Consider the following 54381-nt stretch of genomic DNA (forward strand, 5'->3'; position numbering starts at 1 on the left):
CGGAAATCGAAGGCGTGGGTGTGGTGTTTGAAATGGCGGACGGTGAGAAATGCCAGCGCTGCTGGAAAATCCTGCCAGATGTTGGCCAGCACAGCCACGCCGGTGTGTGTGGCCGTTGTGACGACGCATTGAGCTAAATTGCGCTCCAAATGATGCGCATTTTGAGGCGTCCCGCTTGCGGGGCGCCTTTTGCTTGGGCAGTGTGGCGTCATGTTACAGCTGACCGTAGACACGCCGACCGGCCCGATGACCCTTACCGAGAAAAACGGCGCGATTGTGCGCGCTGAATGGGAGAGTGGCGGGGCGGATGACACGCCGTTGTTGCGCGCGGCGGCGGCGCAATTGGTTGCGTATTTTGAGGATCCCGCGCAGGGATTTGATCTGCCACTGAAGGTGGAGGCGTCAGAATTTCAGCAGCGGGTGTGTGAGGCTATGTTGGCGATCCCATTAGGTGAGACACGTACCTATGGCGAACTGTCCAAAGACCTCGGTGTGCCAGCGCAGGCGATTGGCCAAGGCTGCGGCGGTAATCCGATCCCGGTGATCATTCCTTGCCACCGAGTGCTTGGCGCAAATGGGCTGGGTGGATTTTCCGGATTAGGCGGTGTGGAAACCAAGGTGTGGCTGCTCAAACATGAGCGGGCCGGGGGCTTGCTGATCTAATCAGAGTGTCTCGCGGTAGATGAGCTGTTGCGCGGCCCCGGCAACGGTCAGGTAGATCGAGGTTGCAACCAAACCCCAATGGGCCCAGCTTTCCGGATGGAAATCGACCCAGGCAGCCCAGCCGGCAAAAAAGGTCCATGCCAGCGCCAATGGGAAGGTCACCAAACGCCAGCGTTCGGTGCGGGTGGGGTGCACAAACTTGATTGGCAGGAACATCGCCACCGCCAGCACTGTCACAAGGGCCAGGCTGACCCAGAAATTTGGCTCCACCGCAAAGATCACAATCACCAGCATGTTCCAGCATCCGGGGAAGCCGGAGAAGGAATTGTCTTTGGTTTTCATGCGCGTATCCGCGAAGTAGAGCGCGGAGGCAAAGGTGATGATGATGATCGCAAACCAGCCGGTCCAGCCATCCATCAGCCCGGATTTGAACAGCGCATAAGCCGGGATGAAGACGTAGGTTAGGTAGTCGATGATCAGATCAAGCAACACACCGTCAAACTCCGGCGCGTTTTTCTTCACGTGGTAGTGACGCGCCAGAGGCCCGTCGATGCCATCCACAAAGAAAGCGACAACCAGCCATAGGAACATCAGGCTCCACTTGCCCTCCACAGCGGCCAGCATGGCCAGCATGGCAAAGACAGCACCGGTGGCGGTGAGGAGATGGACGGCGAGGGCGCGGGCTCGAATACTCATAGGGGTGTCTTGCCGGAATTGACGCGTGAGTGCAACGGGTGTGCGCCTTTGCGGCGAAAGGAACCTCGCAGGGACGGGAGCCTCCGGCGGGGATATTGGCGGTCAAATGAAGCGATGGGTGTCAGGGCCGCGGTTTGAGCGCAAAAATTGCTTGTCGCACGGTTTCTGGCAGAGAGGTGTCCGCGCTTTCTGGCGCAGCGTCGAGCGCGGAGGCCACGTCTTTGGTCAGAATACCAATGGTGTTGTCCTCTTTCCAACCGTCGCGGGAAAACTCAATGGTGTTGAAGCCGGAGGCAAGCCAGTTTTGGCCTGACGAGGTGTGGATCAGGTTCAGCAGTGCGGTTTCGTCGATGCCCGCTTGGTCCGCCCAGTCGAGCACAAGGCGGGTCATTGCTGTGTTGGAGGCGGCGAGCAGGTTGTTGAGAACCTTGGCCTGCATACCCGCGCCAAAGGCGCCCATGGGGTGGAAATGCGCGCCCATGGCGTCAAACAGCGGCTGATGTTGGCGCAAAGCCTCAGTGTCGCCGCCCAGCATGAAGGACAGGCGGGTTTCTTTCGCCGCAATCGCGGCACCGGACATGGGCGCGTCGATCAGGGTGATGTGGCTTGGCACGCGATTACGCAGAGCACGGACGTATTTTGGTGACAGCGTGGAGGAGATGATCACGGATTGCAGATTGGGGGCGGTGTTGATCAGGTTTTGTGCCCCAAACAGCACGTCATCGGTTTGGGCAATGTCACGCACAACGGTGATCAAGACTTTGAGGTCCTTTCGGAAGTCATCCAGAGAGCGCATGAACGGCGCGAAGGCGCCGAAGTCTGAGGCTGGTCGGACATCGTAGCCAAAGGCGTCAAACTCTGATTTGCGAAGTGCCGCCAGCATGGGGCCTCCCATGCGGCCACATCCTGCGACGCCTATTCCTGTGAGCGGCATGCAAAGTCCTCAAAATGCCCCGCCCACCGGTGCGGGCAGGGCAGGTAGGTTATGACAAGGCGCGTTTCAGCGCGGGAATGTTGCTCACGATTAGCACGTCAAAGGCCAGCACGGCCAGCAGGGTCACACCAACCAAGGGGAAGGCCACAGAGACCAGTGCCGCAATAAGCAGAGCCCCTTTGAAAAGCGGCATTTCCTTCGGCGCGGGTGGCGCTGCCAGACGCAGGGTCTTGGACGGACGACGTTTGAGCCACATGACCACACCGGAGACACAGACAAAGATCACCATCAGGCAGAACGCGGTGTTCAGGAGCAGGTTCCACAATCCCATAAGGCCCATGTGCAGCGGGATGCCCACCGCCATGGATTTGCCGGCAACCGAGTAGTCGGCAAAGCGCACTTCAGCGAGGATCTTGCCGGTGTATTGGTCGACGTGAATAGTGGCATCAACGGTTGGGGTGGCGCTGTCGCCGCTCATGCTGTCTTGGTTGATGGTCCAGACGCCGGTTTCGTCACGCGGATAAGCCACGCGGAAGCGGCCGTCGAGGCCCAAGTCCCGGCCCAAGGCCACAAGACTGTTGATGTCGACCGGTGCGCCATCGGCTGTGCCAGTAACGCCTACATCAGAGCCAGAAGCTGGCATTGGGGTCTGTTCTAGGGCCCACGGCACATCGTTTTGGTTGCCATGGTTCATGCTGGCGTGGGTGCTATCCGACAGGGGCACGTCGCTCCACTTTTCTGCAGGGAAGGTGGACCAGGCCTGCACATATTTGCCACCCCAGATGCCCGCCCAGGCCAGGCCGGAGATCAGGAACACCACCAATAGGGCAGAGATCCAGAAACTGGTGACAGCGTGCAGGCTTTTCCACAAGGCGCGACCCCGCGCTTGGAGGTTGGGAATGAACACTGAGGTGTCGCCGCCACGCGGCCACCACAGGTAGAGGCCGGTCAGAACCAGTACGAGGCCAAGACCTGCAGCGATTTCAATCAGCCGGTCGCCGGTGTCGCCAAGTAACAGAGAGCCGTGGATGTTGTCAGCCAGATCATACCAGCCGGTGCGACGATCCCAATTGCCCAGCACAGCGCCGGTGTAGGGATCGACGGCGACCATTTGGTGGGTGTCGCCGGTGTTGATGCGGAACACGGTGGCAAGCGCATCGGATTTGGGACCGATGTACTCGACCACGCTGCCGGGCACCGCGGACGTGGCGGCGGCGGCTTGATCGGTGACAGGCAGGGCGGTGCCCTGCGGAGTGACTGCGATCTTTTCACCATCGCGGCCGTCAAACTGGGTGATGAACATCATCATCATACCGGTCACAGCGAGCATGATCATGAAAGGCACCACATAAAGCGCGGCGTAGAAATGCCAGCGCCAGGCGGCGAAGTAGAGTTTTTGAGAAAGAGACGTTGCGCTGGATTGCTCTGCGCGCACGTCGGCAAATTGGCTGTCCTTGGCCATGAGGGAACATCTCCTGAAGGGCCGCGCTTGGATCCCCAAGGCGGCTTATGTTTGTTTAATTGTGTTGGAAAACTCAGGAGAGAGTCGGGGGACCACGGGCATCATAGCGACGGTGGAAACCGGCACTGTTGTGGGTGAAGTCCTGATGCTGCCAACGCGCTGTTAGGGACGCAGGAAGCACCATCGGGAAAGGTCCGTTCAGAACCTGAACGGCTTCTGCAATGACGGAGAAAGCACAGGGGCTGCGCTCGTCTCCGGTCTGTTGGTGATACGGCACCGGCGCCCCGGTGTCGTCCACAAGCATTTCGACAAATTCGTCCCCGGTACAGATGACAAGCACCATATGACCATCAGACAAGGTCTTTGGCATCCACCCCATGGGAATGGATGCTGATAGCAGCACGGCCACCAACAAAACCAAAGACGTCACAAAACGCATGGATTATTCGAGACCTGCAATGATGGAGCGCAGCGTGGCAATGCCGTCGCCCTTTTCAGAGCTGGTCAGCACAATCTCCGGGAAGGCCGCCGGATGCTTGGAGAGTTTTTCACGCACCTGTTTGAACACTTTCGCGCGGTCTTTCTCTTTGACCTTATCAGCTTTGGTCATCACGACCTGAAACGTGAGCGCGGAGCTGTCCATCAGGGACATAATCTCTTCGTCGACATCTTTGATGCCGTGGCGGGTATCAATCAGAACAAAGGCGCGGCGTAGGTTGGCGCGGCCGGAGAGATATTGCTTCAGCAGGCGCTGCCATTTCTCCACCACCGCCAGCGGTGCATTGGCGTAGCCATAGCCGGGCAAGTCGACGAGATAGTGGCTCTCAGTCAGAGTGAAGAAGTTGATTTCCTGAGTACGGCCCGGCGTGTTGGACGCGCGCGCCAGACGGCTGCGGTTGGTCAGCGCGTTGATCAACGTGGATTTGCCCACATTGGACCGCCCCGCAAAACAGACCTCAATTCGGTCCCCTGCAGGCAGGCCATCCATGGCGACCACACCTTTGAGGAAGTCGGAGTTGGAGCCGTCAAACAGCTTGCGGCCACGCTCATACGCGATGGGTTCTGGATCTTCGACAAAGGGGAAGGGAAGCTGCATCAGAGCACCTCTGCTGTGTTGCCGACGGCAATGTCGCCGGATTTGGTCACCACACCGTAGACGCCAAAGTCCTGATGGCCAAAGGCTTCGTTCAAAACGCCCAACGTGTCCGCGTCCCGTACGCCCGTGTCGGTGTTGGCGGTGGTCGCCTTACAGCGCGTGATGCGCTCACGCACTTCGATTTCTGCATCACCAATGCGCAGCGTTTTGCCAATCCAGTCAAACTCTTCCCAGGGCGCAAAGCCATCAAGCCAGATGTTACCGCGCCAGCGCTCGGTGGCGAGTTTACGCCCTAGGCGGCCTTCGATCGCACGGTGGCTGGCGGTGGTGTGGATGGCGATCGATGGGAAGGGGCTGTCGGTCATGCCAAATTCACCAGCGGGTACCAGTTTGGCACTGGCCGCGCGGTCTTTGGGCATGATTGGACGCACCCAATCAATCAGCTTATCGCCTTGGGTTTCCGGATCAAAGGTCAGCTCCCAGAGATCCGGGTGCTGCAAGGTAATCTTACCTGTGGCCTCGTCGACTTTGGCGGTGATCGCCTGCAACGACGGCGCCCCAGCCGCGCGGGAGAAATTCACGCAACGCGCCCATTCGCCACCTTCGGTTTTGGCGCGCTCATGCGCCACGGCGTAGCGACGATCCCATGGGAAGGTTTGCCCCTCCACTAAAGAGACATGACCCACGGACTCGCGTCCGTGGGCCTTGATCGGGTGTCGCCAGAGTGCGGAGACGGTTCCCATTATTTGGCGTCCTCCTCAGGCTTCGACTTCTTGAAGCTTGATTTGATGTTGCCAAACACATCCGGTTTATATCCGTGCTGCCGCATGATGCCGTACTGCTGGATGAAAGTGATCACGTTGTTGGTGATCCAGTAGATCACCAGGCCGGAGGCAAAGCTTCCAAGCATGAACATGAAGACCCATGGCATCCAGGCAAAGATCATCTTTTGCGTTGGATCGGTTGGGGCCGGGTTCAGCTTCTGCTGCATCCACATGGAGATACCCAGCAGGATTGGCAGGATGCCCAAGGAGAAGATCTCAAAGAAGCCCAGCTCCGGCACGCCGTAAGGCAGGATGCCAAACAGGTTGAAGATCGAGCTCGGATCCGGTGCGGAGAGGTCGGTGATCCAGCCAAACCATGGCGCGTGACGCAGTTCTTTGGTTACAAAGATCACTTTGTAGAGCGAGAAGAAGATCGGGATCTGGATCAGGATCGGCAAACAACCCGCTGCCGGATTGACCTTTTCCTTCTTGTACAGCTCCATCATCGCCTGCTGCATCTTCTGACGGTCATCGCCCGCTTGCTCTTTGAGCTTCTCCATCTGCGGCTGAAGCTCTTTCATCTTCGCCATGGAGGCATAAGATTTATAGGCCAGCGGGAAGACGATGATCTTCAGAACAACGGTCAGCGCGATGATTGCCCAGCCCATGTTGCCAATAAAGCCATAGAGCCACATCAGGAGCCACATGATTGGCTTCGTGAGGAAGGAGAACCAGCCCCAGTCGATGGACTCCAGCAGGCCTTCAACACCTTCTTCGTTCTGGTAGTTGCGGATTTTGCCCCAGTCTTTGGAGCCCGCAAACAGACGCGAATTGGCGGTTGCGGATTCCCCTTCGGCCACCTGCATGGTCTGCATCACAGCTTCGGTTTGGTAGATGTCACGCGAGGCGTCGTATTTCGCAACGGATTTGAAAGGCTTGCCTTGCTCAGGGATCAGGGTCGCCATCCAGTAGTGATCGGTGAACCCGATCCAACCGTTGGCTTCGACCTGTGTTACCTCGGCAGGTGCACCTTCGCGCTGATCGAATGTGTAGTCGGTCATGCCGTCATAGTCGGTTTCGGTCAGCTCGCCGTCGGCCATGGAGATCAGACCTTCGTGCAGGATGAAGAAGTTTTTCAGATCCTCGGGTTCACCATAGCGCGCGAGAATACCGTAGGGCGCCAGCGACACGGTGCCCGCGCCGGTGTTTTCCACGGTTTGCTCAACCGAGAACATGTAATCTTTGTCTACCGAAATGGTACGGCGGAAGATGAGACCTGCGCCATTGTCCCATTTCAGGGTGATCGGAGCCTCAACGGTGAGGGTTTCGCCGGTCTCTACACTCCAAAGCGTGTTGGAACCTGGCACTTGATCCAACGACAGACCTGCGCCCGGCGCCCAGCCATAGAGTGCGTAATAGGCATTTGGCTCCCCATTGGGGGACAGGAAAGTCACGATCGGAGAATCTTCGTCCTGTGTTTCGCGGTAGTCGTTGAGCTTCAGATCGTCCAGACGGCCGCCCAACAGAGAAACAGAGCCGGACAGGCGTGCCGTGTCGATCTCCACACGGGGGGCGTTGGCCACTTCGGTCGCTTCCACCGAGGTTGCTGCGCCGGAATTTGCGGAATCTGTGGTCGCCGTGACCGGTGCAGTGGACGGCGTGACCGCGTCGGTGCTTTCGACAGCTGTCAGTGCGTTGGGATCCTGAGTGGCCTCAGGAGGGGGAAACAATACGAACCAAATCAGGATGACGCCAAAGCTGAGCGCCGTCGCGAGGATGAGGTTCTTGTTCTGATCGTCCATTGCCACAAGCCATCTGTCGTTGAAAGGTTGGGGAGGTTCAACAGAGGTGGCGACCAAAGGTCAAGGGGATTCGGCCCAATTGGCACGAAACGCGGCGGTTCATTGCGTGTGGGGGGGAACAAGGAGGCAATGGCAATGCCGTGCTTAATGTGGCTTGTTGCCTATCTGAAGCGCCGGGCCGATTTTTTCCTGATGCTCGGTCATCCATTTGATGGTCTCGTAAAATGGCATCGGGCGGGCAATGCCATAACCTTGCACATGAGAGCAGCCAAGCTGTGCCAGCATTGCGTGTTCTGCTGGATTTTCAACACCTTCAGCCAATGTCTCCAGCCCAAGCCGCTCTGCCATGGTGACGATGGCGGCAATCATGCGCTGCTGATCTGGGTCTTTGTCGATGTTGGTCACAAAAGAGCGGTCAATCTTGATGCGTTTCACGGGAAGGCGGCGGATCGAGGAAATCGAGGCGTGACCGGTGCCAAAATCGTCGAGATCGACGGTACAGCCCAAGGCGCTGATCGCTTCCACGTTGCGCACAACCATGTCATCCGGTGTCCCGGCGACAACACTTTCCAGCACCTCGATGCCGAGGCGTTTGGCGTCCAGCTCGGTGCGGTCCAATTCCCATTGAATGCGTTCCACCAAGGTGGGGCTGCGCAGCTCCTCACCGGCAAAGTTCACACCAACCATGGGCACCGTGAAGCCAGCATCGTCCCAAGCGCGCACCGCATCAAGCGATTGGCGCAGCATCAGGTCGGCCAATTGGCCCATTTGTCCGGTTTGGTGCAGCACATCAAGGAACTGAATCGGCGCGAGAATGCCGCGTTCCGGATGTTCCCAGCGGGCCAAGGCCTCGAAACCCGTGACAAGGCCGGTGTCCGTGGAGACTTGGGGTTGGAACCAAGCGCGAATTTGATCGCGCTGCAAGGTGCGGGCGGCTTCGCTTTGGGTTTTGCGGCGCGAAATCACTTTGCGGCCCATGTCAGTCGAATAGGCGCGGATGTTACTGTCACCCGTCAGCTGTGCTTCGCACATCGCCATATCAGCCGCCTGGATCATGGCGGTCGCAGACGGGCGGTTCAGACGAGACGACAGGCAGAAACCAATCGAGCAGCTAACGTAAATCGACGCCATTTGCAGGGGCACAGGCTCTTCGATGGCGGTTTGGAAGCGGGTTGCCATTTGAATGCCGCTCTCGACGTCAAAATAGGCAATGGGTTCAAGCGCGACCGTGAACGATGCGTCGCCGGAGCGTGACACCAGGTCACCAGAGCGCAATGCGTTTTTCAGGCGCTCAGCCACATAGCGCAGCACCTCTTCGGCGGCTTGATCGCCGTGGTTTTCGCGCAGGCGGGCAAAGTTGTCGATTTTGATCGAGAAACAGGCGGTGGTGCGGCCATCTTCCTCAAGGGTTTCCATCTTTTCCTGCATCTGCCGCTCAAACCCGGCGGGGGTCAAAAGACCCGTCAGCCCGTCCACTTCGCTTTTCTTACGGCGTTTGGCGGCGGCCATTGGAGAGAACATCAACAGGGGCAGTGGAAGCAAGAAGGCGCAGACCAAAAGGCCCACCTCACCAAATCCCAACCATGCGGCCAAGGTCACCAGCGGAAACAACAGAGGCACAACCCGACGCACAGAGGATTCCCGGGTCCAAAAAGCCCGAAATGAAGTCAGGAATGTGTCCAGTCGCGACTGCATATGAGGTGTCCTATGACGCATAAATCTCAGAGTAGTGTCAGCGATTCTCTTAAGTGTTCAGTTAACGTAGCTTAGGGATCGTATCCGAATTTTGTTCAAATTTTACTGATTCTCGAATTAATCCGGCAAAATCGAACAATTTTGGATCCATCATGTGGCTTGGACGGATGTTGGTCAGGGCCTTAAACATCACCTGACGGCGCCCTGGGCTGTTGGCTTCCCATTGATCCAAAATCTGCTTAACCTGTTGACGTTGCAGGCCATCTTGCGAACCGCAGAGGTCACACGGGATGATCGGGTAGTTCATCGCCTTGGAGAATTTCTCACAATCTTCCTCGGCCACATGCGCTAACGGGCGGTAGACAAAAAGATCGCCTTCTTCGTTAACAAGTTTGGGCGGCATGGTTGCCAGGCGGCCGCCATGAAACAGGTTCATAAAGAAAGTTTCGAGGATGTCATCGCGGTGGTGACCAAGCACAACGGCGCTACATCCTTCTTCGCGGGCGATGCGATACAGGTTGCCACGGCGCAGACGGGAACAAAGGGCACAGAAGGTCCGTCCTTCCGGAACCTTGTCTTTCACAATCGAATAGGTGTCCTGATATTCGATGCGGTGTTCTACCTGCATCTTCTCCAGAAACGCCGGCAGGACGGTGGCCGGAAAGTTGGGTTGCCCCTGATCCAAGTTGCAGGCCAATAGCTCAACCGGCAGCAGGCCGCGCCATTTTAACTCATGCAGCACCGCAAGCAGGGTATAGGAATCCTTACCACCGGAGAGGCACACCAGCCACTTCGCGCCGCGCTCGATCATGCCGTATTGTTCGATCGCCTCGCGGGTTTGGCGTACGATTCGTTTGCGCAACTTCTTGAAATTGGCCGAAGAAGGAGCGTCGTGGAACAGCGGGTGGATATCATTGAGGTCGTCTAACATGCCGTGCCTTATGCGAGGTGCCCAGTCGGGGTCAATCTATCCCCAAGGATATCCACAGGTTGGGCGCGAACCACAAGCGCCCCTAAGGAAAACCAGACCCCGTGTGATTTCGGGCACAGGGCGGTTGCATAGGTAGTGGATCGATCTGTGTGGGGAGGAACATGCGTCAAACCCTAAGTTTTATGAGGGTTTGCGGCATGTGTCGGACGGTTGGGAGGTCACCGGCTGCGCGTGGATCACGGAACTGTGAACGTTAAGCGCTGTGGTGGGTTTAGAAACACTGTGTTTCCCGGCGTTCACAGTGCGCATCCGGGCGCATGATGAGGGCGCCCGGACCGGGTTAAGCAAGGTCTTACTGAAGTTGCTCTTCGTTGCATTTTTTGGCCAGGTCGAGCGCCTTGGCGGTGCCAGCCAGATCAACGATGAAGGAGTATTCCTTTTCAGGGAATACGGTCATGGTGGGGGCGCGGCGGATGGCGTCATACACCTCTGGATCATCGGTCAGCACGTAACCACCGCTGTAGCCTTTGGTGATGTTGCCGCGCATACCGGTGGCTTCACCGACATAGAGGTTTTCGCCAATCAGCAGCGCCACATCCTGTTTCACATCAGTGCGTATGTTGGTGTCTGCCTTGGTGAAGATGCCAATGTAGCCAATGGCGCGGTCTTTGGTCAGGCCCATTTGGATCACGTTGTCCAAGCCATCTTTGGTCTCCACCAAACACGTGCCCTTTTCGGTGTCGATATGAACGTTCCAGCCGTCTACCGCGCCGTAGCCGACAAATTTATCAGCCATCGCTGCGGTGCTGCCAAGGGTCAATGCAGCCGTTGTGGCCAGGATGTGAGAAAGGCGCATGGAAAATCTCCTGAAAAGACAATTGAATGCGCGCAGGCTAACACTCTCATGGGTGGTGTCCAGTCAGCTTTCGCGATTTGGCGTCGGACCAGATGCGTCATTCTTGTCGCCACAGCAAGGCGGCACAGGATCATAGCCACTGCTGCCAAACGGGTGGCACCGGCCAAGACGGCGCAGGGTCAGCCAGCTGCCTTTGATGGCGCCATGTTTTTCCAGCGCTTCCAGCGCATAGGCGGAACACGTGGGCTGATAGCGACAGTTGAACCCAACCCACGGGCTGAACACCAAACGGTAAAACCGGACGGGCAGGGCGGCGATATGGGCAAGTGGTGACATGGGGACTATGTAGGTGAAACAGTGTGCATAAAAAAGGCCGCGTTATGCGGCCTTTTGGATCACTTCACGATGTGCTCGTCTTTCACAAACATGTTGGCCCAGGCACGATCGATCAGATCAGGCCGCATTTGATAGGGGATGCCTTCAAATTCGCAGATCGAGATGATCTGATCGATCAGGAACACTGGCTGATAGTTGGCGTAGGTGTTGTCGATGGTTGGGTATTTGGTTTTCAGCAGGTGAATGAGCGATGTCTCGTCCAGCGGCAGGCCTTTTTTCTTCGCGACAAGGGCAAAGATCTTCAGGAAATTCTCCTGGCTTGGGCCATCAATTTTGATCTTGTAGAAGATCCGGCGCAGCGCCGCTTGGTCAAAGATCTCATTTGGGTGGAAGTTGGTCGAGAAAATCACCAGCGTGTCAAATGGCACTTCGAATTTCTCACCGGATTGCAGGGCGAGAATATCCTTGCTCTCTTCCAAGGGAACAATCCAACGGTTGACGAGTGCCTGTGGCGGTTCTTCCTGACGACCCAAGTCGTCCACGATAAAGATGCCGCCAGTGGATTTGAGTTGCAGCGGGGCTTGGTAGGTGCGTGCAGTGGGGTTATAGACCAGATCGAGCATGTTGAGTGACAGTTCACCCCCGGTGATCACTGTGGGGCGGTCACATTTCACATAGCGGCTGTCAAACCGAGCCGTGCGGCGCAGGCTGTTTTCATCTTGGGTGTCGCCTTCGGCGGCGGAGTGCACAATCGGGTCATAAACAGTGATCACTTGACCGGCGTATTCGATGGCGTGGGGCACATAGACCTTGTCGCCCATCGCGTCGCGGATGCCGTTAGAAATCGAGGATTTACCATTGCCGGGTGGTCCGTACATCAGGATTGAACGGCCTGCACCCACGGCGGGGCCAAGTTGATCCAACAGATCCGGTGGAAGGATCAGATGGCCCATCGCCCCAGTCAGTTGATCACGCGAGATTTGAATGTTGCGGATCGACTGACGTTTGACCTGCTCGCGGTACACATCCAGAGGCACAGGCATGGCACCAAAGTATTCAGACTGCGCCAAGGCATCCAACGCGCGGTTCTTGCCGGCATCGGTCAGTTGATAGCCCATCTCGTCGCCGGAGTTGGCGTTGAGCGTGCCGGTCGCCTCCAGCAGGCGCTGTTCGCGGGCCATGTCGACAAGCCCTTGTGTCACAGCGCGGGGCAGACAGATGGCCTTGGAAATATCGCCCACCATGTCCACGTTTTTGCGGAACATGGTTTTTAGGAGGATGTCCCGCATCATCACCAAGGGAAGTTTCATATCCTCCATCCGCTTGGGGGGCGGCGGGGCCATCACGTTGGTGGTCTGCATGTTCATCGACGCAACACTCCTGATTGAGGGCCGCAGGGCCCTCGGTCTGTTTCCATCCCATAAACAATCAAAAGGTGGCGTTTTTTGGGCCGCAGTAGGCCGGCATCGTGGAGGATGTGTTTTTATTGGCCGTGCAGCACGCCCAAGATCAGGTAGGTGCAAAGCGCCACACCAATGCCGGTGCCCATGGGCAAGGTCATCTGGTCGCCCTTTCCAACATTCACTCCGCTCTCAGAGGCCTTGAGCTTCCAGGCGGCCCAGTCCGGCGCCAATTTGCGCAACGGGGTGAGGCGTACAATCAGTGTGGCCAAAGTGGCAACAATGATCGCGACAAAAGTAATCATCAGCATGTAGCTGGCATCGCCTTTGTCGACGTAAAGGGCTGCCACAGCGGCCATTTTTACGTCTCCGGCGCCGACTTGACGGGCCATCCACATCACGAGAAGCACGACAAAGACCACGCCGTAGTTGGCAAAACGCCAGGCAAATTCCATGATTGGCAATGTGGCAAGCCCCACCACCACAAAGATCGCAAACAAGGCCCAGACGGTCAGGTTGCTGATGCGTTTGTGTTTCATGTCCACCCAGAAGATGAACACGCAAAGTGGCAGCGCCGGGACCAAAGCCCAAAGCGCAAAAGTGCTGGAGACCTGCATCACGAAATCTTAGCCGTTTTCAAGCGCATCCAGGGCGCGCACGGCAGCCTCAAAGTGTTGTGGATGGGTTTCCACCGCTTCCCGTAGCAGCACTTTGCCAGTTTCGGTGTCACCCTGTTTGATGGCAGACAGCGCCAGCGTGTGCAGCAGCTGCGCGCGCTCGGTTTGTACCATCGGGATTACAGGCAGCGTGTACTGACGCTGGGCGCCACGGGCCAGAACCATGTTGTTCTTGGCAGTGAACAAGGTGTTGTCCTGACGCACAGCCTCGCCAAACAAACGCTCGGCTTCGGTGTAGTCACCACGGGTCAGCTTGGAATAGCCCCAGTTGTTCATCACTCCAGCAGGACGCGTTGTCAGGCCAACCGCAATCTCATAGAAGCTGTCTGCCCGGTTCCACTCTTTGTTGCTGTCCGCTATCATGGCCTCAAGGCGGTAGCGCTTAAAGGTCTCATGGGTGGGAGGGATGCTGTCCAGCGTCTTTTCGGCGTCGTCCCAAAGACCGGCGCGGATTTGTGCATCTGCCAGATCAACACGGTCGTTTGCGGTGCTGGCTTTGTTTTTGGTCACTTGTTTCCAGGCTGGGACGGCTTCGGTGAAGCGTTTGGCACGCACATAAGACACCGCAAGACCACGTTGGATATCAATGCGATCCGGGTTGTCCTTCAGCGTGCGTTTGAAATAGGCGATGCCTTCATTGGGATCGGCCACTGTCAACATCACGTCAGACAGGTTGGCTTCATCCACGGCATTCACGTCCTGAATGGCGCGCTCGACGTTTTCACCGTCTTTTTCAGCGCAGGCTGTCAACGCGACAAGCCCGGCCACACAAATTGTCCCCAAAACAGGATGGCGCATGTTTGCGTCCTTTGCTGCTCTTGCTCTCAATTTATGGCGTCTGACGGATCACGTAGTCGCTGCTACCCCGCCGCACCAATTTATATTCTTGTTCTTTTTCGTCACCATAGACCGGTTGATTCGAATTTGCGAGTGCTATGCGCAAATTATCCCGGATTGCGTCACTTTCGCCATTGTCCAGCGCATAAGCCCGGCGCAGGATCTGTTCCGCCTCGGCATATTTGCCCCGTTCCATGAGCGTAATGCCCAGGTTGTTCCAGGTTTCCGGATGGGTGTCGTCTGCCTCCAGGGCCTGCCGCAAGAGGTCTTCGGCTTGGCCCAAACGGCCCATGACCAAATTGGCCGTACCGACAGCGGCCAGAACATCCGGTGTCAGACCCTGTTCCAAACCTGCGCGCACAAAAGAGTCCATCGCCAGATCGTATTCGCCCGCATCCATCAAGCGCCAGCCCACGACCAGCCCGTCCACGGCTTCGCCCTTGGGATCGACCGTGGGCGCATAGGGGCTGTCACTGGATGCGCCAAAGCCGCCCGTGTTACAGGCGGCTACAGCAAGAGTCAGTGTCATCAGGGCGATGGCCCGGAAGTGTTTCATTTGGGACGCTTTTTTGCTCGTTTTGCCTCACTGGCCGAGCTGCGTGATCCCAATCACAGACGGGCTGACCAGGATGATCAACAGCGGCGGCACAGTGAGCCCCATAGTGGCCAATGTCATCTTTGTTGGCAACTTGTTTGCCGCTTCCTCGGCGCGCATCACCCGTTTGTCACGCATCTCTCCGGCATAGACCCGCAACGCTTCGGCAATCGAGGTACCAAAGGTGGCCGATTGGATCAGCACCGTCACAAAGGAGGACACGTCCTGCACACCGCAGCGCTCGCCCATATCTGCCAAAACCTGAGATTTTTCCTTACCGGCCTTCATTTCGTGGGCCACAATTTCGAACTCTTGCGCCAGCGCTGGGTAGGAGGCGCGCAGTTCACCGGCCACACGCACAATGGATTGATCCAACGACTGACCCGCTTCGACGCAGACCAGCATCATGTCTAGGCTGTCGGGGAAACCGGCTGTGATCTCTTCTTTGCGTTCTGCGACGCGGCGGGTGACCCAGTATTTGGGCAGGAAATATCCAGCGCCACCAGGGCCCAGGGTCCAGAACAAAATGTCCGTGGGGGTGGACTGATCGGTCTGCTTCACGAGGATAAAATAGGCTACGCCAAGAGCCAATCCGCCAATGCCCAACACCATCTGTGCCAAGTGGAAGGCCCGAACCGCGTCACGAGAAGGGTATCCAGCCTGCATCAGTTTCAGGCGCACCGAGCTCAGCTCTTCTTCGCTTTGCGGCTCCAGAAAGGCTTTGTATTTATCCAGCTTGGCGTTTGAGGCCTTGCGGCGCAGGCGCTCTTCTTTTGTGGTCCGCGCAGATGTTTTTGCGCTCTTGGCCTTGTTCAGTTTGGCAATGGGATCGTCTTGGCGCGCCATGACGCCGGCGGCCACGAGAAGGCCAAAGAACAAGGCCAGGACCAAGACTGCGATCATCGGACCACGGGGTCCAAGCATGTCGGTCAACATCATGTTCAGGGCTTCCAAAATGGTCATAGCGGGATCTCCTTAAACTTTGATGTTGGTCAGAATTTTCATGACGATGAGGTTCATGCCCAAGAACACGCCAACGGCGATACAGCCCGGGATGTAGAGCCAGTGGTCCTTCACTTCGTCATAGTAATTGGGATCCATGACGTTGATTGCGATCAGCGCAAGCAGCGGGAAGGCGGACAGGAACTTGCCGGACCACTTGGCTTCTGCCGTAATGGCTTTCACACGGCGAAACAGGCGGAACCGGGCGCGGATCACTTTGGACAGGCCGGCGAGAATTTCGGCCAGGTTACCACCGGATTGCTGCTGAATGGTCACCGCCACCGACAAGAAACGCATATCCTGCATGTCCAGGCGCTCGGCCATATCTTTCAGAGCTTCGCCAAGGTCGCGGCCGTAAGCTGCCTCATCAGAGATCACCCCAAACTCAGTGGCCAGCGGATCTTCGATTTCTTTGGACACAATCTGAAGCGCGGCAGAGAAAGGGTGCCCAACCCGCAGCGACCGCACCATCAATTCGATGGCGTCCGGCAGCTGCTCTTCTATCATCGAAATGCGTTTGCCAGCCTTCATCGAGACCCAGGTGTAGACGCCACCCACTCCCATCATCACGGAGATGGCGGCGCGCGTGATCACACCGGTTTGGGTGCCAACGGTGAGGCCCATAAAGGCAAACACGGTCACCGCGCCCATCATCATGATGAGTTGGATTGGCGTAAACGCAATGGCCGCTTTCTGCGCCTTCTCGGCGAGCATGGAGTACAGCGGGATGCCTTTGTTCTCGCTGTGTTGTTTCATCTCCTTGCGGAGTTGCTCCAGCACCTCTTCGCGTTTGGTGCCCTTGTCCAGCATCTCCAGACGTCGGTTCACGCGGCTGTTGAGGCTGATGGATTTGCCAAACACGGTCAGGTAGACACCTTCGACCAATATAAAGACGCCGACAAAAATTAGGGCATAGACAATGAGTTCGGGTGAAAATGGCATGTCTGATTACCCCGCAGACGGTTCATAAATTTCAGGCGGCAAGTCGTAGCCCCAGAGGCGGAAGCGTTCGGAGTAGTGTGAGCGCACGCCGGTGGCGGTGAAATGGCCGATAATTTTGTTTTCCGGTGTCAGGCCGGTGCGTTGAAAGCGGAAGATTTCCTGCATGGAAATCACGTCGCCTTCCATGCCAGTGATCTCGGTGATCGATGTCATACGGCGTGACCCGTCCTGCAAGCGCGAGGCCTGCACAATCAGGTTCACAGCCGAAGAAATCTGTGAGCGCACCGCTTTCAAAGGCATTTCAATACCGGCCATGGCGATCATGTTTTCCAATCGGGAAATACCGTCGCGGGCGTTGTTGGCGTGAATGGTGGTCATCGATCCATCGTGGCCGGTGTTCATCGCCTGCAGCATGTCGATCACTTCTTCGCCACGCGTCTCACCCACAATGATGCGGTCGGGACGCATCCGCAGCGCGTTTTTCAAACAGTCGCGCGGGGATACTTCGCCTTTGCCTTCGACGTTTGGCGGGCGGCTTTCCATCCGGCCTACGTGGGTCTGTTGCAGTTGAAGTTCCGCCGTATCCTCGATGGTCAGGATGCGTTCGGCGTTGTCGATGAATGAACTCAACGCGTTCAATGTTGTGGTTTTACCGGAGCCGGTACCACCGGACACAATCACATTCAAGCGGGTGGACACTGCGGCCTGAAGGTAGGCGGCCATTTCTTCGGAAAACGCGCCAAACTTCACCAGGTCATCAATGCCCAGCTTGTCTTTCTTAAACTTACGAATGGAGACCAGCGACCCGTCCACCGCGATGGGTGACACCATCGCATTGAAGCGGGAGCCATCTGCCAAACGGGCATCCACATAGGGGTTGGATTCATCCACGCGACGGCCCACAGCGGACACAATTTTGTCGATGATGCGCAGCAGGTGACGCTCGTCTTTGAAGACGATGTCAGTGAGTTCCAGCTTACCGGCACGTTCGACAAAGATCTGCTTCGGGCCGTTGACCAGAATATCGTTGACGGTCTCGTCTTGCAGAAGCGTTTCCAACGGACCAAGGCCGGTGACCTCGTCATAGAGCTCCTGAAACACCGTGGTGCGCTCTTCACGATTGAGAACAATCGCTTTTTCCTGCAACACTTCGGTAGCAATGGCGGTGATTTCTGCCCGCAACTCTCGCTCGGACGCCTTGTCCAACGCGGCTAGGTTCAAGTTGTCCAGCAGTTCCCGGTGCAGCTCCAGTTTGATCTCACCCAACCGTTCTTTGCGGCGGCGTTCTTTGTCCCCCGGAGCCACCACGCCTGCGGCTTTTTCAACGATGGGCCGGCGCATGACTTTCTTGTCAGCGGCCACCGCATCAGGCGCGGCGGCGGGTGCCGACGGTTTTGGCGCAGGGGCTGCCTTCTTTTGTTCGGTTTTGGCAACCTTCCGGGCCACCGCCGCGTCTGGTTTTGCATCGGACTTTTTGTAGCGGGAAAACATTACCTGTGTCCTTTGTTACGCAGCTTTGTCGCTGGATTGATCCAGCGCGTGCAGGCTGGCGGCGAGTTTTGCAATTTCTTTACGCAGCGGATTTTTGGCCGCGCTGATGGCCAGAGGCTGACCGTGGTCTGAGGACTGCGAAACCTGCTTGCCACCATCCGGCATGTTCAGGTCGATCGAGATGCCCAGGCTTTCCGCCAAGCGTTTCACGCGGCTTTTACCCGCCAAATCGGTGAATTTTGGCGCCCGGTTCATCACGTAGCGCAACTTCTCAAACGGCAGATCTTCGGCTTGCAAAGCCCGCTTCAGACGCATCGCGTTTTGGGCCGAGCGCATGTCAATTTCCATGGTGGCGAAGTACACATGTGCGGCCTGCAACACGACCTCGGACCACTGCACCAGGGTCGATGGCATGTCGACAATCACATAGTCATAGTGTTTGCGCGCCATTTCCAGCATGCGCTCGATGTCTTCCGGCGCAACAAGGTCCAAAGGAATGATCTCTGCTGGCGCGGTCAGCACATGTAATTTTTCTTCGTAGGTTTGCAGCGCCAGGCCAAAGCTTTCGCTGTCCATGCTTTCCGTATCGGTCAGCAACTCGAAAACCGCGTCCGGGCGGGGCAGATCCAGATAGGTGGACATGGTGCCAAATTGCAGATCCAGATCCACCAGGCACACGCTTGGGGGCTCTGATCCGGTTGTGGCCAATTCCCATCCCAGGTTGGTGGCCAAAGTGGTTGCGCCGGTGCCGCCGGCAAGGCCGTGCACCGCAATCAAGACACCTTCGTGGGAGTCATCAGAGGCGGCGAGCTTCACTTGGGACGCGGCTGGAATTTCTGCGGCCTTGGCTGCGGCGCGGATCTTGTCAATCGCGGCCTGCAGCTCGCCGGGTGGGAGCGGGTAGGGGATAAATTCGTCGGCGCCGTGGCGCAACAATGTGTGCAGCGACGCTGGGGTCACATCTTCGGCAATCAAGAGGGTGCGAATGTTGCGGTTGCGCGCTTCCGTGATGATCGCGGTCAGCTCGTCCAGCGAATCCTCGTCCATGTCATCCATGGCGATGGCAATGAATTCAAGCTGTTCGGCCTCGGGTTGCGCCATGAATGGCACGGCGTCCTCAAAGCCGAGGTCGCCCCATTGTTCCCCAAGGGCCTCTTCCATATCCACGATCAGAAGTTCAAAATTCTGCACGTCCCGGCAGATTGTACATGCCAGGATTGGATTTTGATCGGTTTGCAGCGCTTCGCTACTCATCTTCAGCCTCAAGTCCTCTGGCGCATGGAGCGCCTGTTGTTGTGCAGAGGTGCCCACCTCTCTTTTGGCAGTTGCCAGCCAATCACCCCGATTGATGGCGGTCCGACTCGCGCCAGACACAGCTTGCCTCGGGACTGAAGATCACCCTCAACTTGGGCAACATTGGGGCCAAAAAGCCGAAATTGTGCGGTATTATGCGACGATCACCACATATGCGGCGGATCGTTTCCGAAACACAAAAAAGCCGACCCAAGGGCCGGCTTTCTCTAACGTGTTGATCTTGTTTCTATTCTGCGGCTCCGCCGCCCAGTGCTAATCCGGTGATCTTGCTGGGCGGGATCGCGCTGCTCTGATATTCGCGGTAAATCACCGAACCGTAGCGGCCATCCAGAATGTTTGGATGATTTGACACAAATCCGGTCACTTCAGTGACCGTGCGACGGTTCCGGCGTTCGCGGTTTTGCGTCACGACCAAGGGTTGGGTTTTACCCAGAGAAACAACCGCTTCCAGACGCTCACGGCCGATGCCCTGGCTCGAAAGATAAGACACCACCGCTTTGGCGCGACGCAGGCCAAGCGATTTGTTGTAGGCATTGCTGCCGACGGCGTCAGTGTGGCCATAAACCTTAAAGCGCACCTCCGGGAATTGACGGATCCACACGGCCTGCTGGCGCAGAATGGTGCGAGCGTTCTCATCCAAAACCGCGCTGTCGAAGTCGAAGTTCACCATAGTGGGTACTTCTTCGGCAAATCGGGTGGCCAGGCTCAATACGTAAGACTTGTCCCCGTTGTGAATGCCAATGTTGTTGGCTGTGGCCTCACCAAAGGTGCCGCTGTCCACGACGGAGCCAGCTTCGCGGACCCAGGAGGGCAGGGCGCTGTTGTCGCCATCCGAACAGGCGGAGATCAGCAGGAGCGCAAGTGCGGCGAGTTTCTTATACATCTCTCAGCCTTTCCTTAGTCCATCACATAGCCGTAGGAGCCGGTGAAATCTTGCTTGGCCACTTCACCTGCCGCGCCGCGTTGCTTTTTGGGGCCGCCGGCTGTGTGACCAAACAGGAATAGCTCTTGTTCGGTGGGGGGCTTGATCCGGTCGGTGGGCAACGCAAGCGCTTCGCCACGGGTTGGCGTCACCAAATGCGCTGTCACGATAATAACCAGTTCTGATTGGGAGCGGGAGTAATCTGCGCTGCGGAACAGGGTGCCCAGAACAGGCACGTCCCCAAGCCACGGGAGCTGAGAGTTATTGTCTAGGAAGTTGTCCTGCAGCAAGCCGGCAATGGCAAAGCTCTCACCGTCGCGCATTTCCACAGTGGTGGAGGCTTCACGGCGGCTGAAGGCGGCGATGGTCACGCTGCCGTCAGAATAGCCGTTGGCCGTATCCAGGGCGGAAACGGCAGTCGCCAATTCCAGGTTGATCAGATCGCCGTCTACCACGCGTGGAACAAAGTTGAGTTCCACACCAAAGGGCTTGAATTCAACCGACAGCTCGCCGCCGTCTTGAGCGACCGGGATTGGATATTCGCCACCGGCCAGGAATTTCGCCTCTTGCCCGGAGAGCGCTGAAAGGTTTGGTTCCGCCAGTGTGCGCACCATGTTTTTGCTTTCCAACGCCTGAAGCATCAGGTTGATCTCGAATGCACCGGCATTCAGGTTAAAGAAACCTGCGCCGCGGGTCCCTTCGTTGAGAGGGCGTGTGCCTGTTTCCGCATCTGGCGTCTGGTTAAAGAAACCGGTTTGCAGAATGTTCCCGTTGCCGGTGATCTGAAAATCGGTGGAGAGGGCTTTGGCAACCGAGCGCTGCATCTCGGCAAAGCGCACTTTCAGCATTACTTGCTGCACGCCGCCCACAACCATCAGGTTGGATACCCGCTCTGGTGCGTAGCGTTCCGCCAAATCCAGTGCGCGCTGCAAACGCTGTGTCGAGGACACTGTGCCGGACATGACAATCCCGTCATTGGCCGAACGTATTTCGATTTTTTCGTTTGGCAGAATCTGTTTCAGGCGTTCTTTGAATTCCGACAGATCCGGCGCCACGCGCACATCCACGTTGGTGATCAGCTTGCCGGTTGCATCCAGCAGCGTCAGCGTGGTCAGCCCTGGCGATTTGCCCAGAACATAGATAGTGCGGTCTGACAGCGATGAAATATCCGCAATCGCCGGGTTGGCGATCGACAGTTCCGCAAAGGGAACGTCGCTTTCAACCACAACAGCGCGGTTCATTGGCACGCTGAGCGAAGAGGATGTCCCGCTTCGCACCACACGCAGAGAGTCTGCGAAGGACGGGGGTGCCACAAGCGGCAAAACCCCAACGGCGACTCCCAATAGGGCCGCCCCAAATAATCTTTTCAGTGTCATTGTGACCTGCCTCTCGATCACGCCTCGGTTCGCGGGTCTTTTGCCCACATTTTCCGCCACTCTGCGCCAAGTGACGAAATATTGCAAGAATCAATGGTTTCGCGCGGATTGTTGAGGTGCGGCGCTGTGGGACAAGTGTCACAGAGGGATAGGGGAGGAGAACCCGTTTCGCAAACAAACAAAGGCGCCCGAGGTGGCGGGCGCCTTTGATGACCTGTGATTGGTCAGATTGTTAAAATGTGCGTCAGTTGGTGCAGGGGATCGGAATTTCGACAACCTGCGCCCCTTTGCGGTTTTTGATTGTGCAGACTTTTGGTTGCTGAACCTGAACGATTTTCTGCACCTCTGGCGCTTCTTCGGCCTCTTCGATGCCAAGCAAAATACGTTGGTCTACTTCAAACACTTCCGCGATGGTGTCATCATTTGCACCCACCAAAGACAGCGACAGTCGGCCGGAGCTTTGCGCCTGGGTCAGGGCTGGCACCTGCTCGGTTGTGGCAGCAACAGTGACGGTCCGGGCCACCTTGGCCTCAGCCTGCTCTTCGTTCACGGACTGATCCACGGCGACCAATGTTACGTTGGCTTGGATCAGCTTGGTGAATTCACCGCGGTTGGTTTCGTCCCGTTCGATGCGACCGGTCCAATAGATGTCCACACGGTCTCCAGGGCGAATGTGACCGGACACACCGCTGGTCACGTCCACTTTGATTGTAAAGGCACGCTCACCATTTTTCAGGCGCGAGGTGATGCCGGCTTCTTCGTCGGGTTCGGTCACCTTGGCAGCCAACAGGATCTCGCCCTTTTCCATGGAGCGCAGGATCACGCGCTGGCGGTTGTTGCCGTCAGGGAACAGGACCTCCGCATCCGTGAACATGCCTTCTGGCGCGGCCTTCTTGGGCCATGCCACCCGGCGCACGTCTTTCAGCTCAAGTTTTTCGCCAAATTTCATGGGCCGCGCGACCACAAAGCCATCGATCAGTTCGACGGTTGGGTTCTCGGTCTTCTGTTGGGCCAGAGCGTTTTCATAGCCCTTGATGTAGTTCTGCGCCATGTAGACTGCGAATCCCGCGATCCCCAATCCAAAAAGCAAAACGGCTGCAAAAATAGCACGCATGGGTTCCACCTCGTATTTTGATCCCGGCACAAAACGCGCAACGGGAATGGTTCCAGGACAGTCTGTCCGGCAAATGTGGCGAATTCTGGGAGCCACAGGGCTGGTTTGAGGGCAATTTTAGAAATTGCTGTCGTTACAAGCGCGAACAGGCGACCCGTTCTGGGCGCCTGCACAAAGTTCAAAGCTTGGAAACGGATTATTCGGTCGCAATTGCGCCGCTTGTCGCGTCAGCAGCGTTGATTGTGATCGCTGCGGCGGTCACGGGGGTTGCTGTTGCGGACTCAATGGCTGCGAAAACAACAACGGCCAGACCAACGATGCCTGCGGTCAGAACCACCCAGTCAACAGTGACTGCGCCAGCTTCGTCTTTGCGGAAGTTTTTGATGAACTTGATCATTGGAAGTCTCCAGAAAATATGTGTCAGACATGGGAGGCGGGATGGAACACCCCGCGCTCAACCAGTTGTGTCAGCCGAACTTATTCGGTTGCGATGGCGCCGGAAGTTGCGTCAGCAGCGTTCAGAGCCTGAGCAGCTTCGGTTGTCAGGTTGCCAGTTGTGGTTTCGATGGCGGTGAAAGCTGCAACGGCCAGGCCAACTACGGCTGCGGTCAGAACAACCCAGTCTACGGTTACGGCGCCAGCTTCGTCTTTGCGGAAGTTTTTGAAAAACTTGATCATGATGTGTCCCTCCAAAGGATCATATTTACGTAACCACCGTGTCGTGCGTTGTTGGCGTGTCTCTCTCTTGCCTGCCCGACTTGGTATGACAGCAATATCCCCTTCGAATGGGGCGGGAATTGGGCGCAAGTGGTTCGATTTTGGATCAAATGCGGAATGTTGTTTGTTGCGATGCAAGTCATTGATTTTGAATTTTAAATTTCTTCATAATTCGTTAACCGCCTCCGTCATTGTGAGGGGAATGGGGCCGAATCGAGAGACTTGGGCAGCAATGAGGCAGCAAAACTGGCCTGAGGGTCCAAAATCTGCGAAACTGGCGCAAAATGACCCGAGCAGGCGATCATCATGTTGGTACAAAAGTGTTTGTTGGCGGTGGCACTGGCCGCCTTTGTAGGATTCTGGGCACCCGAGTCGGCTTTTGCCGAGGGGCCCAAGCCGTTTCCGGACTTCTCCGCAAAACGTGTGAAGCCGCCTCAGGCCGGACAGGGTAAACGCATTACTGTGCAGATTGCCCCCGCAGTGGTGCCGGAGGCGCAGGCCTCTGAAGACACAGAGGTGGTTGCGCCGGGCTCAGGCGTTGGCGCCATGGCGTGGTTTTGGGAAGAGGTGTCACCAAAGCTGGATGACACCAGTCCGGGCCGCTTAGAGGGTGCTCTTAATAAAGTGTCCAAACCGCCAGAAGGCAAAACCGTGCCAACGCCGCGCCTGACCACGTTGCAAACCATTGTCCAAGGCCACGGCATCGATATCCTGCGCAGCACCATTGGCACGCAGGTGTCGCCCGCTTTGGTGCTTGCGGTGATTGCGGTGGAATCTGGAGGCAAGGCGGATGCGGTCAGCGGCGCTGGGGCAGAAGGGTTGATGCAGTTGATGCCGGACACCGCTGCGCGTTTTGGTGTGGAAGACAGTTTTGCCGGTGCAGACAACATTGCCGGTGGGGCAAAGTTCCTCGACTTCCTTATGAACAAGTTTGAGGGCGACCCGATCCTTGTGCTGGCCGGATACAATGCCGGTGAAAACAGCATCACCGAACACGCGGGCGTGCCGCCATATGCCGAAACCCGTGCCTATGTGCCCAAAGTTCTGGCCGCCTTTCAGGTGGCACGGGCGCTGTGTATGACCCCGCCGGAACTGATTTCCGACGGCTGCGTGTTTGCGCAGCGCTGACCCTCAGCAGTTTGGCACATTCACCGCAAGACCGCCCAGCGAGGTCTCTTTGTACTTCTCATGCATGTCGGCGCCGGTCTGACGCATGGTTTCGATCACTGAATCCAGCGGCACAAAATGCTGCCCGTCACCGCGCAGGGCCAGAGAGGCGGCAGACACGGCTTTGATCGCGCCCAGCCCGTTGCGCTCAATGCACGGCACCTGAACCAGGCCTTTGACCGGATCACAGGTCATGCCGAGGTGATGTTCCAGCGCGATCTCCGCCGCATTCTCCACCTGTTGCGGGGTGCCGCCCATCACGGCACAGAGACCAGCGGCAGCCATGGCGGCGGCGGAGCCGACTTCGGCCTGACAACCAGCTTCGGCGCCAGAGATCGATGCGTTGAACTTGACGAGCCCGCCAATGGCAGCGGCGGTGAGTAGAAATTCGTCAATCCGTGAAGCAGTCGCGCCGGGCACATGGTCGAGCCAATAGCGGATCACAGCAGGCATCACACCTGCTGCGCCATTTGTCGGCGCTGTCACGACTTGACCACCGGCGGCGTTTTCTTCGTTCACCGCCATGGCGTAGGCGCTCATCCAGTCATTGATGGTGTGCGGCGCGTTGAGGTTCATGCCCCGTTCGGCTTGCAACGCGTCATGGATCGCCTTGGCCCGACGACGCACATTCAACCCTCCCGGTAAAGTGCCATCCGTGGTCAACCCGCGATCAATACAGTCATTCATCACCTGCCAAATACGAGCACAGCCTTTGGACAGGCTGTCGTGGCATCCACGCGCCACTTCGTTGGACTTCTTCATCTCGGCAATAGTTTTGCCAGAATGCTCCGCCATCTCCAGCATCTCGACCGCAGACTTAAACGGGTAAGGCACCGGTGCGCCTTCATCTGTGGCTTTGCCGTCCGCGAGCTCGGCTTCGGTCAGAATAAAGCCACCGCCAATGGAAAAGTATGTCTCTTGTAAGATCACGTCGCCTTGCGCGTCGGTGGCCATGAGAACCATACCGTTTGCGTGTCCGGGTAGGTTGGGCCCAAAGTCAAACTTTAGGTCTTCACGTGGATTGAACTTCAGAACCGGCAACCCATCTGGCTGAACCGTCTCGGTTTCTCGGATATGCTCCAGCGCGGCTTCGGCTTTGGCGTGGTCATAGGTGTCCGGCAGGAACCCAGCGAGGCCCAGAATGGCGGCGCGATCTGTGGCGTGGCCAACTCCGGTGAAGGCCAAGGAGCCATGTAGCGAGCCACGCACCCCGTGGAACTCAAACGGCGAGGCGCGCATTGTGTCGAGGAACCGTGCCGCGGCCACCATTGGTCCCATGGTGTGGGACGACGACGGGCCAACGCCCACTTTGAACATATCAAAGACAGAGAGAAACATTAGGTCGCAGATCCTTCTGGCGGCGTGGCGAGGGTTGGGGCGGTGAAAGGCGTGGGGCCAAGGCCTTCGGCCTGTTGCGCGGCATGTGTGCTGGCGCGGCTTTCGGCACTTTCACAGATGTGCAGCAAGGCCGGGTAACGGCGGATCTCAAACCAAGGATGGTCCGGCAATTCCGCGTAGAGCTTTGTCCATCGCATCAGGCAGGGAACATAGAAGTCCAGCAGCGTGAGCGTGTCCGAACCTGCCAGTTCGGGCAATTGGTTTAGCCCGTCTTCCAGTATGCCGAGATCGGCCTCAATGCGCTGGCGAAACACTTTGCGCAGCTGGGCTTGATGATCCGCATTCTCCCCGATGAACTTCTCCGGATAGAAGAAGTGGCGCAGGTCTATCTGAAAGGTGTTGGAGCACCAGAACATCCACTTCAGAAACGCGCCCCTGAGAGTCGTTCCCGGTTTCGGTGCCAACTTGCCGGTTTTTTCCGACAGCCACATCAATATGGCTGCAGTTTCAAAGAGCGTTCCGTCAGGGGTTTCCAGCACCGGAATGGTTCCGTTTGGGTTCAATACCAAATAATCATCGGACATTTGTGCCCTGTTGCGTCTGTCGACCAGCACCGTCTCATAGGGCAGCCCAAGTTCTTCCAACGCCAGCCGAATTATCAGCGACGCATTGTCTGGAGCATGGTGAAGGCGCAGGGTTTCAGTCATAGGGATTAAGTAGCGAGTGAGCGACGGACGGGAAGGCGCAAAAGCGACGTTTCCGATAGGAAACACGCGCGGGCGGGAGGGTCAACCACAGCGTAAGTAGTTTTCTCGCGGGATTTTGCGCACAAACCCCGCCAACACAGCACATTTTCCGATATTCCCCTCTCGCGCATGACGGGCTTCTTTCTTATAAAGTCTCAAAGCATGCAGGGAGTTGCCGCAATGACCGGAGAGTTGTCGCCGATCGACAAGGCCAAATTTGTCGCCGCCAAACGCGCCACCGACTATGTCGAAGATGGCATGCGTGTGGGGTTGGGCACCGGCTCGACCGCCGCGTGGCTGGTGCGCTGCCTGGGCGAAATGGTGCGCGACCAAGGTCTGCGGATCAAAGGTGTGCCGACGTCTACTCGCACCGCCGAACTGGCCCGTGAAGTGGGTATAGAAGTCATCAGCCTTGATGAAGCCAAGTGGCTCGACGTGACAATTGACGGCGCGGACGAATTCGACGCCGACCTGAACCTGATCAAAGGCGGCGGCGGCGCTCTCTTGCAAGAGAAGATCGTGGCGACCGCATCGGATCAAATGGTTGTGATTGCCGATGTGGGCAAAGAAGTTGAAACCTTGGGTGCTTTCCCGCTGCCGGTTGAGGTGGTGCCCTTTGGCTGGCAGACCACACAGGCGTTGATTGAAGAAACCCTTGTGAGCATGGATGTTCTGGGCCGCAACAGCACGTTGCGCATGAACGGAGACGCGCCCTTTATCACCGATGAAGGCAACCATATCCTTGATCTTCACCTCAACCGCATTGGCGACGCGCGTCAACTCGCACTTGTGATCAACCAGATGCCGGGTGTGGTTGAAAACGGGCTGTTCATCGATATTTGTGATGCGGTGGTTGTGGGCTATGGCGATGGCCGTGTGGAAGTGCGCGACATCAACGCTGGCACAATCGAAGAGGCGATGCTCGACTTCGCAGAAACAGACAATCTGTTCACCGATCTGGTGGACTAACAAGAAGGCACATCATGTCCTTTGATTATGATCTCTTTGTCATCGGCGGTGGCTCCGGTGGTGTACGGGCTGCGCGCGTTGCGGCAGCCGAAGGTGTAAAAGTCGCACTGGCCGAAGAAGACCGCTATGGCGGCACCTGTGTGATCCGGGGCTGTGTGCCCAAGAAGTTGATGGTCTTTGCCTCTGAGTATGCGGGCATGGTCGATGATGCACAGGCGTATGGCTGGGACATCAAACCGGGGGCATTTGACTGGGATGCGTTCAAAGGTAAGCTACATGCTGAGCTGGACCGGCTCGAAGGCATCTATCGCAACTTGCTGAAGAACAGCGGTGTGGAGAGCTTTGATCTGCGCGCCAAGATGGTGGATGCGCATACGGTTGAGCTGGCCGATGGCACGCAGAAGACCGCCAAGCACATTCTTTTGGCGATGGGCGGCCGTCCGGTCTGGCCGGATCTGCCCGGTGCAGAACTGGGCATCAGCTCCAACGAAATCTTCCACCTTGAGAAACTGCCAGAGAGCATGTTGATCGTCGGTGGTGGCTATATCGCGTCTGAATTTGCCGGCATCATGAACGGCCTTGGTGTGAAAACCACACAGTTCTATCGCGGAGAGCAGATCCTGCGCGGCTTTGACAATGAAGCCCGCACATTGATCAGCGAAGAAATGATCACGCGTGGCGTAGATGTGCAACTCAACACCAATGCGGTTGCCCTTGCCAAAGACGGTGACAAAATTCGTGTGACCGATTCAAACGGCAAGGAAAGCCTGTTTGATCAGGTGATGTTCGCTACGGGCCGTGCGCCCAACACGGATGACATGGGTCTCGAAGAGATCGGCGTGAAGCGCGGCAGTAAAGGTGAAGTGGTTGTCGATGACTACAGCCAGACTGGCGTGCCGTCCGTGTATGCCGTGGGGGATGTCACGGACCGTGTGAACCTCACCCCTGTGGCGATCCGCGAAGGCATGGCTTTTGTAGAAACCGTGTTCAAAGGCAACCCAACGCCGGTGGATCACGAGCTGATCCCTACCGCGATCTTCACACAGCCGGAAATGGGCACCGTGGGGCTGTCCGAAGAAGAAGCTGCAGAGCAGGAGCCGGTTGAGATCTATTCCACCAGCTTCAAACCCATGCAGCAATCTTTTGCAGGTCGGGCGGAACGTGTTCTGATGAAGCTGATTGTCAGCAAGGCCACTCGCAAGGTGCTTGGCTGTCACATCGTGGCACCGGGCGCGGGCGAGATGATCCAGCTGGCGGGTATTGCCGTAAAAATGGGCGCCACCAAAGAAGACTTCGACCGAACAGTGGCGGTGCACCCGACCATGTCCGAAGAACTGGTCACTATGAAAGCTCCCGTGCGCAGCCTATAGGCTGTCCATGGGTTGATTTTTTTGGCGCAACCCTCAGGTTTAGGGGAGCGCCAAATACGATTTAGAAAGGGAAGATCCCGAATGGCAGGAAACAGCGGCGGCCCCTGGGGAGGGGGCGGCAACAACCAAGGCGGAGGCAACCAAGGTGGTGGCAACCGCGGTAACAACAACGGTGGCGGCCGACGTCCCCCTGAGGGCGACGGCCCGCAGATTCCCGACATTGATGACCTGATGAAAAAAGGTCAGGACCAGTTGAAGGTCCTGATGGGCGGTCGCGGTGGTCAAGGCGGTGGCGGTCAAAACGGCAGCGGCCAAGGCGGCGCAGGTGGTCCGGGTCTGAACAAAGGAACCGTGGCGATTGGCGCATTGGTTGCGGCTGGTCTATGGGCTTTCTCAAGCTTCTATTCCGTCAAACCGGAAGAGAAATCCGTTGAACTGTTCCTGGGCGAATATTACGCCACCGGTGAACCTGGTCTGAACTTTGCCCCTTGGCCATTTGTCACCGCAGAGGTTCTGCCGGTAACCAACGAACAGACCGAGGAAATTCCCGGTCGTGGCACCGATGGTTTGATGCTGACCGGTGATGAGAACATCGTCGACATCGATTATCAGGTGGTGTGGAACATTTCCGATCCGGCGCAGTTCTTGTTCAACCTGCGCGACCCGCGCGAGACCATTCGTGCGGTGTCTGAATCTGCGATGCGTGAAATCATTGCGCAGTCCGAGCTTGCACCGATCCTCAACCGGGACCGTGGTGTGATCACCGACCGTCTGCAAGAATCTATCCAGATAACGCTGGACACCTATAACTCTGGTGTGAACATCGTCCGGGTGAACTTTGACGGTGCCGATCCCCCCGAGGAAGTGAAAGATGCGTTCCGCGAAGTTCAATCGGCCTCGCAAGAACGCGACCGTTTGGAGAAACAAGCGGATGCCTATTCCAACCGTGTGACCGCGGGAGCCCGTGGTGAAGCGGCGCAGATCCTCGAAGAGGCAGAAGCCTACCGCGCGCAGGTTGTGAACGAAGCTGAAGGTGAAGCCAGTCGTTTCTCGGCGGTTTTGACCGAGTATCAAAAGGCTCCGGAAGTGACACGCAAGCGTCTGTATCTTGAGACCATGGAAGAGGTTCTTGGTGACATCGACAAGGTGATCATTGACGAACAATCCGGGGGCTCTGGTGTGGTGCCGTATCTGCCACTGAACGAGCTGCGTAAGGGGAGCAACTGATATGAAAAAGACAACGTATCTTTTGCCGATCTTGGTGATCGCGATTGCGGGTCTTCTGTCTTCGATCTTTATCGTGGACGAACGTGAGAAGGCTTTGGTGCTTCAGTTTGGCCGGGTTGTGTCGGTGAAGGAAGACCCTGGTCTGGCGTTTAAGATCCCGCTTATTCAAGAAGTGGTCACATATGATGACCGTATTCTGAGCCGCGAAGTGGGCCCGCTTGAGGTCACCCCGTTGGACGACCGTCGTTTGGTTGTGGACGCCTTTGCCCGCTACCGGATCTCCGACGTGAATCAGTTCCGTCAGGCGGTTGGTGCTGGTGGTGTTGAATTGGCGGAACGCCGGTTGGACAACATCTTGCGGGCGCAAACCCGTGAAGTTCTGGGTTCGGTTCGATCTGATCAGGTGCTCTCCACAGAGCGTGAAAGCCTGATGAACCGTATCCGCGACAACGCCATCACGGAAGCGCGTGCGCTGGGTCTTGAGGTGATCGACGTGCGTTTGAAGCGCACCGACCTGCCACAAGCCAACCTGGAAGCGACCTTCTCCCGTATGCGTGCTGAACGTGAACGGGAAGCGGCGGACGAGATTGCCCGCGGTGAGGAAGCCGCGCAGCGTAAACGTGCGCAAGCCGATCGTACCGTGGTGGAACTTGTGTCTGACGCCAAACGTCAGTCTGAGATCTCACGCGGTGAAGCGGACGCCGAACGCAACGCGATCTTTGCGGATGCTTTTGGTGCAGACCCGGAGTTCTTTGAATTCTACCGTTCGCTCAATGCGTACCGTGCGTCGTTGACCGGTGGCACCTCTTCGATGGTGCTGTCCCCGAACAGCGAGTTCTTCAACTACTTCGGCGACTCGCAGGGGCGCTGATGGTTGAAACCGCACTTCTGGCCCTTGGGCTGGTCTTGGTTTTGGAGGGGCTGGTGTACGCACTGGCCCCTTCTATCGTTGAGGAGCTGCTGGAAATGCTGCGCAGCTTCAGCGAAGGTCAGCGACGTACTATGGGGCTGATGGCCGTGGCGCTGGGCGTGTTGGTGGTCTGGATCGCCAAAGCGCTGGGCGCTTAAGGCTGGCAAACAAAAACGCCGCGAGAGGATCTCGCGGCGTTTTGTATTTTTTGAGTGCTGCGTCAGTTAAGTCCGCTCAATCGCAATGGCTGTGCCTTCGCCGCCGCCAATACAAATCGCAGCCACACCGCGCTTCAAACCCCGTTTTTCCAGCGCATTTAGCAACGTCACCATGATGCGGGCACCAGAGGCACCAATTGGGTGACCCAATGCGCAGGCGCCGCCGTTCACATTTACTATGTCACGGCTCAGGCCCATTTCATGCATGAAGGCCATCGGCACCACGGCAAAGGCTTCGTTGACCTCCCAGAGGTCCACGTCTTCTTTTTTCCAGCCGATTTTTGCGAGCAGCTTCTGCGCTGCGGGGACCGGTGCTGTGGTGAACAAACCGGGCGCCTGCGCATGGCTGGCATGGCCCACAATCTCTGCGCGCACTTTCAGCCCCTGCGCTTCGGCGGCTTCGGCCGAAGCCACAACAAGCGCGGCTGCGCCGTCTGAAATCGAAGAACTGTTGGCTGCTGTGACGGTTCCGTCTTTGCGGAAGGCCGGTTTCAGCTGCGGGATCTTCTCCGGACGGGCATTGCCGGGTTGCTCATCTGCGGCAATCTCCAGCTCACCCTTGCGAGTCTTCAACGTCACAGTTGCGATCTCGCCCTCAAATGCACCGGATTTTTGCGCTTCCAGTGCATTTGCCAGAGATTTCAGCGCATATTCGTCTTGGGCTTCACGGGTGAATTGGAAACTCTCAGCACAGTCTTCCGCAAAGGTGCCCATCAGGCGGCCTTTGTCATAGGCATCTTCCAGACCATCCAGGAACATGTGATCCACCACCTGCTGATGTCCAATCCGCGCCCCGCCGCGCATCTTTGGCAAAACGTAGGGCGCGTTGGTCATGCTCTCCATACCACCCGCAATCATCACGTCCCGATCGCCAAGCGCGACGCTGTCAAACGCCATCATCGCCGCTTTCATGCCCGAGCCGCACATCTTGTTAAGAGTTGTGGCCGGCACGTCTTCACCCAGACCACCTTTGAAGCCGGCTTGCCGCGCTGGTGCTTGGCCCTGACCGGCCGGCAGGACGCAGCCCATCAGCACCTCATCGGCGGTGGTAGCGCCCGCGTCCGCAAGGGCTGCGCGAATCGCCGTGCCGCCAAGCTCGGCAGCTTCAACACCGTCAAACGCGCCCTGGAAACCGCCCATCGGCGTTCTGGACGCCCCTGCAATCACTACTTTTTTCATGGTTTTTGCTCCTCCGCAGTCCCGTCACAATCAATTGCCCTTGGCCTTGCCTGAAAATCTTTGCAAGGATGTTACAGAGTTCTTTGCGCCAATTGAGGCAGGCGTGCAATTCCGTAGATCCACGGGGCGCGCTCATACATTGGTAACCATTGCGGCCTAGACTGTGCCAAGGACGAAAGGTGAAGGAGACGTCATATGAATCTGTCGAGTAAGGCAGAGGGTGATGCCCTGGTGGTATCTGTACACGAAACACGGATTGATGCATCCGTGGCCATTCAGTTTAAAGATCGCATGCGCGAAGAAACCGACACGGCAGACGGTCGCGTTGTCCTAAACCTGACCGAGGTGGATTTTATCGATTCCAGTGGCTTGGGGGCCATTGTGGCCGCCATGAAGCAACTGGGCGGCAAAAACCCATTGGAGTTGGCCGGGCTTAACGAAAATGTCGATAAAGTTTTCCGATTGACGCGTATGGACACTGTGTTCCGTATTCATAATTCTCTAGATGACGCATTTGTCGTCTGACCTTTTGATCTGATGTTAGGGACAAACCCCAGATTGATTAAACCAAAGGCTGATATCCACATTGAGCTCAAGGGCACACCAACTGAGGTGCGCAATGCGCTTGAGACTCTGCGTCATAAGCTGACCGCACAAGAGTTTGCTGCCTGCAACGCAGGTGTGCTTGAAATTGTGTTGGCTGAGGTGCTCAATAATGTGGTGGAACATGCGCTGGCCGGGCGAATTGACGGCCAGATTGTGATCGCCTGCAACTATGTTGATCGATGCTGGTTTGTCGAAGTGCATGACAATGGTGCGGAAATGCCAGGCAACCAATTGCCTGACGGTGTGATGCCTGATCTGGATCGCGACCTATTGGACATGCCCGAAGGCGGCTTTGGCTGGGGGCTGGTGCGCTCTCTGGCGCAGGATATTGGCTATCAGCGGCACTCTTCCGGGCACAACGCACTCAGCTTTCGCGTCCCCGATTAAACTGCAAACCTGAGCCTGACGTGCTCCAACGGTTGCATCACACGTAACTCCCGATAAACTTCACAAGTGAATTAGGGAGACGTCATGAGAGATTTTCATTTTCCGGGCCGGTCACCAGTGATGGCGACCAATGGCATGTGCGCCACCTCCACGCCTTTGGCGGCGCAGGTGGCCGTGGACATTCTACGCCAAGGCGGCAACGCGATGGATGCGGCGATCGCCGGCTCAGTCCTGCTAGGCATTTGTGAACCTGCGTCCACCGGCATTGGCGGCGATTGTTTTACGCTGGTGTCTCCTGCGGGCAGCGACGAGGTTTTTGCCTTCAACGGCTCCGGCCGTGCGCCTGCAGAGGCGGATGCTGCTGAGTTGCGCGCACGTGGCCTGGATGCTGTGCCGCTTTTTGGTGTCGAGGCCGTGACCGTCCCCGGCGCGATCGACGGCTTCTGCGCCCTGTCAGAGCAGTACGGCAAACTGGGCATCGCGGACAGTCTTGCGCCCGTTATCCACTATGCCGAAAACGGAATCCCTGTGGGCCCGCGCTCTGCCTTTGATTGGCATCAGACCCAAAGCAACCTGCAAAGCCACGGGCGGCGGCACTATTTGCGTGATGGCAAGCCGCTGAACAAAGGCGACATCTTCCGCGCGCCGGGCCAAGCCGAAGTGCTGCGCCGTGTGGCGGCGCAAGGCCGCGATGCGTTTTACACCGGCGAAATCGCCGAAGACATGGTCAACACCCTGCGCGCTATGGGCGGCGCGCATACGATGGAAGACTTCGCCACCACGGCGGGCAATGATGCCACGCCGATTGGTGGGATGTATAAAGGTGCCGAGCTGTTGGAGCATCCGCCAAACGGGCAGGGCGCAACGGCCATTTTGCTGCTCAATATCCTCAAGCACTTCGACGTCGCCTCGATGGATCCCTTTGGTGTTGAGCGCACGCATATCGAGGCTGAGGCCGCTAAACTGGCGTATGACGCGCGCGATCGTTTGATTGCCGATCCAGACCACACCACCCGCACAGCTCATATGTTGTCTCAGGCTACCGCGGACAAACTGGCCGCCCTGATCGATCCCAAACGCGCCATGGCCGCGCCCGCACCGCTGACCGAGGCGGTGCACAAGGATACTGTGTATCTGTCGGTGGTCGACAAAGACGGCATGGCGGTGTCGATGATCTATTCGATCTTCCACGCCTTTGGCTCCGGCATCGCGTCGGATAAATTTGGCATCCTGATGCAGAATCGTGGCGGCGGCTTCACACTACAAGAGGGGCATCCCAATGAATTGAAAGGTGGCAAGCGCCCGATGCACACCATTATCCCTGGCATGATCCGGCGCGACGGCCGTGTAGAAATGCCCTTTGGCGTGATGGGCGGGCATTATCAACCCAACGGCCACGCGCGGGTGCTGTCCAACATGGAAGACTTTGGCATGGACCCGCAAACTGCGTTGGATTCACCGCGCTCCTTTGTCGAGGATGGTGAATTGAAGCTGGAGCGCGGTTACAGTGATACTGTCAAACAAGAGTTGGCGGACATGGGCCATAAGATTGTGGTGCCGGACATGCCCATCGGTGGGGCTCAGGCGATCCGCATTCACAAAAGTGGCGTGCTTGAGGGCGCCTCTGATCCACGCAAAGACGGCGCAGCCATAGGATATTAAGTGATGACCATCACACCAATCAAAGAGCTGGTAGATGCGGCGAAGGCAGAAATCACCAGCCTGAGCCAAGAAGAGGCCGAAGCGAAGGTTGCAGCTGGTAACGCGTTGTTTGTTGACCTCCGCGATCCGCGTGAATTGGAGCGCGAGGGTCGAATCGCCGGCGCGTTCCATGCGCCACGCGGGATGTTGGAGTTCTGGATTGCGCCAGACAGCCCCTATCACAAAGAGGCTCTGTCCACGGACAAGACCCTGGTCCTGTTCTGCGCAAGCGCATGGCGCTCTGCGCTGTCAGTTAAAGCGCTACAGGATATGGGCGTTGAAAACATCGCAGAGATGGAGGGCGGCTTTTCGGCTTGGAAAAAGCGTGGCGCGCCGATTGTGACAGAGTAAACATCAAAAAACGCCGGACCCTTGCCGCCCGGCGTTTCCCATCCCTTCTGGATGTGCGCTTAGTTCAGCGCGTAATGCAGTGGATAGGCCCCATCTTCAAAAGGCCCAAACATATCGTCCAAATCAGGGTGGCTCACCGGTTCGCCGGAGTAATCGGCGATCAAGTTTTGCTCAGACACATAGGCCACATAGTAGCTCTGATCATTTTCCGCCAACAGATGGTAGAATGGCTGATCCTTTAAAGGACGGCTGTCCTCTGGAATTGCCTCATACCATTCTTCGGTATTGGAAAACTCGGGGTCCACGTCAAAAACCACACCCCGAAACGGATGTTTGCGATGACGGACAACTTGACCGAGATAATATTTTGCGCGTGTTCTAAGCATGTATTGCAGCCCCTACATCCCAAAGATAGACGCTGCAAGGGGGCTTTGTCCAACTTTAGCCGAATTTTAGCGGGAAACAGTCTGTGAACTTAATCTTAACAGTTCTCGAAATTGTCGCGCCGGTCTTCCTGGTGGCCGGTGTCGGATTTGCCTGGGTGAAGGCGGGATTTGAGTATCGTATTCAGTTTGTCACACGCCTTGCAATGACGCTTGCAGTGCCCTGTCTGATATTCACCGCGTTGATGAAAACCGAAGCTGATCTTGCGGACTTGGCCAAGCTGACCCTGGCTGGGACCACCGCCTATGTTGTGGTTGGCGCTGTTGGCTGGGCACTTCTTAAGGCTACCGGCCTGAACCTGCGCACCTATTTGGCGCCGATCATCTTTGGCAATACTGGCAACCTTGGCATCCCGTTGGCGCTGTTTGCCTTTGGCCAACCTGGGCTGGAGGCCGCCGTGGTTATGTTGGCTGTTTCTGCGATCTTGTCCTTCACCTGGGGCATCTGGATTGTCGCGGGGGAGGGTGCCTTTGGCAAAATGGTCAAAGAGCCAATGATCTGGGCCACTCTGTTGGGCGCGCTGTTCTTGATGATGGATTGGCAAACGCCGGGGTTTCTCACCAACACGCTGGATTTGATTGGTCAGATGGCGATCCCGATGATGTTGCTCACCCTTGGCGTTGCCGTGGCGCGGCTCACGCCGGGGCGGGTTGTGACCGCGATTTGGCTCTCGGTGGTGAAACTGCTGATCTGTGCCGCTATCAGCTGGGGCATTGGGCTGGCTTTTGGCCTCACGGGTACTCTCTTTGGCGTGTTGGTGTTGCAAATGGCGATGCCTGTGGCCGTGACCGCCTATCTGTTGGCGGAGAAGTACGAGGCGGACAGCAACGCGGTCGCCGGTTATGTGGTGGTGTCCACGCTGGTTTCTGTGATCGGCTTGCCGATTCTACTGGCATTGCTGCTTTAATTCCGGCTTTGTGATTTACCCTCTGTGGAAAAATCCGCTAAAGTAACAAAAAACAAAGAACGAGCGAGAGGCAAATGAGCAGAGTTCTCTTCGCGCTGATGGTTGTGCTTGTTGTTGCGTCCTGCGGCAAGAAGGACACCAGTGCGCCCCGTAACCTGGATAACGCCTGTGCGATCCTGAAAGAAAAACCGCATTTCCGCCGGGCGTTTGTTTCGACCAAACGCAAGTGGGGGGTGCCGGTGTCGGTGCAGATGGCTGTACTCTATCAGGAAAGCAAATTCATCGGCGATGCGCGCACCCCGCATAAATATGCCTTGGGCATCCTGCCAATGGGCCGTCAGAGTAGCGCCTATGGCTACGCGCAGGCGCTGGATGGCACCTGGGATCAGTACCGCCGCGAGACCCGCAACCGCAGCGCCAAGCGCGACAACATCAAAGACGCGACTGATTTCATGGGCTGGTACTTCAACGAATCCCGCGACCGGAATGGTGTCTCTTTGAGCGACGCGCGGGCGCAGTACCTCAACTATCACGAGGGCCACACCGGCTATGCGCGCGGCAACTATCGCAACAAAGCCTGGCTGGTGAAAGTCGCAGATGATGTGGCGAGTCGTGCCGCGACATATCAATCACAACTCAAAAGCTGCTCACGTTTGCGCTAAAAAGCTCACCACGCTGTGAATGGATTGTGAGGCGCTCCCGGTGGGGGCGTCTTTTCTGTCAGCCGTATTTGGTCAAAGCTTCCACTTCAAGGGCCAGTTTGAGCTGTAGTTCGCTCAATACCTTCATCTGTGCTTTGCGCTCAGCCGTATCTGTCAGCGTCTTGAGCTTTGCCATTTCCTCGGAAATCTGTTGTTTCAACACCACGGCTTGAGGCTTGGCCTGATGCTCTTTCATCAAATGGGACAACACGGCATCCTTGGGCTGATGCAGATGTTTCAGAGGTTTGCCAGCGCCGGGCAAATCTTTAAATTCGTCATTGCGATCAGCCTGTTGCAGGGCCATTTCAATTGCCGGGTTGAGTGGGTGGGTCATCAAAAACTCCTGCGTTTCAAAGCTCCCGCCTTATGTAGTCAGTCCAAGTCGCCAGCACATCGGGGTGTGGCAATTTGCCTGTTTGGGAGGAGCCAAAATTCACCGCTTGACAATTCCGACTAAAATAATCAGAAATAACTCCAGCAGCCACCCAGCAGGGAAGCCAACACATTGATACGGACCAACGGAGAGTCCCATGACCCTGCAAATGCAAGCTCCCGAAATGGCAAACGCGCTGCCCGTCCATGACGCCAACCAACTGACTGGCGACAATGGCCTGGCCCATATTCGACTGAATGACCAGCTTTACACGCTGCGCATCACCCGCGCGGGCAAGCTGATCCTGACAAAATGAGCGGCGCTCCTCACAGAGGTGGGCAACGCGTCGGTCTGCTCGAAGATCTGGGTGACGTGGAGCGGCTGGCGGTGCGTTGGCTGCGCTCCTGGGGCCGCGATCCGGTGGGGATTGCCCATTTGGAAACCACGCTCACCGTGGGGCTGGGGCCGGATCAAGCGCGCAACATCAAAGGTGTATTTGAAGACTTGATGGAAGTTGGCCGCCAATATGGCCGCCGCGCGCTGTGTCGCCACGGCTGTCACTGCCGCTGTCTTGGCGCAGATGAAGCTGTGTTTGCTCATTTGATCGAAGCCGGGGCAAGCGGGGACCAAGAAGATGCGGCGCTTCTTGCTTCCCTTGTTGTGCGTCCGGACAAGGCGATGTGCTTTGCTGGCTTGGCGGCGGAGTTCGGCATGGCCCTGCATAAAGTGGCCCGTGCGGCACCTGCACGACCGCAGATCTCGACACCGGTTTCGGCCACAGTGCATTAATCACTGTGGCCAGACCGTGGCTGTCCATTCACTTATTTCACAGAGTGCTCACAAGCATGTTAGGCGGCGCGACGCGCATGTGGTTGCTATCTCTGTGCGAAATGCCCACACTTCTCCTCATACGCCGGGAGCAACTCGGCCGGTTTCAAGTACACCAAAGGAGAACCCAAAGTGTTTTCTGACACCCTTACGTACCCCGCCCCCCAACAGCGCAATTTGCGCCTTGCCGGGCTCGCGTTTCTGTCCATGCTGTTTGTCGTGGCTCAGACGCTGATTGCCCAGGCACGCCCTGACAGTTTTGCCGATCTGGCGGATAAAATCAGCCCGTCCGTGGTGAACATCACCACATCCACCGTTGTGGCCGGTCGCACCGGTGGTCCGCAGGGCATTGTGCCCGAAGGTTCCCCGTTTGAGGATTTTTTCCGTGAATTTCAGGACCGTCAGGGCAATGGTGACCAACCGCGCCGGACCTCCGCATTGGGGTCTGGCTTTGTGATTTCCGCCGATGGATTTGTGGTCACCAACAATCACGTGATTGAAGGTGCTGACGAAATTCTGGTCGAGTTCTTTGAAGGTGGTGAGTTGCCTGCAAAGGTGATCGGCACGGACAAAAACACCGACATCGCGCTGTTGAAAGTTGAGTCGGATGAACCGCTCGATTTTGTGGTGTTTGGCAACAGCGACACCGCGCGGGTTGGCGATTGGGTCATGGCGATGGGCAACCCGCTGGGCCAGGGCTTTTCGGTCTCTGCCGGCATCGTGTCTCAGCGTGGCCGCTCCTTGTCCGGGGCTTACGATGACTACATCCAAACCGACGCCGCCATCAACCGCGGCAACTCCGGTGGCCCGCTGTTCAACATGGATGGCGACGTTATTGGCGTGAACACCGCGATTTTGTCGCCCAATGGCGGCTCGATTGGCATCGGTTTCTCGATGGCCTCCAATGTGGTCACTAAAGTGGTCGACCAACTGAAAGAGTTTGGCGAAACCCGTCGTGGCTGGCTCGGTGTGCGCATTCAGGACGTGACCGAAGACATGGTGGATGCGGTTGACGGCTTGAAAACCGCCGCAGGTGCCATGGTCACCGATGTTCCGGAAGGTCCGGCCATGGAAGGTGGCGTTCTGTCTGGCGATGTCATTCTGAGCTTTGATGGTCAGAGCGTGAAAGATGTGCGCGGCCTGGTGCGCACCGTGGGCAACACCAATGTGGGCAAAACCGTCGATATGGTGGTGCTGCGGGATGGCAAAGAGATGACGCTTGCGATCACTCTTGGCCGCCGAGAAGAGGCAGAAGGCGCCGTGCCTGCCAGTCAGCCTGCGCCCTCTGGTGACCCAGTGGAAAAAGAGATCCTTGGGCTGACAGTCACCGAGCTCACCGACGAGATGCGCGAAGAGCTTAGCGTGTCCGAAGGCACTGATGGTCTTGTGGTGAGCAACGTGGATGAAATGTCCAAAGCGTATGAAAAAGGCCTGCGGGCAGGTGATGTGCTGACCGAAGCGGGTCAACAGAAACTGACCTCGATTGCTGATCTGGAAGATCGCATCGAAGAAGCCAAAGAGGCAGGCCGCAAATCCCTGCTGCTCCTGGTGCGCCGCGCCGGTGAGCCGCGTTTTGTGGCGCTCAACATTGACGACGAGTAAAAGGCGTCACAATTGAAATGGAGAAGGGCGCCCTATGTGGCGCCCTTTTTGCTGATATGAGGATCTTCAGAGCGTCTTAGTGGCCCTCCAGCCACTCCTGAAGGTGGGACAAGACATGCTTTCGAGCGCGGCTGCTGGCAAAGCCGGATGTGTCCCTGTCTTCGGCGATCAGATGCACAAACACATATTGCGCCTCCCGATGTGTCAGCCAGCCAACAAACCAGCCATGTTGGCCTTTCAAGCGATTTGCATGTGCATCTGTGGCCCATGCATTTCCGGTTTTGCCTTTCAAGCCGTGCCCGGCAGGTGTTGCAAACGTTTGCGTGGTGGCGATTGTCCAATCGATGGCATGTGAGGTGTAAGGCAGATCGTGTGACACCAGGCTCAGTAGGAAATCAGCCTGCTGTGTTGGCGTGATTTTGAGTGAGGTGCTGAGCCAGGCATGTGTAAGCCCATCGTCACGTCCGGGTGTGCCCGTCAGATCTCTGTTGCCGTAGTCCAACCTGTCCACATTGTGCTTAAACGCCTCGTATCCCATTTGACGGGTCAGCCACTGGGAGTACCACACAACGGAGAACTTGAGCCAAGCGCGCGGTGTGGTTGTTTGCTGCCAACTTTTGAACGGCGCGTTTTGCTCGGGCGTGTAAGCGACTGCGGGCGTGTCGGAGGACTGCAAGAGGTCCTGTTCAAAGCCGAACAATGCCAGCGGCAGTTTAAATGTGGAGGCTGGCGAAAAGGCCGTGTCGCAGAGCTCTCCCTGTTGGAAAACCGGTTCTGGGTCTCCGATTTTGTGGACCAAGGTGCAGGCAATGTCCGCCTGCGTGGAGGTTGCGCCTACCGTACTCAACACCGAGAACATCAGCGGGGTGAGCCTGTGCCACATGGATATGTCCTCTACACTCAATGTGCGTTTTGTTTATTCTTCCCGTGGCACCGCCACCAATCCCAGCCGCCGCGCGCTTTCCAGCGACAAGATGGCGCTGTCGAGGCCTTCTGCGCTTTGGTAACGGCGAATGGCAGCCCGTGTGCGCGCATCCCGCTCGGCAGTGATGCTGCCATAAAACAACCCGCGTACCTTGAGGGCGCGCTGTAAAGAGGCGGTGAACTCTTCGGTCCAGACCTCCACACAGGGCGTTTCAAACCACAGTTCACGGCGTTCCTGCACAATGCGTTGCTGTGTTTCGGTGCGGAATATGCCCGGCGCAATCACGGTGCCGTCTGCTAAAACTTCCGGCGGTTGCACCATGACCTGCTCGCTGACCGTTTCCACCACCGCTGGCGTCACATGGCGTCCCCAACAGCTGCCAGGTCGGGCGTTGGGCGGCGCGCCGGCATCTTCGGCGCGTACAATCTCGGGCTCGTTAAAAGCAGCGATATAGGGCGCGGAGGTAATTTGCTCTTCACATGCCGTCAGGCTCCCCAGCGCCAAAAGCGCCGTGGCGGCCAAAACCGATCGTGCGGCAAAATCTGCGGGCATGCTCGCGCCTCATGTGTTTTGCCCTGTCATACCGCGTTTTGCGCCGCAGAGAAACGCGTCATTTGTTTGACGGCTCTGGTGGTGTGACCAAACTGTCCAGCAGGGGGGAGAGATCCTCGATCCGCTCGGCAATCACATGGGTGACATTGTTCTCCCGCTGAATGCGCCCCGTGACCCTGAGCAGCCGCCCGGCAATCACCGCGCGGCGGAAATGTTCATAGAGGCTGCGCCAGACAATGATGTTTATCACGCCGGTCTCATCCTCCAGCGTGACAAAGATCACCCCTTTGGCGGTGCCGGGCCGCTGCCGGAGAATCACCAACCCCGCCACGGTGATCCGTGCGCCATTGGGGGGCTCGGTCAGGCGGTTGGCGGTCAAGGCCGCCGGTGGGCGCGGCCAGTCCGCAGGCCGGGGGGAGGCACGCTGCGGTGATGCTGCGGTGGATGTGACAATCTGCATGGGAACAAATATAGAACATTTGTGATTTGTCGCAAGGGGAAGGGCCGCAGGTCGTAAATGGGGGTGGAAGAGGAGCAGACCCTGACCTAACTAGGGATGCGAACAGTTTCTCAAAGGAGCCAGACATGGCCAAAATCACCTATGTCGAGCACAACGGTACCGAGCATGTTGTTGAGGTAGCCAACGGCTTGACCGTTATGGAAGGCGCACGCGACAACAATGTCCCGGGCATCGAAGCCGATTGCGGTGGCGCCTGTGCCTGCTCAACCTGCCACGTTTATGTGGATACGTCCTGGGTCGAGAAGATCCCGGCCAAAGACGACATGGAAGAAGACATGCTCGACTTTGCCTATGAGCCTGACCCCGCCACCTCGCGCCTGACCTGCCAGATCAAGGTCACCGACGCGCTGGACGGTCTGGTTGTCAAACTGCCAGAAAAGCAAATCTGATGGCGATGGCGCGGCGTCTACTGATGCAAACGCTGCGCCGGTCCGCCCGCCGCGCCACTCTGGCGGCGTGTTTGGGGCTGATGGCGGCCCCTGTGACGGCGGAGATCACGTCCGCCCGCTACACTGACGAAACCTCCCGCTATGCCCATGGGGTGCTTGGCGATGCCATTGAGTACGGCACGCTTGAACTGACCTTGAAAGATGGCAAACGTCTCGCGCTCACACTCCCCCAAGATCGCGTCTTTGAAGACATTGCACCGCGTCTGGTGGATATGGATGGGGGTGGTGCGCCCGAAGTGATTGTGGTCGAAAGCAGCCAAACCGGCGGTGCTCGCCTGGCCATCTACGACGAAACCGGCCTGCGCGCCGCGACGCCCCACATCGGCCAGCGCAACCGCTGGCTCGCGCCCATTGGGGCTGCCGATCTGGATGGCGACGGCCACATAGAAGTGGCTTATATTGACCGGCCCCATCTGGCCAAAACCCTGCGTGTCTGGCGGTTTCAGGACAATCAACTGACCCAGATGGCGTCACAGGCTGGCCTGACCAACCACCGTATCGGCGAGGACTTCATCTCCGGCGGCATCCGCGATTGCGGGGACGGCCCCGAAATGATCACGGTCAACGCCAACTGGTCTGAGGTCATGGCCACGCGCTTTGACGGCAAAACGTTATCGCCCCGCGCCCTTGGCCCTTTCGAAGGCCAGACTTCCCTTAAACGCGCGCTGGACTGCAAACCGCTTTAACATTCATTGTCCCCAAATATCCCGGGGTGAATTGGCCGCAGGCCAAGAGGGGCTGGCCCCCTAAGCCTTAGCGCACCGTGCCGTCACTGGCCGAATAAATATGCCGCGTGCCAATCGCGCCAAGGGATTGAAACAGGCTTGCGGTGTTGGACACGCCAAACTTCTTCAAGAGCTTGCCGCGATGCACCTCCACCGTGCGGTTGCTCATCTCCAGTTTGATGGCAATTTCCTTGCTGGTCAGCCCTTCGGCGAGCAATGAAAACACCTCGCGTTCGCGGCGCGTCAGCGGATGGTAGGGCCGCGTGTCGGAAATGTCGGCAAAGCTCCATACCGCGCGTTGGAGCGGGTCTTCCGGCGTAAACGTATGCCCGCGCACGCGGCACCAGAACATCTCGCCGCCGCGCCGCATCATCACGCGCTCATCCCAATAGAAATTGCCCTCGCGCAGCTCCTGAACCCCGCGATTGCGGATGTTGGTGAACTCTTCCTGCGTCGGGTAGAGGATTGCAAAGGTGCTGTCTTTGAGCGCCGCGCGCTCATAGCGGAACATCTCGGCAAAGGTGTCGTTGCAATCGCGGATCACCCGGTTCTCGGTGACCACAATGCCCACCGGCGCAAAGCTGAAGGCCAGTTCTACAAAATCGCCCGTGGCGTAGGCCTCTTCCACCGAAATGGTCATGTCATCTCCCCCAATTCAGGCGGAGAATAGGGCGCTGCACCGGATGGCGCAACGCCCGCAAAACTACGTGTCAGCGCGGGCTTAAAGTGCGCGCCAGCCGATGTCGCGGCGGAAGAATCCACCGGGCCAGTCAATGGCGTCGACCATGGCATAAGCCCGATCGCGCGCTTCCTGCAGGCTTGCGCCGCGTGCGGTTACGTTTAGTACACGGCCACCGGACGCGGTGATCTGCCCGTCTTTTTCGGTGGTGCCTGCGTGGAACACCATGTTCTTGCTGTCGGCTGCAATGGCATCCAATCCGCCAATCACAGAGCCTTTCTCATAAGACCCCGGATAGCCATTGGCCGCCATCACCACGGTGATCGCATGATCATCCGCCCAGTTCACCTGCGCCTCATGTAGACGTTCCTCGGCAGCTGCGTGCATCAGGTCCATCGCCTGCGCACCCAGACGCATCATCAGCACCTGACATTCCGGATCGCCAAAACGCACGTTGTATTCTACCAGACGCGGCTGCCCGTCCTTGATCATCAGACCGACGTAGAGCACACCCTGATATGGCGTGCCGCGCTTGGCCATCTCGTCAATGGTCGGCTGGACAATCTCATCCAGCGCTTTTTGCGCGATCTCATCGGATAGCACTGGCGCAGGCGAGTAAGCCCCCATACCGCCGGTGTTCAACCCAGTGTCGCCTTCACCCACGCGCTTGTGGTCTTGGGCGGTGCCGACTGGCAAAGCGGTCTTGCCGTCGCAGAGAATGAAGAAAGAGGCTTCTTCGCCCTCCATGAACTCTTCGACAACCACTTCAGCGCCTGCGCCACCAAATGCGCCGCCAAACATGTCGTCCACCGCATCCAGCGCGGTTTGCAGGTCCATCGCCACAATCACGCCTTTGCCAGCCGCGAGCCCATCGGCTTTCACCACAATCGGCGCGCCTTGCTCGCGGATGTAGGCCTTGGCCGCTTCCGCATCGGTGAAGTGGCCATAGCCTGCGGTGGGCGCGTTGGCCGCGTCACAAATCTCTTTGGTGAAGCTCTTGGAGGCCTCCAACCGTGCCGCCGCCTTGGACGGTCCAAACACCAGCACGCCTGCTTCGCGCAGACGATCCGCCACGCCATTGGCCAGCGGCGCTTCCGGGCCAACAATCACAAAATCAATTGCGTTGGCCGCCACAAAGGTCACAACCTCGCCGCCATCTTCAATGTCAAAGCTGGCGCATTCCGCGATTTGCGCGATGCCTGCGTTGCCCGGTGCCACAATCAGCTTGTCGCATTTCGGGTTCTGCATCACCGCCCAAGCCAGTGCGTGCTCACGTCCACCGCTACCGAGAATAAGAATGTTCATGTTGCCGCCTTCCGCTTGGCCTCCGCTTAGCGGCGTTCTAAGGTGGCTTGGCACAGGAAACAAGGGAACTGAGCAGCGCACCCATGTCTGATCTGATCGACGACCCAAGAGAGGGCGAAAACGCCCCGGAATTCAGCGTCACCGAACTCTCCGGTGCGATCAAACGCATGATCGAGGGCGAGTTTTCCCATGTGCGCATCAAAGGCGAGATTGGCCGCGTGTCATTCCCGCGCTCCGGCCACGTGTATCTGGACCTGAAAGACGACCGCTCTGTCATTGCCGGGGTGATGTGGAAAGGCGTGGCCGCACGTGTCTCCACCCGTCCCGAAGAGGGCATGGAAGTGGTCGCCACCGGGCGGCTTACCACCTTCCCAGGCCAATCCAAATATCAGTTGGTGATCGAGGATCTGAAACCGGCAGGTGTCGGCGCGTTGATGGCGATGCTGGAAAAGCGCAAAGCCATGTTGCAGGCTGAAGGTCTTTTTGCGCAGGAACGCAAGCGTCCCTTACCCTATCTGCCGGAAATCATCGGTGTGGTGACCTCGCCCAGTGGGGCGGTCATTCGCGACATCCTGCACCGCCTGCGAGATCGTTTCCCACGCAAAGTCCTGCTGTGGCCAGTTGCTGTGCAAGGCGAGCAATGTGCCAAGCAGGTGGCCAACGCCATTGACGGTTTCAACAAAATGACCCCTGGCGGCGCCATGCCCCGCCCGGATCTGATCATTGTGGCCCGTGGCGGCGGCAGCATCGAAGACCTCTGGGGTTTCAACGAGGAAGTGGTGGCCCGTGCCGCTGCGGCCTCTGACATTCCGTTGATTTCAGCCGTCGGCCACGAAACCGACACCACGCTGATCGACTTTGTTTCCGACAAACGCGCGCCAACCCCCACAGCAGCGGCAGAACTGGCGGTACCCGTACGGCTCGATATGCTGGCTTGGGTCGAAGAACAGGGCGCCCGCCTCACACGTGGGCTGGAGCAAGGCTTGCGTCAACGCGACCAACGCCTGCGCGATCTGGCCCGCGCCTTGCCGCGCGCCGACACGTTGCTGCAAACCCCGCGTCAGCGCTTGGATGCCGCAGGCGATGCCTTGCCTCGGGCGTTGCAATCTGGAGTGCAAACCCGCCGTGTGGCCTTGGCCAAGTCCAGTGGCGGACTGAGTGGTGAAACTCTCAAGCGTATGATCGAGATTCGTCGGCAAAAGCTGGGCCGTCATGCGGATCGCTTGTCCGCTGAGGGTTTGAAGCGAGACATCACCCGCCGGCGCGAGCGGTTGGAAAATGTGGTTCAGCGCCTAAAGTCCCTGGGGGAGCATCGCAACCAAACGCTGCGCAATCAGATTGCCTCGTTGGAGCGCATGCGCGGCTCGCTGGGCTATGAGGCCACGTTAGAACGAGGCTATGCGGTTGTGCGCGGCGATGGGGCTGTTGTGAAAACCGTGGAGGCAGCGGCGCAGGCACATGCGATAGAAATTCAATTTGCCGATGGCCGTCTAACCGTGGGGCAGGGGGAAAGCACCGCTGCGGCCTCACCCGCCCCAGCCAAACCGAAACCTGCCACAAAGCCGAAATCCAAGAAGGCTCCGCCGCCTGAACAGGGCAACCTTTTCTGAGCATGTTGTGAGCGCGGTCTAACGTAAAAGGCTACACCCCAACGTCGGGCCCAAGGCACAGCATTTCCTCGCTGGTGTCCTCAACTTCGTAGAGCAGTCGCCCGTCCGGCTCGTTCTCAAACTTGGCGCGTAGGCCGCGGGAGTCCGCATAGAAACTCCAGCACTGAGGCCCGGGGTTGTCCTCATAGACAAAACAGATCTGCCCGGCCTCCTCGTACCAGTGGCCATCTTTGCACTGGCCGCTGCCATCCAGAAACGCCCACCGCACCCGCCGGTCCGACAGGTACTCTTCCACGCCGTAGCGCCGCCCATCCGCCTCGTAAAACAACGTCTTGCCAGATACATAGGCTTCAAACTCGGCTGCCGACATGGCGTCTTCTGCCGCCGCTGCGCTGCTTAACAGCGCCAAAACAATGCTCATATACTTCATGGCGCCATGCTGCCTGAGGCGCGGGCGTCAATCCAGTCTCATTGCTGTGATGCGCGCAGTTTTGCCACCTTCAGCTTTTCAACGCGCGGGTCCATCACCCGCCGCCATTGCCGTGGCCAGAGCGCGAGGATCGCCATCAGTGGCAAAGACTGCGGCAGGGTGGGCATGGTCGCCTTGTTCAGTTGCAAGGAGGGGTAGTCCCGCGTGGGCACCATATGGTGGTCCGAATGACGCGGCGCATTGAGCATCAGCGCGGAGGTATAGAGCTGCGGCGCATTCCAGCTGTGCTCCGGTCCCACCGGCTCCGGCTTGCCGTTTTCGCGCATCCGCCGGTGCAGCCCGTAGTGCTGAACATAGTCCGAAAGCAAAAGCTGCATACTGCCGTAACTCGCCAGCGCTACGTAAGCCAGCACACCATTCACCCCGGCAAGACGGGCGGCCAACGCGATGCATAACGCTGCGCCGCCCACATAGAGCACATAGGGATGCAGCAGCGACTTGCGGGCACCAGCGCGCTGGCGCATCGCATTTTCCGCCTGCCATCCAGCTTTAAACGACCCGATCCAGGCCCGCGGCCAGAATTGATAGAAATTCTCCCCGTCTCTCGGGCTGTTTGGATCTTTGTCCGTGGCCACCCAAATATGATGCACCTTGGGATGCGCCGAGCTGTGATGTCCAAACAGCAGGGAGATATAGACCCACTTGCCCAGCCTGCGCGGAAACCGTGCTGCCTTGTGGATCAGCTCATGCGCATTGGCATTGCTCACTTGCCCAAAGAACAGTCCAAACGCCATAAAACAGCAGATTTTGGCACCAAGGCTGATCCCCGTGGTGCCAGCCAACGCCAGCACGGCAAGTATAATCAGCGGAAAGTGCACCACGCCAAGCACCAGCGACAGCCGCATTCCGCTGGGAAACTCGCCATCCTGACCGGTTTTGGCCGCTGCGCCCTGTACCAGCCGGTCCATCACATGAATAAGGCCGCCCATGTAGATCAACGCCGCCACCGCCCAAAGACCACCCAACAGCCCGCCAAGCGCCAAAAGCACCACGGGAATCGTTGTTGCGATCCAGAACCAAACCATGTGATTTCCCTTTCAAAGAGCCTCTGCTCCTTGTAGTTGGGTAAAATTACTCCTTCCTTTCTAGCCTGCAAAGCCACGACGTGGAGTTATTTTGACAGGTTTGTACTTTTCTTGAGGAAACCCGTGCCAACCCCATTGACTCGGCCCCAACCATCATTAAAAGGCGGGCTTCAAGAGATTTACACGGGGTATCTGTGCCCCGACGCAGGAGAAGTACAATGGCGAAGCCGACGACCATCAAGATCCGTCTGAACTCGACCGCGGGCACGGGCCATTTCTACGTGACCAAGAAAAACGCACGCACGATGACCGAAAAAATGGTCGTCCGTAAATACGACCCGGTGGTGCGCAAGCATGTCGAGTACAAAGAAGGCAAGATCAAGTAAGATCGCTTTCTGAGACACATGCAAAAGCCGCGCCACACCAAGGCGCGGCTTTTTGCCTTTAAAGAAACCCGCGCCTGAAAAACAAAAAACGTTTCTTCAGGAGGGTTTCCCCAATGCCCCACCCATTCTTTATCCGCCCCGCCAGCCTTGACGACCGCCAGGCCGTTTCTGAGTTGTTTGCCCAATCCTATCCGGACTTGCTGCCTCAGGACTACGAGGAAGCCGTACTAACGGATGCGCTGCCGCTGATTACCAAAGCACGGAGCTCGCTTTTGGCCTGTGGCACCTATTTTGTGGCCGAGTGTGCGGAGACCGACGCCATTGTCGGGGCGGGGGGGTGGACCGATCTCAGCCCGTCGCGCGGAGTAAGTGGCACAGACTTGGGGCATGTACGTCATGTGGCGACACGCCCAGACTGGCTGCGTCGTGGCGTAGCACGGTCGTTGATTGACGTCTCGCTGGCCTCTGCCGAGGCACATGGGATGCGCCAGATGAGCTGTTTGAGCACATACACCGCACGGCGGTTCTATGAAGCTATGGGCTTCGAAGAAACCACCGAGGTGGAGCTTACGTTGGCCCCTGGCGTGCACTTTCCAGCGATCCAAATGCGGCGCAGTCTTTGCGCCCCTGAATTTGCTTGAAAAAAAGGCCGGTCACAATGACCGGCCTTTTCTATTGCTATGCTGTGCGGATCACTCGCGGTTGCCGAGGAACTGCAGCAGGAACATGAACAGGTTGATGAAGTCCAGATACAGGGTCAGCGCGCCCATGATCGCGGATTTCGCCAGCCATTCGCTGTCACCCATATGGGCGTGCTGGATGTAGTCGTTTTTGATTTTCTGCGTGTCATACGCGGTCAGCGCAGCAAAGATCAGAACACCAATGGCAGAGATTGCAAACGCCATCGCAGAAGACTGCAGGAAGATGTTCACAATCGACGCCACGATCAGGCCAATCAGACCCATCATCAGGAAGGTGCCCAGACCGGAAAGGTTCTTCTTGGTGGTGTAGCCGTAGAGCGACAGACCCGCGAAGGCGATCGATGTGATCAGGAAGGTCTGGATGATCGACTCACCGGTGAACACCAGGAAGATCGAGCTGATCGATGCGCCCATCAGAGCTGCAAACGTGTAGAAGAACAGCTGCGCGCCAGCGGCGGACAGGCGGTTGATCGCCATGCCAAAGCCAAACACCATCGCCAGAGGGGCAAACATGACGACCCACTTCAGCGGGGAGGCATAAAGCGCATTGCCCAAAGACGTCAGCATTTTGGCACCGGTCGCAGGATCGGTCGCAACGGCCAGTCCGGACAGCGCCCATGCAGCGGCAAAGGTGATCAACATGCCGACGGACATGTTGCCATACACTTTGTTCATGTGGGCGCGCAGACCCGCGTCAATATGAGCCGCGCTCGCCGTCGCCGTGCCGCGGATCGTGTCAAATTCAGCCATCAAAGCCTCCGAGTTAACTTTATTGCCCCCAGAACCTGACGTTCAGAGGGTTTCATCAGAGAATATCGGTGACGGGAGACGTGAATTCAAGGATTTCCGCCGGTAAAGCCGGCGAAAATCCGCATCATTGTTAATGTTTGTCTCAGCCGCGCCAATGGGCAGGCACATCCCAGGCGGAGCGGCTCAATTCGCAGTCCACATCGGCTTGGGTCAGGCCCATGTCGTGCAGGGCGGCGGCGTCCAGCCGGGCCAACTGGCGGCGCTGGCGCAGGACGGCAAAGGCTTGCGTCAGGCGGGACAGGGAAAACTTGGAACCACGGGAGCTCGCGGATGAAGTGGTGATGAAGGCCATGGGTCGTTCCTTTCCTGATTTTCGATTGGTTTTGGTCTGTACATCAAATTACTTGATGTATATCGGCGGATACGTGTATTTAGAAAGCGAATGTTTGTGACGGACTTCATCACGTTTCATGATGTATGTTCAAAAACAGTGATCTATAGGGAGACAGCCATGCGCAATCTTGATGTAACCACGCTCCGCAGTTTTGTTGCCGTTGCCGATATGGGCGGCGTGACCAAGGCAGCGGGGTTCTTGCATCTCACCCAATCGGCGGTCTCCATGCAGCTCAAACGTCTGGAAGAGCTGATTGGTGTAGCGCTTTTGGACCGTTCTGGCCGCGGCATTGCCCTCACTCCGGCGGGGGAGCAAATGTTGGGTTATGCCCGTCGCATGGTTACGCTCAACGATGAAATCATGCGCCGATTGAGCCACGATGAGTTTGAAGGCGCGGTCACGCTAGGGGTGCCTCATGACATTGTCTACCCAACCATCCCGCGCGTCATGCAGCAGTTCGCAGCGGCCTTTCCGCGCGTGAAGGTCAACCTATGTTCATCCTATACGCTTGAGCTGAAGCAGCTGTTTGACAAGGGCGAGATTGACCTGATCCTGACCACGGAAACCAACACACCGGATGGGGCCGAGGGCTTGTGTACCTTGCCTCTGGTCTGGATAGGCGCACCGGGCGGGGCCAGCTGGCGTCGCCGACCGTTCCCCTTTGCCTCCGCGCGTCAGTGTCTGTTCCGGCAGCGGGCGATTGCGGCGCTGGACCGGGTGGGCATCGAATGGGATTCTGCGCTGGAAACAGAATCGGATCGCACGGTGGAGGCAACCATTGCCGCAGACCTTGGGGTGGGGGAGATGTTGCTTGGCACTGAGCCCCGCCATCTGGAGGTCATCGATCACGGTGGCGCGCTGCCCGACTTGGGCGAACAGCACATCAATATGTATGGTGCGGAGCAGGCCAAGGGCGATGTGATCGCCCATTTGGCCGAGTTGATCCGCAAGAGCTTTTTGTCCATGCACGCACCGGCCGAAATCCCGCCGCGGCTTGGTGTGGTGGGCTAACTTCTAGTCTACCGTAACAACCACTTTGCCGGTGGAGGCGCGGCTGCGGAGAAGCTCGTAAGCGTCCGCAGCCTGCTCCAGCGGCAAAACATGGCTGACATGTGGTTTCAGTTTGCCTGCGCCGTACCAGTCAAACAGAGTGTTCATGCTGCCGGTCAACACCTCCGGCTTGAACGACAGATACCCGCCCCAATAGAGTCCAATCACCGTCAGGTTTTTCACCAGCAGGTGGTTGGCCGGTATTTGCGGCACCTCTCCGCTGGCAAAGCCCAAAGGCAATATCCGCGCCTCGGGGTTGCACGCGCGGAAGGCGGCTTTGAACTGGTCCCCGCCCACGGGGTCATAGACCACATCCGCCCCACCCAGAGCTTTCACTTCTGCACGGATGTCCGCGGTTTTGGCGTCGATCAGGTGATCCGCACCAGCCGCTTTCGCCACCGCAAGCCTGTCGGCACCCCGGGCGCAGGCAATCACATTGGCGCCCATCAGTTTGCCCAATTCAACCGCAGTCAGGCCCACACCTCCGGCAGCACCCAACACCAGCAGGTTCTCTCCCGGTTGCAACTTGGCGCGATGGTCCAGCGCGACGTGGCTTGTACCGTAGGCTACAGGGAAGGCCGCCGCATCTTCATAACTCATGCCTTTGGGCATCGGCACAGCGCTTTCGGCGGGGTACACGCCAAACTCCGCCAAGCCGCCACTGCCGCCAAATACCAAAACATCAGCCCCAACCGCAGGCCCCTTGGTATCTGGCCCGATAGCATCAACCACGCCGGACACTTCCATACCCAGCGTAAACGGGACCGGCGGCGTGGCCTGATAGGTGCCCTTGATCATCAGCAGATCACCAAAATTCAGCGCGCAGGCTTTGATCTTGACCCGAATCTCTCCGGGGCCAGGTTCCGGCGTGGCAATGTCTTCAATCGCAGGGGCAGTGTCATGGGACGTAACTTGAAAGGCGCGCATCTTTTTCTCCTGATCTCTGGATCGAATACACAAGCGCTTGCGTTCAAGTCAAAGCTGATCCCTTGAAAACAGAGGATTGCGACACGACGTCACCCTGCGGCAGAGCTTTTGATAGGGGCCCGAAAAGGTAAATCTGACAATCCCCGATTGTATCAATGACACTATCCAGAAGGGGTAGAACACATTCTTTGCCTTGATTATAAGGCGAAAACTGCTAAGGTGAATTATCGCGAAAGGGATGCGCGATAACTTCACTAAACGAATTGGTGACGCTGCTGACGGGCTGCTTGGTTCTTGGCTGTGACCTGATATTTAATTCGGAAGGAGACGTGTGATGACACATCCAGTGGACGTGCATGTTGGCAAAAAAATCCGCCAACGCCGGTGGCTGACGGGGATGACGCAGCAACAACTGGCCGAGCAAGTCGGGATCAAGTTCCAACAGATTCAAAAGTATGAGACCGGTGCCAACCGGGTCAGTGCCTCCAGGCTCTGGGATATTTCTGACGCGCTGGACGTCCCGGTCAGCTTCTTTTTTGAAGGCCTGGAAACCGACAGTGACGGCGCAAGCTCCGGTAGCGTGCCGGCTGACATCATGGCAGACAAAGAAGCGCTGGATCTGATCCGCAGCTACTACGCCATTCCAGAAAACCAACGTCGGCGGCTGTTTGAGCTCGCCCGCGTGTTGTCCGACGTCGCTTGAGTCCACTCCCGCTCTGGTCTAGCCATGGCGTGAACGCCAGAGCGGAGACTGTGACCGATGACACCAGAACAGACTGACCTGATCGCTGTGGCGGATGCCATGGCAGACGCGGCCCGTGCGGCCATACTTCCTCATTTTCGCAGCTCCTCTCTGACCGCAGACAACAAACTGTCTGAGGGGTTTGACCCTGTGACCGTGGCAGATCGCGCGGCCGAGGAGGCGATGCGCGCGGTTCTGGCAGAACGCCGCCCACAGGACGGCATCTTTGGCGAAGAATTTGGCAAATCTGAGGGCCGCAGTGGCCTGACCTGGGTGTTGGACCCCATCGATGGCACGCGCGCGTTTATCTCCGGCACGCCAACTTGGGGGGTGTTGATCGCGCTGTCTGATGAAACTGGCCCGATCTACGGCGTGGTGGATCAGCCCTACATTGGCGAGCGTTTTAAAGGCGGCTTTGGCGTGGCTGAGGCCCAAGGACCACAAGGCACCATGCCGCTCAAGACCCGCGACACGGCCACTCTGGCGGAGGCGGTGATCTTCACCA

63 protein-coding genes and 1 pseudogene (2 of these 64 only partly in view) are annotated in these 54381 nt (G+C 57.6%); 25 read left to right on the forward strand and 39 right to left on the reverse strand.

All coding sequences use genetic code 11. The features are described 5' to 3' along the window. A protein-coding gene (gene ileS, locus JXR15_RS17640) for an isoleucine--tRNA ligase (RefSeq protein ID WP_422054510.1) crosses the window boundary here: on the forward strand, window positions 1-137 show its 3' portion. It extends 2770 nt beyond the left edge of the window; only the last 137 of its 2907 coding nucleotides appear in the window; the start codon falls outside the window, past its left edge; its stop codon occupies window positions 135-137. 73 nt (window positions 138-210) lie between these two features. Next, the gene (locus tag JXR15_RS17645; RefSeq protein WP_422054511.1) at window positions 211-663 is read left to right on the forward strand and encodes a methylated-DNA--[protein]-cysteine S-methyltransferase; all 453 of its coding nucleotides are present in this window, start codon (window positions 211-213) and stop codon (window positions 661-663) included. Here the strand turns inward: JXR15_RS17645 and JXR15_RS17650 are convergent, their stop codons facing one another. From JXR15_RS17650 to JXR15_RS17765, 24 genes are all read right to left on the reverse strand, one after another. Further along, a complete protein-coding gene (locus tag JXR15_RS17650) occupies window positions 664-1359 on the reverse strand; it encodes a CDP-alcohol phosphatidyltransferase family protein (RefSeq protein WP_422054512.1) in 696 nt (231 codons plus the stop codon). Between the two features lie 121 nt (window positions 1360-1480). Beyond that, a complete protein-coding gene (locus tag JXR15_RS17655; protein ID WP_422054513.1) occupies window positions 1481-2293 on the reverse strand; it encodes an NAD(P)-dependent oxidoreductase in 813 nt (270 codons plus the stop codon). A 49-nt stretch (window positions 2294-2342) separates the two neighbouring features. Next, entirely contained in the window at window positions 2343-3755 is a 1413-nt protein-coding gene (locus JXR15_RS17660) for a PepSY-associated TM helix domain-containing protein (protein WP_422054514.1), read from the reverse strand. 73 nt (window positions 3756-3828) lie between these two features. Further along, window positions 3829-4194 carry a DUF2946 domain-containing protein gene (locus tag JXR15_RS17665; RefSeq protein ID WP_422054515.1) on the reverse strand — a complete coding sequence of 122 codons (366 nt, stop codon included), beginning with the start codon at window positions 4192-4194 and terminating at the stop codon, window positions 3829-3831. 3 nt (window positions 4195-4197) lie between these two features. Continuing rightward, window positions 4198-4851: a ribosome biogenesis GTP-binding protein YihA/YsxC gene (yihA, locus tag JXR15_RS17670; RefSeq protein WP_422054516.1), complete on the reverse strand. Its 654-nt coding sequence runs from the start codon at window positions 4849-4851 to the stop codon at window positions 4198-4200. Further along, the gene (locus JXR15_RS17675) at window positions 4851-5594 is read right to left on the reverse strand and encodes an MOSC domain-containing protein (RefSeq protein WP_422054517.1); all 744 of its coding nucleotides are present in this window, start codon (window positions 5592-5594) and stop codon (window positions 4851-4853) included. Before JXR15_RS17675 ends, yihA begins: the two co-directional genes overlap by 1 nt. Continuing rightward, entirely contained in the window at window positions 5594-7417 is a 1824-nt protein-coding gene (yidC, locus tag JXR15_RS17680) for a membrane protein insertase YidC (protein WP_422054518.1), read from the reverse strand. Before yidC ends, JXR15_RS17675 begins: the two co-directional genes overlap by 1 nt. 144 nt (window positions 7418-7561) lie before the next feature. Further along, window positions 7562-9112 (reverse strand): putative bifunctional diguanylate cyclase/phosphodiesterase, encoded by a 1551-nt coding sequence (locus JXR15_RS17685; protein ID WP_422054519.1) that lies wholly within the window; start codon window positions 9110-9112, stop codon window positions 7562-7564. Window positions 9113-9173: 61 nt separating this feature from the next. After that, on the reverse strand, window positions 9174-10043 hold the full coding sequence (gene ttcA, locus JXR15_RS17690; protein ID WP_422054520.1) for a tRNA 2-thiocytidine(32) synthetase TtcA: 870 nt from the start codon (window positions 10041-10043) through the stop codon (window positions 9174-9176). Between the two features lie 352 nt (window positions 10044-10395). Beyond that, window positions 10396-10899, reverse strand: coding sequence for a hypothetical protein (locus JXR15_RS17695; protein WP_422054521.1), 504 nt, complete (start codon window positions 10897-10899; stop codon window positions 10396-10398). A gap of 63 nt (window positions 10900-10962) precedes the next feature. Then, on the reverse strand, window positions 10963-11235 hold the full coding sequence (gene yidD / locus JXR15_RS17700; protein WP_422054522.1) for a membrane protein insertion efficiency factor YidD: 273 nt from the start codon (window positions 11233-11235) through the stop codon (window positions 10963-10965). A gap of 59 nt (window positions 11236-11294) precedes the next feature. After that, complete coding sequence (locus JXR15_RS17705) at window positions 11295-12602, reverse strand: ATPase (protein WP_422054523.1); 1308 nt, start codon at window positions 12600-12602, stop codon at window positions 11295-11297. A gap of 116 nt (window positions 12603-12718) precedes the next feature. After that, window positions 12719-13252 (reverse strand): A24 family peptidase, encoded by a 534-nt coding sequence (locus JXR15_RS17710; RefSeq protein WP_422054524.1) that lies wholly within the window; start codon window positions 13250-13252, stop codon window positions 12719-12721. A 9-nt stretch (window positions 13253-13261) separates the two neighbouring features. Continuing rightward, on the reverse strand, window positions 13262-14110 hold the full coding sequence (locus JXR15_RS17715; protein WP_299425201.1) for a tetratricopeptide repeat protein: 849 nt from the start codon (window positions 14108-14110) through the stop codon (window positions 13262-13264). Window positions 14111-14141: 31 nt separating this feature from the next. Further along, window positions 14142-14705: a tetratricopeptide repeat protein gene (locus JXR15_RS17720; protein WP_422054525.1), complete on the reverse strand. Its 564-nt coding sequence runs from the start codon at window positions 14703-14705 to the stop codon at window positions 14142-14144. Between the two features lie 27 nt (window positions 14706-14732). Beyond that, window positions 14733-15707, reverse strand: coding sequence for a type II secretion system F family protein (locus JXR15_RS17725; protein WP_422054526.1), 975 nt, complete (start codon window positions 15705-15707; stop codon window positions 14733-14735). Window positions 15708-15719: 12 nt separating this feature from the next. After that, complete coding sequence (locus JXR15_RS17730; RefSeq protein WP_299425196.1) at window positions 15720-16688, reverse strand: type II secretion system F family protein; 969 nt, start codon at window positions 16686-16688, stop codon at window positions 15720-15722. Between the two features lie 6 nt (window positions 16689-16694). Next, complete coding sequence (locus JXR15_RS17735; RefSeq protein ID WP_422054527.1) at window positions 16695-18179, reverse strand: CpaF family protein; 1485 nt, start codon at window positions 18177-18179, stop codon at window positions 16695-16697. Between the two features lie 15 nt (window positions 18180-18194). Then, on the reverse strand, window positions 18195-19433 hold the full coding sequence (locus JXR15_RS17740; RefSeq protein ID WP_422054528.1) for an AAA family ATPase: 1239 nt from the start codon (window positions 19431-19433) through the stop codon (window positions 18195-18197). A 286-nt stretch (window positions 19434-19719) separates the two neighbouring features. Continuing rightward, window positions 19720-20376 (reverse strand): OmpA family protein, encoded by a 657-nt coding sequence (locus JXR15_RS17745; protein ID WP_422054529.1) that lies wholly within the window; start codon window positions 20374-20376, stop codon window positions 19720-19722. Window positions 20377-20390: 14 nt separating this feature from the next. Further along, window positions 20391-21791, reverse strand: a complete 1401-nt coding sequence (locus tag JXR15_RS17750) for a type II and III secretion system protein family protein (RefSeq protein WP_422054530.1) — start codon at window positions 21789-21791, stop codon at window positions 20391-20393. A gap of 244 nt (window positions 21792-22035) precedes the next feature. After that, window positions 22036-22905 carry a Flp pilus assembly protein CpaB gene (gene cpaB, locus JXR15_RS17755; protein WP_422054531.1) on the reverse strand — a complete coding sequence of 290 codons (870 nt, stop codon included), beginning with the start codon at window positions 22903-22905 and terminating at the stop codon, window positions 22036-22038. Between the two features lie 196 nt (window positions 22906-23101). Continuing rightward, window positions 23102-23302, reverse strand: coding sequence for a hypothetical protein (locus JXR15_RS17760; RefSeq protein WP_422054532.1), 201 nt, complete (start codon window positions 23300-23302; stop codon window positions 23102-23104). Between the two features lie 80 nt (window positions 23303-23382). Next, window positions 23383-23583 carry a hypothetical protein gene (locus JXR15_RS17765; RefSeq protein WP_299425185.1) on the reverse strand — a complete coding sequence of 67 codons (201 nt, stop codon included), beginning with the start codon at window positions 23581-23583 and terminating at the stop codon, window positions 23383-23385. Window positions 23584-23928: 345 nt separating this feature from the next. Between JXR15_RS17765 and JXR15_RS17770 the strand changes: the two genes are divergently transcribed. Next, the gene (locus JXR15_RS17770; RefSeq protein ID WP_422054533.1) at window positions 23929-24750 is read left to right on the forward strand and encodes a lytic transglycosylase domain-containing protein; all 822 of its coding nucleotides are present in this window, start codon (window positions 23929-23931) and stop codon (window positions 24748-24750) included. Between the two features lie 3 nt (window positions 24751-24753). On the opposite strand, the gene JXR15_RS17775 is transcribed toward JXR15_RS17770, so the two are convergent. Further along, window positions 24754-26127 carry an L-serine ammonia-lyase gene (locus JXR15_RS17775; RefSeq protein WP_422054534.1) on the reverse strand — a complete coding sequence of 458 codons (1374 nt, stop codon included), beginning with the start codon at window positions 26125-26127 and terminating at the stop codon, window positions 24754-24756. Beyond that, entirely contained in the window at window positions 26127-26834 is a 708-nt protein-coding gene (locus JXR15_RS17780; RefSeq protein ID WP_422054535.1) for a glutathione S-transferase family protein, read from the reverse strand. Before JXR15_RS17780 ends, JXR15_RS17775 begins: the two co-directional genes overlap by 1 nt. 219 nt (window positions 26835-27053) lie before the next feature. On the opposite strand from JXR15_RS17780, the gene rpiA reads away from it, so the two are divergent. From rpiA to JXR15_RS17805, 5 genes are all read left to right on the forward strand, one after another. Continuing rightward, window positions 27054-27842 carry a ribose-5-phosphate isomerase RpiA gene (gene rpiA, locus JXR15_RS17785; protein WP_422054536.1) on the forward strand — a complete coding sequence of 263 codons (789 nt, stop codon included), beginning with the start codon at window positions 27054-27056 and terminating at the stop codon, window positions 27840-27842. Window positions 27843-27856: 14 nt separating this feature from the next. Further along, window positions 27857-29212, forward strand: coding sequence for a glutathione-disulfide reductase (gor, locus tag JXR15_RS17790; RefSeq protein WP_422054537.1), 1356 nt, complete (start codon window positions 27857-27859; stop codon window positions 29210-29212). An 81-nt stretch (window positions 29213-29293) separates the two neighbouring features. Further along, window positions 29294-30439: an FtsH protease activity modulator HflK gene (hflK, locus tag JXR15_RS17795; protein WP_422054538.1), complete on the forward strand. Its 1146-nt coding sequence runs from the start codon at window positions 29294-29296 to the stop codon at window positions 30437-30439. Window position 30440: 1 nt separating this feature from the next. Beyond that, the gene (gene hflC, locus JXR15_RS17800; protein WP_422054539.1) at window positions 30441-31310 is read left to right on the forward strand and encodes a protease modulator HflC; all 870 of its coding nucleotides are present in this window, start codon (window positions 30441-30443) and stop codon (window positions 31308-31310) included. Beyond that, on the forward strand, window positions 31310-31507 hold the full coding sequence (locus JXR15_RS17805; RefSeq protein ID WP_422054540.1) for a DUF2065 family protein: 198 nt from the start codon (window positions 31310-31312) through the stop codon (window positions 31505-31507). Before hflC ends, JXR15_RS17805 begins: the two co-directional genes overlap by 1 nt. A gap of 66 nt (window positions 31508-31573) precedes the next feature. On the opposite strand, the gene JXR15_RS17810 is transcribed toward JXR15_RS17805, so the two are convergent. Beyond that, on the reverse strand, window positions 31574-32746 hold the full coding sequence (locus JXR15_RS17810) for a thiolase family protein (RefSeq protein WP_422054541.1): 1173 nt from the start codon (window positions 32744-32746) through the stop codon (window positions 31574-31576). A gap of 195 nt (window positions 32747-32941) precedes the next feature. Here JXR15_RS17810 and JXR15_RS17815 point away from each other — a divergent pair, with 195 nt between their 5' ends. The 4 genes from JXR15_RS17815 (at window position 32942) to JXR15_RS17830 (ending at window position 35791) form a co-directional block, all read left to right on the forward strand. Next, a complete protein-coding gene (locus JXR15_RS17815; RefSeq protein ID WP_422054542.1) occupies window positions 32942-33271 on the forward strand; it encodes an STAS domain-containing protein in 330 nt (109 codons plus the stop codon). Window positions 33272-33304: 33 nt separating this feature from the next. Further along, window positions 33305-33739 carry an ATP-binding protein gene (locus tag JXR15_RS17820; RefSeq protein ID WP_422054543.1) on the forward strand — a complete coding sequence of 145 codons (435 nt, stop codon included), beginning with the start codon at window positions 33305-33307 and terminating at the stop codon, window positions 33737-33739. Between the two features lie 84 nt (window positions 33740-33823). Continuing rightward, complete coding sequence (gene ggt / locus JXR15_RS17825; RefSeq protein ID WP_422054544.1) at window positions 33824-35401, forward strand: gamma-glutamyltransferase; 1578 nt, start codon at window positions 33824-33826, stop codon at window positions 35399-35401. A 3-nt stretch (window positions 35402-35404) separates the two neighbouring features. After that, window positions 35405-35791: a rhodanese-like domain-containing protein gene (locus JXR15_RS17830; RefSeq protein WP_422054545.1), complete on the forward strand. Its 387-nt coding sequence runs from the start codon at window positions 35405-35407 to the stop codon at window positions 35789-35791. A gap of 59 nt (window positions 35792-35850) precedes the next feature. Here JXR15_RS17830 and hspQ read toward each other — a convergent pair whose 3' ends face one another. Continuing rightward, window positions 35851-36177 (reverse strand): heat shock protein HspQ, encoded by a 327-nt coding sequence (hspQ, locus tag JXR15_RS17835; RefSeq protein WP_299426986.1) that lies wholly within the window; start codon window positions 36175-36177, stop codon window positions 35851-35853. A gap of 83 nt (window positions 36178-36260) precedes the next feature. On the opposite strand from hspQ, the gene JXR15_RS17840 reads away from it, so the two are divergent. Next, window positions 36261-37142 (forward strand): AEC family transporter, encoded by an 882-nt coding sequence (locus tag JXR15_RS17840; RefSeq protein ID WP_422054546.1) that lies wholly within the window; start codon window positions 36261-36263, stop codon window positions 37140-37142. Window positions 37143-37216: 74 nt separating this feature from the next. Further along, entirely contained in the window at window positions 37217-37804 is a 588-nt protein-coding gene (locus JXR15_RS17845) for a lytic transglycosylase (protein WP_422054547.1), read from the forward strand. A 58-nt stretch (window positions 37805-37862) separates the two neighbouring features. On the opposite strand, the gene JXR15_RS17850 is transcribed toward JXR15_RS17845, so the two are convergent. Further along, entirely contained in the window at window positions 37863-38177 is a 315-nt protein-coding gene (locus JXR15_RS17850) for a DnaJ family domain-containing protein (RefSeq protein WP_422054548.1), read from the reverse strand. Window positions 38178-38373: 196 nt separating this feature from the next. Between JXR15_RS17850 and hemP the strand changes: the two genes are divergently transcribed. The 3 genes from hemP (at window position 38374) to JXR15_RS17865 (ending at window position 40646) form a co-directional block, all read left to right on the forward strand. After that, on the forward strand, window positions 38374-38532 hold the full coding sequence (gene hemP, locus JXR15_RS17855; RefSeq protein WP_168591412.1) for a hemin uptake protein HemP: 159 nt from the start codon (window positions 38374-38376) through the stop codon (window positions 38530-38532). Beyond that, complete coding sequence (locus JXR15_RS17860; RefSeq protein WP_422054549.1) at window positions 38529-39005, forward strand: hypothetical protein; 477 nt, start codon at window positions 38529-38531, stop codon at window positions 39003-39005. The genes hemP and JXR15_RS17860 overlap by 4 nt, the downstream gene beginning before the upstream one ends. A 246-nt stretch (window positions 39006-39251) precedes the next feature. Next, entirely contained in the window at window positions 39252-40646 is a 1395-nt protein-coding gene (locus tag JXR15_RS17865; RefSeq protein WP_422054725.1) for a Do family serine endopeptidase, read from the forward strand. 76 nt (window positions 40647-40722) lie between these two features. On the opposite strand, the gene JXR15_RS17870 is transcribed toward JXR15_RS17865, so the two are convergent. From JXR15_RS17870 to JXR15_RS17880, 3 genes and pseudogenes are all read right to left on the reverse strand, one after another. Then, a complete protein-coding gene (locus JXR15_RS17870; RefSeq protein ID WP_422054550.1) occupies window positions 40723-41529 on the reverse strand; it encodes a penicillin-binding transpeptidase domain-containing protein in 807 nt (268 codons plus the stop codon). A gap of 156 nt (window positions 41530-41685) precedes the next feature. Next, window positions 41686-42123 (reverse strand): annotated as a pseudogene (locus tag JXR15_RS17875) (peptidoglycan-binding protein); the annotation flags it as partial. 58 nt (window positions 42124-42181) lie between these two features. After that, entirely contained in the window at window positions 42182-42583 is a 402-nt protein-coding gene (locus JXR15_RS17880) for an OB-fold nucleic acid binding domain-containing protein (RefSeq protein WP_422054551.1), read from the reverse strand. Between the two features lie 125 nt (window positions 42584-42708). Between JXR15_RS17880 and JXR15_RS17885 the strand changes: the two genes are divergently transcribed. Both JXR15_RS17885 and JXR15_RS17890 read left to right on the forward strand, forming a co-directional pair. Then, window positions 42709-43032 carry a 2Fe-2S iron-sulfur cluster-binding protein gene (locus tag JXR15_RS17885; protein WP_422054552.1) on the forward strand — a complete coding sequence of 108 codons (324 nt, stop codon included), beginning with the start codon at window positions 42709-42711 and terminating at the stop codon, window positions 43030-43032. Window positions 43033-43037: 5 nt separating this feature from the next. After that, window positions 43038-43778, forward strand: coding sequence for an FG-GAP repeat domain-containing protein (locus tag JXR15_RS17890; protein WP_422054726.1), 741 nt, complete (start codon window positions 43038-43040; stop codon window positions 43776-43778). 67 nt (window positions 43779-43845) lie between these two features. Here the strand turns inward: JXR15_RS17890 and JXR15_RS17895 are convergent, their stop codons facing one another. Both JXR15_RS17895 and purD read right to left on the reverse strand, forming a co-directional pair. Next, window positions 43846-44457 carry a LuxR C-terminal-related transcriptional regulator gene (locus JXR15_RS17895; protein WP_299426965.1) on the reverse strand — a complete coding sequence of 204 codons (612 nt, stop codon included), beginning with the start codon at window positions 44455-44457 and terminating at the stop codon, window positions 43846-43848. Between the two features lie 81 nt (window positions 44458-44538). After that, window positions 44539-45801 carry a phosphoribosylamine--glycine ligase gene (purD, locus tag JXR15_RS17900; RefSeq protein ID WP_422054553.1) on the reverse strand — a complete coding sequence of 421 codons (1263 nt, stop codon included), beginning with the start codon at window positions 45799-45801 and terminating at the stop codon, window positions 44539-44541. Between the two features lie 83 nt (window positions 45802-45884). On the opposite strand from purD, the gene xseA reads away from it, so the two are divergent. Continuing rightward, window positions 45885-47411 (forward strand): exodeoxyribonuclease VII large subunit, encoded by a 1527-nt coding sequence (gene xseA, locus JXR15_RS17905; RefSeq protein ID WP_422054554.1) that lies wholly within the window; start codon window positions 45885-45887, stop codon window positions 47409-47411. Window positions 47412-47442: 31 nt separating this feature from the next. Here the strand turns inward: xseA and JXR15_RS17910 are convergent, their stop codons facing one another. Together JXR15_RS17910 and JXR15_RS17915 are read right to left on the reverse strand one after the other, a co-directional pair. Beyond that, window positions 47443-47841 (reverse strand): hypothetical protein, encoded by a 399-nt coding sequence (locus JXR15_RS17910; RefSeq protein ID WP_422054555.1) that lies wholly within the window; start codon window positions 47839-47841, stop codon window positions 47443-47445. A gap of 38 nt (window positions 47842-47879) precedes the next feature. Continuing rightward, the gene (locus tag JXR15_RS17915; protein WP_422054556.1) at window positions 47880-48926 is read right to left on the reverse strand and encodes an alkane 1-monooxygenase; all 1047 of its coding nucleotides are present in this window, start codon (window positions 48924-48926) and stop codon (window positions 47880-47882) included. Window positions 48927-49144: 218 nt separating this feature from the next. Here JXR15_RS17915 and rpmG point away from each other — a divergent pair, with 218 nt between their 5' ends. Both rpmG and JXR15_RS17925 read left to right on the forward strand, forming a co-directional pair. Then, window positions 49145-49312, forward strand: a complete 168-nt coding sequence (rpmG, locus tag JXR15_RS17920) for a 50S ribosomal protein L33 (RefSeq protein ID WP_007814563.1) — start codon at window positions 49145-49147, stop codon at window positions 49310-49312. Window positions 49313-49425: 113 nt separating this feature from the next. Beyond that, on the forward strand, window positions 49426-49953 hold the full coding sequence (locus tag JXR15_RS17925) for a GNAT family N-acetyltransferase (protein WP_422054557.1): 528 nt from the start codon (window positions 49426-49428) through the stop codon (window positions 49951-49953). Between the two features lie 51 nt (window positions 49954-50004). Here the strand turns inward: JXR15_RS17925 and JXR15_RS17930 are convergent, their stop codons facing one another. Beyond that, entirely contained in the window at window positions 50005-50763 is a 759-nt protein-coding gene (locus tag JXR15_RS17930) for a Bax inhibitor-1/YccA family protein (RefSeq protein ID WP_422054558.1), read from the reverse strand. Window positions 50764-50905: 142 nt separating this feature from the next. Continuing rightward, window positions 50906-51115: a DUF1127 domain-containing protein gene (locus tag JXR15_RS17935; protein WP_299426946.1), complete on the reverse strand. Its 210-nt coding sequence runs from the start codon at window positions 51113-51115 to the stop codon at window positions 50906-50908. Window positions 51116-51274: 159 nt separating this feature from the next. On the opposite strand from JXR15_RS17935, the gene JXR15_RS17940 reads away from it, so the two are divergent. Further along, window positions 51275-52168, forward strand: coding sequence for a LysR family transcriptional regulator (locus tag JXR15_RS17940; RefSeq protein ID WP_422054559.1), 894 nt, complete (start codon window positions 51275-51277; stop codon window positions 52166-52168). 3 nt (window positions 52169-52171) lie between these two features. Here the strand turns inward: JXR15_RS17940 and JXR15_RS17945 are convergent, their stop codons facing one another. Next, a complete protein-coding gene (locus tag JXR15_RS17945) occupies window positions 52172-53134 on the reverse strand; it encodes an NADPH:quinone oxidoreductase family protein (RefSeq protein WP_422054560.1) in 963 nt (320 codons plus the stop codon). A 334-nt stretch (window positions 53135-53468) separates the two neighbouring features. On the opposite strand from JXR15_RS17945, the gene JXR15_RS17950 reads away from it, so the two are divergent. Both JXR15_RS17950 and hisN read left to right on the forward strand, forming a co-directional pair. After that, window positions 53469-53837 carry a helix-turn-helix domain-containing protein gene (locus JXR15_RS17950; protein ID WP_422054561.1) on the forward strand — a complete coding sequence of 123 codons (369 nt, stop codon included), beginning with the start codon at window positions 53469-53471 and terminating at the stop codon, window positions 53835-53837. A 57-nt stretch (window positions 53838-53894) separates the two neighbouring features. After that, a protein-coding gene (gene hisN / locus JXR15_RS17955) for a histidinol-phosphatase (protein ID WP_422054562.1) crosses the window boundary here: on the forward strand, window positions 53895-54381 show its 5' portion. The gene runs 305 nt beyond the window's last position; 487 of the gene's 792 nt are visible here — the first part of the coding sequence; the start codon lies at window positions 53895-53897; its stop codon lies beyond the right edge, outside the window.

The organism is Shimia sp. (assembly GCF_049116215.1).
Lineage (GTDB): Bacteria > Pseudomonadota > Alphaproteobacteria > Rhodobacterales > Rhodobacteraceae > Shimia.

Coding starts and splice junctions, on each gene's coding strand:
- JXR15_RS17650 (WP_422054512.1), bottom strand. CDS start 1,359: ATGAGTATTCGAGCCCGCGCCCTCGCCGTCCATCTCCTCACCGCCACC.
- JXR15_RS17775 (WP_422054534.1), bottom strand. CDS start 26,127: ATGTTTCTCTCTGTCTTTGATATGTTCAAAGTGGGCGTTGGCCCGTCG.
- JXR15_RS17655 (WP_422054513.1), bottom strand. CDS start 2,293: ATGCCGCTCACAGGAATAGGCGTCGCAGGATGTGGCCGCATGGGAGGC.
- cpaB (WP_422054531.1), bottom strand. CDS start 22,905: ATGCGTGCTATTTTTGCAGCCGTTTTGCTTTTTGGATTGGGGATCGCG.
- ggt (WP_422054544.1), top strand. CDS start 33,824: ATGAGAGATTTTCATTTTCCGGGCCGGTCACCAGTGATGGCGACCAAT.
- yidD (WP_422054522.1), bottom strand. CDS start 11,235: ATGTCACCACTTGCCCATATCGCCGCCCTGCCCGTCCGGTTTTACCGT.
- JXR15_RS17720 (WP_422054525.1), bottom strand. CDS start 14,705: ATGAAACACTTCCGGGCCATCGCCCTGATGACACTGACTCTTGCTGTA.
- JXR15_RS17850 (WP_422054548.1), bottom strand. CDS start 38,177: ATGACCCACCCACTCAACCCGGCAATTGAAATGGCCCTGCAACAGGCT.
- JXR15_RS17660 (WP_422054514.1), bottom strand. CDS start 3,755: ATGGCCAAGGACAGCCAATTTGCCGACGTGCGCGCAGAGCAATCCAGC.
- JXR15_RS17895 (WP_299426965.1), bottom strand. CDS start 44,457: ATGACCATTTCGGTGGAAGAGGCCTACGCCACGGGCGATTTTGTAGAA.
- JXR15_RS17940 (WP_422054559.1), top strand. CDS start 51,275: ATGCGCAATCTTGATGTAACCACGCTCCGCAGTTTTGTTGCCGTTGCC.
- JXR15_RS17730 (WP_299425196.1), bottom strand. CDS start 16,688: ATGCCATTTTCACCCGAACTCATTGTCTATGCCCTAATTTTTGTCGGC.
- JXR15_RS17910 (WP_422054555.1), bottom strand. CDS start 47,841: ATGAAGTATATGAGCATTGTTTTGGCGCTGTTAAGCAGCGCAGCGGCG.
- JXR15_RS17725 (WP_422054526.1), bottom strand. CDS start 15,707: ATGACCATTTTGGAAGCCCTGAACATGATGTTGACCGACATGCTTGGA.
- JXR15_RS17935 (WP_299426946.1), bottom strand. CDS start 51,115: ATGGCCTTCATCACCACTTCATCCGCGAGCTCCCGTGGTTCCAAGTTT.
- purD (WP_422054553.1), bottom strand. CDS start 45,801: ATGAACATTCTTATTCTCGGTAGCGGTGGACGTGAGCACGCACTGGCT.
- JXR15_RS17930 (WP_422054558.1), bottom strand. CDS start 50,763: ATGGCTGAATTTGACACGATCCGCGGCACGGCGACGGCGAGCGCGGCT.
- JXR15_RS17710 (WP_422054524.1), bottom strand. CDS start 13,252: ATGCAGGTCTCCAGCACTTTTGCGCTTTGGGCTTTGGTCCCGGCGCTG.
- JXR15_RS17740 (WP_422054528.1), bottom strand. CDS start 19,433: ATGAGTAGCGAAGCGCTGCAAACCGATCAAAATCCAATCCTGGCATGT.
- JXR15_RS17815 (WP_422054542.1), top strand. CDS start 32,942: ATGAATCTGTCGAGTAAGGCAGAGGGTGATGCCCTGGTGGTATCTGTA.
- JXR15_RS17760 (WP_422054532.1), bottom strand. CDS start 23,302: ATGATCAAGTTCATCAAAAACTTCCGCAAAGACGAAGCTGGCGCAGTC.
- JXR15_RS17705 (WP_422054523.1), bottom strand. CDS start 12,602: ATGAACATGCAGACCACCAACGTGATGGCCCCGCCGCCCCCCAAGCGG.
- JXR15_RS17645 (WP_422054511.1), top strand. CDS start 211: ATGTTACAGCTGACCGTAGACACGCCGACCGGCCCGATGACCCTTACC.
- JXR15_RS17695 (WP_422054521.1), bottom strand. CDS start 10,899: ATGCGCCTTTCTCACATCCTGGCCACAACGGCTGCATTGACCCTTGGC.
- JXR15_RS17880 (WP_422054551.1), bottom strand. CDS start 42,583: ATGCAGATTGTCACATCCACCGCAGCATCACCGCAGCGTGCCTCCCCC.
- ttcA (WP_422054520.1), bottom strand. CDS start 10,043: ATGTTAGACGACCTCAATGATATCCACCCGCTGTTCCACGACGCTCCT.
- JXR15_RS17845 (WP_422054547.1), top strand. CDS start 37,217: ATGAGCAGAGTTCTCTTCGCGCTGATGGTTGTGCTTGTTGTTGCGTCC.
- JXR15_RS17915 (WP_422054556.1), bottom strand. CDS start 48,926: ATGGTTTGGTTCTGGATCGCAACAACGATTCCCGTGGTGCTTTTGGCG.
- yidC (WP_422054518.1), bottom strand. CDS start 7,417: ATGGACGATCAGAACAAGAACCTCATCCTCGCGACGGCGCTCAGCTTT.
- hflC (WP_422054539.1), top strand. CDS start 30,441: ATGAAAAAGACAACGTATCTTTTGCCGATCTTGGTGATCGCGATTGCG.
- JXR15_RS17745 (WP_422054529.1), bottom strand. CDS start 20,376: ATGTATAAGAAACTCGCCGCACTTGCGCTCCTGCTGATCTCCGCCTGT.
- JXR15_RS17890 (WP_422054726.1), top strand. CDS start 43,038: ATGGCGCGGCGTCTACTGATGCAAACGCTGCGCCGGTCCGCCCGCCGC.
- JXR15_RS17735 (WP_422054527.1), bottom strand. CDS start 18,179: ATGTTTTCCCGCTACAAAAAGTCCGATGCAAAACCAGACGCGGCGGTG.
- hspQ (WP_299426986.1), bottom strand. CDS start 36,177: ATGCTTAGAACACGCGCAAAATATTATCTCGGTCAAGTTGTCCGTCAT.
- JXR15_RS17870 (WP_422054550.1), bottom strand. CDS start 41,529: ATGTGGCACAGGCTCACCCCGCTGATGTTCTCGGTGTTGAGTACGGTA.
- yihA (WP_422054516.1), bottom strand. CDS start 4,851: ATGCAGCTTCCCTTCCCCTTTGTCGAAGATCCAGAACCCATCGCGTAT.
- JXR15_RS17715 (WP_299425201.1), bottom strand. CDS start 14,110: ATGCGCCATCCTGTTTTGGGGACAATTTGTGTGGCCGGGCTTGTCGCG.
- JXR15_RS17750 (WP_422054530.1), bottom strand. CDS start 21,791: ATGACACTGAAAAGATTATTTGGGGCGGCCCTATTGGGAGTCGCCGTT.
- JXR15_RS17780 (WP_422054535.1), bottom strand. CDS start 26,834: ATGACTGAAACCCTGCGCCTTCACCATGCTCCAGACAATGCGTCGCTG.
- JXR15_RS17860 (WP_422054549.1), top strand. CDS start 38,529: ATGAGCGGCGCTCCTCACAGAGGTGGGCAACGCGTCGGTCTGCTCGAA.
- JXR15_RS17810 (WP_422054541.1), bottom strand. CDS start 32,746: ATGAAAAAAGTAGTGATTGCAGGGGCGTCCAGAACGCCGATGGGCGGT.
- JXR15_RS17865 (WP_422054725.1), top strand. CDS start 39,252: ATGCTGTTTGTCGTGGCTCAGACGCTGATTGCCCAGGCACGCCCTGAC.
- JXR15_RS17770 (WP_422054533.1), top strand. CDS start 23,929: ATGTTGGTACAAAAGTGTTTGTTGGCGGTGGCACTGGCCGCCTTTGTA.
- xseA (WP_422054554.1), top strand. CDS start 45,885: ATGTCTGATCTGATCGACGACCCAAGAGAGGGCGAAAACGCCCCGGAA.
- hemP (WP_168591412.1), top strand. CDS start 38,374: ATGACCCTGCAAATGCAAGCTCCCGAAATGGCAAACGCGCTGCCCGTC.
- JXR15_RS17945 (WP_422054560.1), bottom strand. CDS start 53,134: ATGCGCGCCTTTCAAGTTACGTCCCATGACACTGCCCCTGCGATTGAA.
- JXR15_RS17830 (WP_422054545.1), top strand. CDS start 35,405: ATGACCATCACACCAATCAAAGAGCTGGTAGATGCGGCGAAGGCAGAA.
- JXR15_RS17665 (WP_422054515.1), bottom strand. CDS start 4,194: ATGCGTTTTGTGACGTCTTTGGTTTTGTTGGTGGCCGTGCTGCTATCA.
- JXR15_RS17950 (WP_422054561.1), top strand. CDS start 53,469: ATGACACATCCAGTGGACGTGCATGTTGGCAAAAAAATCCGCCAACGC.
- gor (WP_422054537.1), top strand. CDS start 27,857: ATGTCCTTTGATTATGATCTCTTTGTCATCGGCGGTGGCTCCGGTGGT.
- rpiA (WP_422054536.1), top strand. CDS start 27,054: ATGACCGGAGAGTTGTCGCCGATCGACAAGGCCAAATTTGTCGCCGCC.
- rpmG (WP_007814563.1), top strand. CDS start 49,145: ATGGCGAAGCCGACGACCATCAAGATCCGTCTGAACTCGACCGCGGGC.
- JXR15_RS17925 (WP_422054557.1), top strand. CDS start 49,426: ATGCCCCACCCATTCTTTATCCGCCCCGCCAGCCTTGACGACCGCCAG.
- JXR15_RS17805 (WP_422054540.1), top strand. CDS start 31,310: ATGGTTGAAACCGCACTTCTGGCCCTTGGGCTGGTCTTGGTTTTGGAG.
- JXR15_RS17685 (WP_422054519.1), bottom strand. CDS start 9,112: ATGCAGTCGCGACTGGACACATTCCTGACTTCATTTCGGGCTTTTTGG.
- JXR15_RS17885 (WP_422054552.1), top strand. CDS start 42,709: ATGGCCAAAATCACCTATGTCGAGCACAACGGTACCGAGCATGTTGTT.
- JXR15_RS17675 (WP_422054517.1), bottom strand. CDS start 5,594: ATGGGAACCGTCTCCGCACTCTGGCGACACCCGATCAAGGCCCACGGA.
- JXR15_RS17765 (WP_299425185.1), bottom strand. CDS start 23,583: ATGATCAAGTTTTTCAAAAACTTCCGCAAAGACGAAGCTGGCGCCGTA.
- hflK (WP_422054538.1), top strand. CDS start 29,294: ATGGCAGGAAACAGCGGCGGCCCCTGGGGAGGGGGCGGCAACAACCAA.